Annotated in this window: 51 protein-coding genes and 2 tRNA genes (2 of these 53 cut by a window edge); 32 read left to right on the forward strand and 21 right to left on the reverse strand. The window is 64.3% G+C overall.

Annotation, left to right across the window (positions count from 1 at the left end; translation table 11 throughout):
* From dbpA to AB3X96_RS01335, 4 genes are all read left to right on the forward strand, one after another.
* Positions 1 to 262, forward strand: partial view of an ATP-dependent RNA helicase DbpA gene (gene dbpA, locus AB3X96_RS01320; RefSeq protein WP_368588305.1) — the end only. It extends 1,142 nt beyond the left edge of the window; the window shows 262 of its 1,404 coding nt (coding positions 1,143–1,404); its start codon lies beyond the left edge, outside the window; the stop codon is at positions 260 to 262.
* Positions 263 to 594: 332 nt separating this feature from the next.
* Positions 595 to 1,749, forward strand: coding sequence for a pyridoxal phosphate-dependent aminotransferase (locus AB3X96_RS01325; protein ID WP_368588306.1), 1,155 nt, complete (start codon positions 595 to 597; stop codon positions 1,747 to 1,749).
* Positions 1,750 to 1,813: 64 nt separating this feature from the next.
* Positions 1,814 to 2,608: an ABC transporter substrate-binding protein gene (locus AB3X96_RS01330; RefSeq protein WP_368588307.1), complete on the forward strand. Its 795-nt coding sequence runs from the start codon at positions 1,814 to 1,816 to the stop codon at positions 2,606 to 2,608.
* 141 nt (positions 2,609 to 2,749) lie between these two features.
* Positions 2,750 to 3,616 carry an AraC family transcriptional regulator gene (locus AB3X96_RS01335; RefSeq protein ID WP_368588308.1) on the forward strand — a complete coding sequence of 289 codons (867 nt, stop codon included), beginning with the start codon at positions 2,750 to 2,752 and terminating at the stop codon, positions 3,614 to 3,616.
* A 49-nt stretch (positions 3,617 to 3,665) separates the two neighbouring features.
* Here AB3X96_RS01335 and AB3X96_RS01340 read toward each other — a convergent pair whose 3' ends face one another.
* Entirely contained in the window at positions 3,666 to 4,253 is a 588-nt protein-coding gene (locus tag AB3X96_RS01340) for a LysE family translocator (RefSeq protein ID WP_368588309.1), read from the reverse strand.
* A 422-nt stretch (positions 4,254 to 4,675) separates the two neighbouring features.
* Between AB3X96_RS01340 and AB3X96_RS01345 the strand changes: the two genes are divergently transcribed.
* Both AB3X96_RS01345 and AB3X96_RS01350 read left to right on the forward strand, forming a co-directional pair.
* Positions 4,676 to 4,969, forward strand: coding sequence for a hypothetical protein (locus AB3X96_RS01345; RefSeq protein ID WP_368588310.1), 294 nt, complete (start codon positions 4,676 to 4,678; stop codon positions 4,967 to 4,969).
* Between the two features lie 26 nt (positions 4,970 to 4,995).
* A complete protein-coding gene (locus tag AB3X96_RS01350; protein ID WP_368588311.1) occupies positions 4,996 to 6,513 on the forward strand; it encodes a diguanylate cyclase in 1,518 nt (505 codons plus the stop codon).
* Positions 6,514 to 6,622: 109 nt separating this feature from the next.
* Here the strand turns inward: AB3X96_RS01350 and AB3X96_RS01355 are convergent, their stop codons facing one another.
* Both AB3X96_RS01355 and AB3X96_RS01360 read right to left on the reverse strand, forming a co-directional pair.
* Entirely contained in the window at positions 6,623 to 7,264 is a 642-nt protein-coding gene (locus AB3X96_RS01355; protein WP_368588656.1) for a complement resistance protein TraT, read from the reverse strand.
* A tRNA-Lys gene (locus AB3X96_RS01360) sits at positions 7,226 to 7,301 on the reverse strand. The genes AB3X96_RS01355 and AB3X96_RS01360 overlap by 39 nt, the downstream gene beginning before the upstream one ends.
* Positions 7,302 to 7,500: 199 nt before the next feature.
* Between AB3X96_RS01360 and AB3X96_RS01365 the strand changes: the two genes are divergently transcribed.
* Together AB3X96_RS01365 and AB3X96_RS01370 are read left to right on the forward strand one after the other, a co-directional pair.
* Complete coding sequence (locus tag AB3X96_RS01365) at positions 7,501 to 7,905, forward strand: PaaI family thioesterase (protein WP_368588312.1); 405 nt, start codon at positions 7,501 to 7,503, stop codon at positions 7,903 to 7,905.
* A 70-nt stretch (positions 7,906 to 7,975) separates the two neighbouring features.
* Positions 7,976 to 8,854 (forward strand): patatin-like phospholipase family protein, encoded by an 879-nt coding sequence (locus AB3X96_RS01370; protein ID WP_368587352.1) that lies wholly within the window; start codon positions 7,976 to 7,978, stop codon positions 8,852 to 8,854.
* A 58-nt stretch (positions 8,855 to 8,912) separates the two neighbouring features.
* On the opposite strand, the gene AB3X96_RS01375 is transcribed toward AB3X96_RS01370, so the two are convergent.
* Positions 8,913 to 9,926, reverse strand: a complete 1,014-nt coding sequence (locus AB3X96_RS01375; protein WP_368588313.1) for a D-2-hydroxyacid dehydrogenase family protein — start codon at positions 9,924 to 9,926, stop codon at positions 8,913 to 8,915.
* 387 nt (positions 9,927 to 10,313) lie between these two features.
* Here AB3X96_RS01375 and AB3X96_RS01380 point away from each other — a divergent pair, with 387 nt between their 5' ends.
* Complete coding sequence (locus AB3X96_RS01380) at positions 10,314 to 12,170, forward strand: phosphoenolpyruvate carboxykinase (GTP) (protein WP_368588314.1); 1,857 nt, start codon at positions 10,314 to 10,316, stop codon at positions 12,168 to 12,170.
* 339 nt (positions 12,171 to 12,509) lie between these two features.
* The gene (locus AB3X96_RS01385) at positions 12,510 to 13,616 is read left to right on the forward strand and encodes a LysR family transcriptional regulator (protein ID WP_368588315.1); all 1,107 of its coding nucleotides are present in this window, start codon (positions 12,510 to 12,512) and stop codon (positions 13,614 to 13,616) included.
* Positions 13,617 to 13,811: 195 nt separating this feature from the next.
* Here the strand turns inward: AB3X96_RS01385 and AB3X96_RS01390 are convergent, their stop codons facing one another.
* From AB3X96_RS01390 to dprA, 3 genes are all read right to left on the reverse strand, one after another.
* The gene (locus AB3X96_RS01390; RefSeq protein ID WP_368588316.1) at positions 13,812 to 16,478 is read right to left on the reverse strand and encodes a DNA topoisomerase III; all 2,667 of its coding nucleotides are present in this window, start codon (positions 16,476 to 16,478) and stop codon (positions 13,812 to 13,814) included.
* A gap of 310 nt (positions 16,479 to 16,788) precedes the next feature.
* The gene (locus tag AB3X96_RS01395; RefSeq protein WP_176380643.1) at positions 16,789 to 17,166 is read right to left on the reverse strand and encodes a thioredoxin family protein; all 378 of its coding nucleotides are present in this window, start codon (positions 17,164 to 17,166) and stop codon (positions 16,789 to 16,791) included.
* Between the two features lie 101 nt (positions 17,167 to 17,267).
* Positions 17,268 to 18,497, reverse strand: coding sequence for a DNA-processing protein DprA (gene dprA, locus AB3X96_RS01400; protein WP_368588317.1), 1,230 nt, complete (start codon positions 18,495 to 18,497; stop codon positions 17,268 to 17,270).
* Between the two features lie 280 nt (positions 18,498 to 18,777).
* On the opposite strand from dprA, the gene def reads away from it, so the two are divergent.
* The 14 genes from def (at position 18,778) to AB3X96_RS01470 (ending at position 31,510) form a co-directional block, all read left to right on the forward strand.
* Entirely contained in the window at positions 18,778 to 19,281 is a 504-nt protein-coding gene (def, locus tag AB3X96_RS01405; RefSeq protein WP_176109839.1) for a peptide deformylase, read from the forward strand.
* Between the two features lie 29 nt (positions 19,282 to 19,310).
* Positions 19,311 to 20,306, forward strand: coding sequence for a methionyl-tRNA formyltransferase (gene fmt / locus AB3X96_RS01410; protein ID WP_368588318.1), 996 nt, complete (start codon positions 19,311 to 19,313; stop codon positions 20,304 to 20,306).
* Positions 20,307 to 20,421: 115 nt separating this feature from the next.
* Positions 20,422 to 21,063: a LysE family translocator gene (locus AB3X96_RS01415; RefSeq protein ID WP_368588319.1), complete on the forward strand. Its 642-nt coding sequence runs from the start codon at positions 20,422 to 20,424 to the stop codon at positions 21,061 to 21,063.
* A gap of 105 nt (positions 21,064 to 21,168) precedes the next feature.
* Positions 21,169 to 22,026, forward strand: a complete 858-nt coding sequence (gene htpX / locus AB3X96_RS01420; protein WP_013088049.1) for a zinc metalloprotease HtpX — start codon at positions 21,169 to 21,171, stop codon at positions 22,024 to 22,026.
* 187 nt (positions 22,027 to 22,213) lie between these two features.
* Positions 22,214 to 23,653, forward strand: coding sequence for a 16S rRNA (cytosine(967)-C(5))-methyltransferase RsmB (rsmB, locus tag AB3X96_RS01425; protein ID WP_368588320.1), 1,440 nt, complete (start codon positions 22,214 to 22,216; stop codon positions 23,651 to 23,653).
* The gene (locus AB3X96_RS01430) at positions 23,650 to 24,249 is read left to right on the forward strand and encodes a DUF4390 domain-containing protein (protein ID WP_368588321.1); all 600 of its coding nucleotides are present in this window, start codon (positions 23,650 to 23,652) and stop codon (positions 24,247 to 24,249) included. Before rsmB ends, AB3X96_RS01430 begins: the two co-directional genes overlap by 4 nt.
* Positions 24,239 to 26,665: an ATP-binding protein gene (locus AB3X96_RS01435; protein ID WP_368588322.1), complete on the forward strand. Its 2,427-nt coding sequence runs from the start codon at positions 24,239 to 24,241 to the stop codon at positions 26,663 to 26,665. The genes AB3X96_RS01430 and AB3X96_RS01435 overlap by 11 nt, the downstream gene beginning before the upstream one ends.
* On the forward strand, positions 26,666 to 27,355 hold the full coding sequence (gene esaR / locus AB3X96_RS01440) for a response regulator transcription factor EsaR (protein WP_176109833.1): 690 nt from the start codon (positions 26,666 to 26,668) through the stop codon (positions 27,353 to 27,355).
* A gap of 94 nt (positions 27,356 to 27,449) precedes the next feature.
* Positions 27,450 to 27,525: transfer RNA gene (locus AB3X96_RS01445), tRNA-Phe, on the forward strand.
* 395 nt (positions 27,526 to 27,920) lie between these two features.
* A complete protein-coding gene (queC, locus tag AB3X96_RS01450) occupies positions 27,921 to 28,652 on the forward strand; it encodes a 7-cyano-7-deazaguanine synthase QueC (RefSeq protein WP_176109832.1) in 732 nt (243 codons plus the stop codon).
* Between the two features lie 54 nt (positions 28,653 to 28,706).
* Positions 28,707 to 29,339: a 7-carboxy-7-deazaguanine synthase gene (queE, locus tag AB3X96_RS01455; RefSeq protein ID WP_013088055.1), complete on the forward strand. Its 633-nt coding sequence runs from the start codon at positions 28,707 to 28,709 to the stop codon at positions 29,337 to 29,339.
* 9 nt (positions 29,340 to 29,348) lie between these two features.
* Positions 29,349 to 29,792, forward strand: a complete 444-nt coding sequence (queD, locus tag AB3X96_RS01460) for a 6-carboxytetrahydropterin synthase QueD (protein WP_026228977.1) — start codon at positions 29,349 to 29,351, stop codon at positions 29,790 to 29,792.
* A 201-nt stretch (positions 29,793 to 29,993) separates the two neighbouring features.
* The gene (locus AB3X96_RS01465) at positions 29,994 to 30,776 is read left to right on the forward strand and encodes an HpcH/HpaI aldolase/citrate lyase family protein (RefSeq protein ID WP_176380653.1); all 783 of its coding nucleotides are present in this window, start codon (positions 29,994 to 29,996) and stop codon (positions 30,774 to 30,776) included.
* The gene (locus AB3X96_RS01470; protein WP_176109830.1) at positions 30,773 to 31,510 is read left to right on the forward strand and encodes a tetratricopeptide repeat protein; all 738 of its coding nucleotides are present in this window, start codon (positions 30,773 to 30,775) and stop codon (positions 31,508 to 31,510) included. Before AB3X96_RS01465 ends, AB3X96_RS01470 begins: the two co-directional genes overlap by 4 nt.
* An 80-nt stretch (positions 31,511 to 31,590) precedes the next feature.
* Here the strand turns inward: AB3X96_RS01470 and rodA are convergent, their stop codons facing one another.
* The 5 genes from rodA to AB3X96_RS01495 all read right to left on the reverse strand — a co-directional run bounded on the left by rodA (position 31,591) and on the right by AB3X96_RS01495 (position 38,048).
* The gene (gene rodA / locus AB3X96_RS01475; RefSeq protein ID WP_368588323.1) at positions 31,591 to 32,739 is read right to left on the reverse strand and encodes a rod shape-determining protein RodA; all 1,149 of its coding nucleotides are present in this window, start codon (positions 32,737 to 32,739) and stop codon (positions 31,591 to 31,593) included.
* Positions 32,740 to 32,749: 10 nt separating this feature from the next.
* Positions 32,750 to 35,125 (reverse strand): penicillin-binding protein 2, encoded by a 2,376-nt coding sequence (gene mrdA, locus AB3X96_RS01480; RefSeq protein WP_368588324.1) that lies wholly within the window; start codon positions 35,123 to 35,125, stop codon positions 32,750 to 32,752.
* Positions 35,126 to 35,204: 79 nt separating this feature from the next.
* Positions 35,205 to 35,717, reverse strand: a complete 513-nt coding sequence (gene mreD, locus AB3X96_RS01485; protein WP_176109827.1) for a rod shape-determining protein MreD — start codon at positions 35,715 to 35,717, stop codon at positions 35,205 to 35,207.
* Positions 35,714 to 36,850: a rod shape-determining protein MreC gene (gene mreC / locus AB3X96_RS01490; protein ID WP_368588325.1), complete on the reverse strand. Its 1,137-nt coding sequence runs from the start codon at positions 36,848 to 36,850 to the stop codon at positions 35,714 to 35,716. Before mreC ends, mreD begins: the two co-directional genes overlap by 4 nt.
* A gap of 154 nt (positions 36,851 to 37,004) precedes the next feature.
* Positions 37,005 to 38,048 (reverse strand): rod shape-determining protein, encoded by a 1,044-nt coding sequence (locus AB3X96_RS01495; protein WP_004189550.1) that lies wholly within the window; start codon positions 38,046 to 38,048, stop codon positions 37,005 to 37,007.
* A 373-nt stretch (positions 38,049 to 38,421) separates the two neighbouring features.
* Here AB3X96_RS01495 and gatC point away from each other — a divergent pair, with 373 nt between their 5' ends.
* The 5 genes from gatC (at position 38,422) to AB3X96_RS01520 (ending at position 43,651) form a co-directional block, all read left to right on the forward strand.
* Positions 38,422 to 38,721: an Asp-tRNA(Asn)/Glu-tRNA(Gln) amidotransferase subunit GatC gene (gatC, locus tag AB3X96_RS01500; RefSeq protein WP_176109825.1), complete on the forward strand. Its 300-nt coding sequence runs from the start codon at positions 38,422 to 38,424 to the stop codon at positions 38,719 to 38,721.
* A 157-nt stretch (positions 38,722 to 38,878) separates the two neighbouring features.
* Entirely contained in the window at positions 38,879 to 40,366 is a 1,488-nt protein-coding gene (gene gatA / locus AB3X96_RS01505) for an Asp-tRNA(Asn)/Glu-tRNA(Gln) amidotransferase subunit GatA (protein ID WP_176380657.1), read from the forward strand.
* A 5-nt stretch (positions 40,367 to 40,371) separates the two neighbouring features.
* Positions 40,372 to 41,847: an Asp-tRNA(Asn)/Glu-tRNA(Gln) amidotransferase subunit GatB gene (gatB, locus tag AB3X96_RS01510; RefSeq protein WP_368588326.1), complete on the forward strand. Its 1,476-nt coding sequence runs from the start codon at positions 40,372 to 40,374 to the stop codon at positions 41,845 to 41,847.
* Positions 41,848 to 41,979: 132 nt separating this feature from the next.
* On the forward strand, positions 41,980 to 42,819 hold the full coding sequence (locus AB3X96_RS01515; RefSeq protein WP_368588327.1) for a PPK2 family polyphosphate kinase: 840 nt from the start codon (positions 41,980 to 41,982) through the stop codon (positions 42,817 to 42,819).
* A gap of 52 nt (positions 42,820 to 42,871) precedes the next feature.
* Entirely contained in the window at positions 42,872 to 43,651 is a 780-nt protein-coding gene (locus AB3X96_RS01520) for an exodeoxyribonuclease III (RefSeq protein WP_368588328.1), read from the forward strand.
* Between the two features lie 60 nt (positions 43,652 to 43,711).
* On the opposite strand, the gene AB3X96_RS01525 is transcribed toward AB3X96_RS01520, so the two are convergent.
* From AB3X96_RS01525 to argB, 7 genes are all read right to left on the reverse strand, one after another.
* Positions 43,712 to 44,950 carry a M48 family metallopeptidase gene (locus tag AB3X96_RS01525; protein ID WP_368588329.1) on the reverse strand — a complete coding sequence of 413 codons (1,239 nt, stop codon included), beginning with the start codon at positions 44,948 to 44,950 and terminating at the stop codon, positions 43,712 to 43,714.
* The gene (locus AB3X96_RS01530; protein ID WP_368588330.1) at positions 44,947 to 46,341 is read right to left on the reverse strand and encodes an AmpG family muropeptide MFS transporter; all 1,395 of its coding nucleotides are present in this window, start codon (positions 46,339 to 46,341) and stop codon (positions 44,947 to 44,949) included. Before AB3X96_RS01530 ends, AB3X96_RS01525 begins: the two co-directional genes overlap by 4 nt.
* A gap of 14 nt (positions 46,342 to 46,355) precedes the next feature.
* Positions 46,356 to 46,964, reverse strand: a complete 609-nt coding sequence (gene metW, locus AB3X96_RS01535; protein WP_368588331.1) for a methionine biosynthesis protein MetW — start codon at positions 46,962 to 46,964, stop codon at positions 46,356 to 46,358.
* Positions 46,961 to 48,106 (reverse strand): homoserine O-acetyltransferase, encoded by a 1,146-nt coding sequence (locus AB3X96_RS01540; protein WP_368588332.1) that lies wholly within the window; start codon positions 48,104 to 48,106, stop codon positions 46,961 to 46,963. The genes metW and AB3X96_RS01540 overlap by 4 nt, the downstream gene beginning before the upstream one ends.
* 318 nt (positions 48,107 to 48,424) lie before the next feature.
* The gene (gene slmA, locus AB3X96_RS01545) at positions 48,425 to 49,123 is read right to left on the reverse strand and encodes a nucleoid occlusion factor SlmA (protein WP_368588333.1); all 699 of its coding nucleotides are present in this window, start codon (positions 49,121 to 49,123) and stop codon (positions 48,425 to 48,427) included.
* Between the two features lie 41 nt (positions 49,124 to 49,164).
* The gene (locus AB3X96_RS01550; protein WP_368588334.1) at positions 49,165 to 49,932 is read right to left on the reverse strand and encodes a pyrimidine 5'-nucleotidase; all 768 of its coding nucleotides are present in this window, start codon (positions 49,930 to 49,932) and stop codon (positions 49,165 to 49,167) included.
* Between the two features lie 169 nt (positions 49,933 to 50,101).
* Entirely contained in the window at positions 50,102 to 51,001 is a 900-nt protein-coding gene (gene argB, locus AB3X96_RS01555) for an acetylglutamate kinase (protein ID WP_013088074.1), read from the reverse strand.
* Positions 51,002 to 51,267: 266 nt separating this feature from the next.
* On the opposite strand from argB, the gene AB3X96_RS01560 reads away from it, so the two are divergent.
* Complete coding sequence (locus AB3X96_RS01560) at positions 51,268 to 51,495, forward strand: cysteine-rich CWC family protein (protein WP_176109814.1); 228 nt, start codon at positions 51,268 to 51,270, stop codon at positions 51,493 to 51,495.
* Positions 51,496 to 51,529: 34 nt separating this feature from the next.
* Here AB3X96_RS01560 and AB3X96_RS01565 read toward each other — a convergent pair whose 3' ends face one another.
* Complete coding sequence (locus AB3X96_RS01565; protein ID WP_368588657.1) at positions 51,530 to 53,164, reverse strand: tetratricopeptide repeat protein; 1,635 nt, start codon at positions 53,162 to 53,164, stop codon at positions 51,530 to 51,532.
* 126 nt (positions 53,165 to 53,290) lie between these two features.
* On the opposite strand from AB3X96_RS01565, the gene AB3X96_RS01570 reads away from it, so the two are divergent.
* Complete coding sequence (locus tag AB3X96_RS01570; protein ID WP_368588335.1) at positions 53,291 to 54,601, forward strand: ATP-binding protein; 1,311 nt, start codon at positions 53,291 to 53,293, stop codon at positions 54,599 to 54,601.
* Entirely contained in the window at positions 54,598 to 55,140 is a 543-nt protein-coding gene (locus tag AB3X96_RS01575; protein ID WP_013088076.1) for a response regulator transcription factor, read from the forward strand. The genes AB3X96_RS01570 and AB3X96_RS01575 overlap by 4 nt, the downstream gene beginning before the upstream one ends.
* A 104-nt stretch (positions 55,141 to 55,244) precedes the next feature.
* Here the strand turns inward: AB3X96_RS01575 and hslU are convergent, their stop codons facing one another.
* Positions 55,245 to 56,518: the 3' portion of an ATP-dependent protease ATPase subunit HslU gene (gene hslU / locus AB3X96_RS01580; protein WP_368588336.1), read on the reverse strand. It continues 73 nt past the right edge of the window; 1,274 of the gene's 1,347 nt are visible here — the last part of the coding sequence; its start codon lies beyond the right edge, outside the window — the gene reads right to left on this strand; the stop codon is at positions 55,245 to 55,247.

The following is a 56,518-nucleotide window of genomic DNA, read 5'->3' on the forward strand; positions in this document are numbered from 1 at the left end:
CAGCAACGACCCGCTGCTGCCGCCGATGGAAACGCTGCAGATTCTCGGCGGCCGCAAGGACAAGATTCGTCCCGGCGACGTCCTCGGTGCGCTGACCGGCGACGCCGGTTTCGCGGGCTCGCAGATCGGCAAGATCAACGTGACCGACATGTCGACTTACGTCGCGGTGGAGCGCAGCATCGCGCGCGAGGCGGTGCGCCGGCTCAGCGCGGGCAAGCTGAAGGGGCGCAAGGTCAAGGTCCGTTTGATGGACGAAGCGTGATTCACGCGAAGCGCCGGCTTTCCTTGAAAGTCCGATAACTCGAAAACGGCCGCGTCTGCGGCCGTTTTCGTAGGCAAACCGCTCAGCATCACATTCCTTCATACCTACGCGGTTTCCCGCATTCGCCACCGCCTCCCCACAAACCATGATCCCGCTGGCTTCCCCCGGCGCGCAGCGGCCTACCGCGAGCCATGACGAAAACGCATGCCGCGCATGACAAAGTTTCGATTGTGAGCGTCCTTTGGCTGATGCCTAATCTCCCCACTGGAAGGAACGCGCCGCCGCCGCCGTTTCGTGCGGCCGCCAGCGGCTGAAGAAAGGGAGAAAGTCTTATGCAGAGCGCCATGCAAGCCCGCTCGAAACTGCCGGACGTCGGCACCACTATTTTTACCGTGATCGGCCAGCTGGCCGCGCAACACGATGCATTGAACCTGTCGCAGGGCGCACCGAATTTCGCGCCGGACCCGAAGCTCGTCGACGGCGTCGCGCAGGCGATGCGCGCCGGTCACAACCAGTACGCGCCGATGGCCGGCATCGTCGCGCTGCGCGAAGCGCTCGCGGACAAGGTGGAAACGCTGTACGGCGTGCGCTACGACCCGGCCAGCGAAGTGACGGTGCTCGCGAGCGCGAGCGAAGGGCTCTACTCGACGATCAGCGCGCTCGTGCATCCGGGCGACGAAGTGATCTACTTCGAGCCGTCGTTCGACAGCTATGGCCCGATCGTGCGCCTGCAGGGCGCGAAGCCGGTTGCGATCAAGCTGTCGCTCGATCACTTCCGCGTGAACTGGGACGAAGTCGCCGCGGCGATCACGCCGAAGACGCGCATGATCATCGTCAACACGCCGCACAATCCGACCGCGACGATCTTTAGCGACGCCGATATCGAGCGGCTGAAGGCGCTCACGCGCAACACCGACATCGTGATTCTGTCCGACGAGGTCTATGAGCACGTCGTGTTCGACGGCGCGAAGCATCAGAGCATGGCGCGCCATCGTGAACTCGCGGAGCGCAGCGTGATCGTGTCGTCGTTCGGCAAGTCGTATCACGTGACCGGCTGGCGCGTCGGCTATTGCCTCGCACCCGCCGCGCTGATGGACGAAATCCGCAAGGTCCACCAGTTCATGGTGTTCTCCGCCGATACGCCGATGCAACATGCGTTCGTCGACGCGCTCGCCAATCGCGACAGCTATCTCGGCCTGTCCGACTTCTATCAGAAGAAGCGCGATCTGCTCGCGTATGCGCTGCGCGAATCGCGCTTCGAGTTGTTGCCGAGCGAAGGCAGTTTCTTTATGCTCGCCCGGTTCCGCGGCTTCTCCGATGAAAGCGACAGCGATTTCGTGCTGCGCCTGATCCGCGATGCGCGCGTAGCGACGATTCCGTTGTCGGCGTTCTACACCGACGGCACCGATTCGGGGCTGATTCGCCTGAGTTTCTCGAAGGACGACGCGACGCTGCTCGAAGGCGGACGGCGTTTGTGTGAAATCTGAGCGCGCGAGAGCACACTCCACGTATCGAAGTGATCAAGGTATTCGAAGAAAGAAGGGAGACGTTATGAAGATTCTTAAGTGCTTGTTGGCGCTGGCCTGTGCCGGCGCGTCGCTCGCCACATGGTCGGCCGCCAGCGCAGCCGATACCGCGACGCTGCGTTTCGGCCTCGAAGCGCAGTACCCGCCGTTCGAATCGAAAGGACCGGGCGGCGAACTGCAAGGGCTCGATATCGACGTGGGCAACGCGGTCTGCGCGGCCGCGCATATGACGTGCAAGTGGGTCGAAACCTCGTTCGACGGCCTGATTCCGGCACTGCAGGGCCGCAAGTTCGACGCGATCAATTCGGCGATGAACGCGACCGAACAGCGCCGTCAGGCGATCGATTTCACGACCGTCGTCTATCGCGTGCCGTCGCAGCTGATCGCGCGCAGCGACAGCGGTCTGCAGCCGACGCCTGAGTCGCTGAAGGGCAAGCGCATCGGCGTACTGCAAGGCTCGATTCAGGAGACCTTCGCGAAGGTGCATTGGGAACCGGCCGGCGTGACCGTGCTGCCGTATCAGGACCAGAACCAGGTCTATACCGATCTGACCGCGGGCCGTCTCGACGGCACGCTCGTGCTCGCGCCGGCCGGACAAACGGGCTTTCTGTCGAAGCCCGAAGGCAAGGGCTATGCGTTCGTCGGTCAACCGGTGCGTGACGACAAGATTCTCGGCAGCGGCATCGCATACGGCATTCGCAAGGGCGATACCGCGCTGCGCGATCAGTTGAACGCTGCGATTGCGAAAGTGCAAGCCGATGGCACGGTAAAGACGCTCGCCGCGAAATATCTCGGCAATATCGACGTCAGCGCCAAGTAATCGCGTCGCGTTCGGCCGGCGGCGCCGTTTGCGGGCGGCGGCGCGCGTTCGCTTGTTGGTCGGGCGTTTGACGGCTACGATACGGAGGCTTCGCGAAGTCGCAGACAACGGCGAAGTCGGCGGATCAACCGGAGAGCGCGCATGAGCGAGACGATCGAAGAGGCGAGCGCTGCAAACACCGCACGCGCAAAAGACGCGGACGCGCCGCGCTTCTGGCGTAGCGACGCGCTGCCGTTCATCGAAGCGCGCTCGATCGACGATGGCCGCAAGGTCTGCTACGCCAAGCATTCGCACGAAACTTTTTCGATCGGCGCGGTGACGGGCGGCCGCAGCGTGTATCTGAACCGCCACGCGCGAGAATGGATCGGCGCGGGCGCCGTCGTGATGATGAATCCCGACGATGTGCACGCGTGCAACCCGGTTGCCGGCGAGCGCTGGTCGTACCGGATGCTGCACGTCGACGTTGCCTGGTTCACGAAACTTCAGCACGAGCTGGGCTTCAACGAGAACCATGCGTTCCGCGCGTTCTCGCAGATCATGACGCTCGACGCCGCGTTGTTCGATGGCTTGAACCGGCTGTGCGCGATTCTCGCCAGCAACGATGGCGACATCGACACGCTGCGCAAGGAAAGCGCGGCCATCACTTTCTTCTCGAACGTGCAGCAAACGCTCAATCCGGCGAGCTTGCCCGAGCGTGCCGCGAGCGGCCAGCTCGCGCGTGCCGCGGAGTACATCGCCGAAAACTGCACGCGCGCGCTGAAACTCGACGACGTATGTGCAGCCGCCGGGCTGTCCGCTTCACATCTGATACGCGCATTCAAGCTGCGCTACGGCATGACGCCGCACGCGTATCTGATCAACCGACGCATCCAGTACAGTCGCGCGCAATTGCGGCGCGGCGCGCTGATCGCCGATGTCGCGCTCGATGCAGGCTTCGCCGATCAGGCGCACTTGCAGCGCACCTTCAAGCGGCTGGTGGCGGCAACGCCGGGGCAATATCGCAGCTGAGCATGACGCGGCGTGGTGAAGCCGCATCGGCAAGCAGGCGCGACTCAGGTCACTCCACGAGCAGATACATCGCACTGAGAGCGAGCAGCGCCGCCATCACGCGATTGAACACCCGGACTCGCTTCGCCTCACGCAGATGCCTGCGCAAAAACGTGCCGGCATAGGCCCAGCTCGCGATCGACAGATAGCAGAGCACGAAGTACAGCGCCGCGAATTGCCAGACGAGCCCGCCGTCGCCGCCTGCCGCATATGCGCCCATGCCGGCCAGCGATGCGACCCACGCCTTCGGATTGAGCCATTGCATCGCCGCGCCGTGCGCGAACGACGGCCTGCGCGCCGGCTTGCCCGCGCCGAGCTGACCGTTATCGATGGTGAGCTTGTAGGCCATATAGAGCAGAAAGGCAACGCCCGCCCATTTGACGATCTCGATCAGATTGGGAAAGCGCGCGAGCAATTCGTGCAAACCAAGGCCGATCAACAGAAGCAGCAACGTGAAACCGACCGTCGCGCCAGTGACGTGCCGCAGACTCGCGGCGAGCCCGTGCTGCGCGCCGGCGCTCAGCGCGACGACGTTGACCGGGCCGGGAGAAATGGAACTGGCGAGCGCGAACGCGGCCATCGAAAGTAATGCGGTCATCGGATGCCTCGAAACGTGAGTGTGCGAATGAATTGCGACGCTCAACGGTAACGAGACGGCGAGGGCATGTATTGAAGGAAATTACCCAATCGAAACCAAAACATAATCCGACGATGCGGTGATTCGATAACAAACATGCGTTTGAATTTAGAGCTAATTACGCGCAAACGTTACCCAAAAAATTAATTTCTGAATTATCAGGCAAATTGTACCGATCGATAGCTATGATATGTCCCTATGCAGCGCGCAAGTATTCGGCTCGATAAACAGGCCGAGACCTCGAAAAACCAGCGATACAGGGCTTAACGACTTACGCGCACGAAGTTAAATGCATCGAGCGCGCGGTGAATGCCTTGCATCAGTATCAATAGGCTGTTCCGTTTCTGCTGGAAGCGGCCAGTCGATTGGATGAAGGAGTGCATGTGGGTCCCCATGCGAGCAGGCAGAAAATTGCGGACGAATTGAACGAGCTGTGTCTCGCGTTATTCGACGGTTGGTGCGAGCGCAGGTGCGTGATTCCGCTCGCGTATCTGCTGCACGTTTGGCCGATCGTCGATGCGACGCAGCGCTTGTTCAAGCGACTACGCGACAACCTGCGGGATCTCGAATGCTGGCACCTGAACGACCTGTCCGACGAAGATAGCGGGAGGATTCGCTATCTGCTGAGTGTTCTGTCCCAACAAACCGGAAGCGTAGTGAGCACTTCAACAAACTGACTCCCGCCGTTGGAAACGCAGAGCACATGATCTATCGAAGAAAGGGCCGGTTTCGCCTGCTGGTCGCATGGGGGCGCGGATGGCGGGTGCCGCGCGATGGCGTTATCTACGCCGGATGCGGCGTGGTGCTGGCAATGCTCGCGCTGTGCGGCTACACGCTGTATCAGAGCCGCGAAGATGCGATCGCGCGTGCACTAGATTCAACGCGCGATGTCGCGACGATCACCCAGCGCGACATCGCGCGCAATTTCGAGTTGTACTCCCTGTCGCTGCAGGCCGTCGCCGAGGGCCTCGGCCGTCCGGGCGTGCTCGATTCGCCGCGGTTGTGGCGCGAGATCCTGTTCGATCGCGCGGCGACCGGGCAATACGTCGGCGCGATGGTGGTGCTCGACGCAGCGGGCAACGTCGTGATCGATTCGGAAAACGACGTGCCGCGCAGGGGAAACCTCTCTGACCGCCAGTACTTCAGGATTCATCGCGAAGATCCGAATTTCGGGCTCTATGTCAGCGCGCCGTATAACTCGAGACTCAGACCCGGTTCGCGCAGCATCGCGCTGAGCCGGCGACTGTCGCGGCCGGATGGAACGTTTGCGGGAATCGTCGCGCTCGGTATCGACCAGGAGTATTTCGCTAGCCTGTTCGCGGATCTGAGGATAGGGCAGCACGGCTCGGTGTCGATCGTCAGAACGGACGGCACGATCATCGTGCGACGGCCCGGCGATCGAAACGTAACCGGCACCGATCTCAGCAAGACGGAGTTCTTCGAGCGGCTGCTCGCGAAAGACGAGCGCAGCTTTATCGCGACTTCGCCGCTCGATGGCGTCGAGCGCCTCTACTCGTTCAGACGGATTCCACAATTGCCGCTGATCGTGCTGGTCGCCGATTCGACTGCCGATATCTACGCGGGCTGGTGGAAGCGCGCGCTGACGATCGGTTCGCTGATGCTAATCCTGGGGATCGGCGTGATCGTGCTGGCGGCGTGGCTCGGCGCCGAGTTGCGGCGACGACAGCAGGTGGAGCACGAACTCGAACGGCTTGCCGGCACGGACGGCCTCACCGGCTTGCCCAATCGCCGCGCACTGTGCGAAACGCTCGACCGCGAATGGCTGCGCGCGCGCCGCACCGAAAGCGTGTTGTCGCTGTTATTCGTCGATATCGATCATTTCAAAGCCTACAACGATACGTATGGTCACCAGGCCGGCGACGTCGCGCTGACCGCGGTCGCGCGCTGCATCCGCGGGGTGATCCAGCGGCCGGGCGATTGCGTCGGCAGATACGGCGGCGAGGAGTTCGTCGTGGTGCTGCCGGATACCGACGTGACCGGCGCCGGGGTGGTCGGCGAGAAAATCCGCGCGGCGATCGGCGAGCTGGGCATCGCGCACGAGGGCTGCGGGTTCGGTCGGGTCACGGTCAGCATCGGCGCGACCACGTCTCGGCCGGATCGGGCGACGGATGTCGGAGCCGTCGTTCGGGCTGCCGATGAGGCGTTGTATAGGGCAAAGGCCGGTGGCCGGAATATGGTCGCGCAGACGGGAGTTGGGTGACCGGTCGCTCGTGATGGCTCTCCGTCGGAAATGAAAGGGTTGCGTCGCTTTCGCGTGCAACCCTTTTTAAAATTTCGTGTCGTGCTAACTGACGCTAGCGGTCGACGGCTTAGAACGGGCCAGCGATCACGCGCACCAGCCCACTACGCAGCGGCGGCGCGGCTTCGGCAAAATCGAGATTCACTTTGTTGGAGACGCTCAAGATGCGAGTCTGATCGACCAGTTCAATCAGACCGCCAGCGAGGGCCGCGCCAGCGATCGGCGCCGCACGCGTGCTACCCAGCGATGCTGCCGTGGCCGCGCCAAGAAAGGCACCGCCAAGAGGGGCGCCATATCCGCCAAATGCTTCCTGGGCTGCCGACGGAGCCACCTTGCCGACCTGCAGGATGTTCGCCTGAAGAATGTATTGCGCGTGGTCGGGGTCGCCAACGATGCGATATCCCTTGCCCGAGACGGCCGCCTTCACGTCAGCCGCAATATCGAAATCAGGCTTGTCGGAGGTATTGCGGATCTGCACGAAAACCGTCTTCTTCGAATCGGCGACCGGATCGAGGAAGATCGTGTCCGACATCTTGGTCTGGACATCGAGGTCGTGCTTGCTGATCGCAACCTGGGTCGCCGCACAGCGAAATGAGTAGAGAATGGTCGATATAACCGCGCCCAGAACGCAAAAAGCCCGGTCGCAGTGACCGGGCTTTTTGCTTGAATCTGGTGGTGGGGCGTGAGTGACTCGAACACTCGACCTACGGATTAAGAGTCCGCTGCTCTACCAACTGAGCTAACGCCCCAACAGAAGCGAAATTATGCAGGATATTTTCGAGATTGCCAAGCCCTATGAGCCGTTTTATTGAAAAAATCGCGTCGCCCGAACTTGAGCGTTCGCTCGACAAGCCGCCGTCCAGAAAACATCGTCGCGTCCCACGCGGTCGGTATCATGTCGCGGACATTACGCCGCCTGCAGCATCGCGGCTTTCGATCGGGATTCCCATGGATGACAAAGAGATTACCCAGTTGCTCGACCGAGTCCTCGCACCATGGGTCCGGGCGCTCACGCTGACGCCGATCAAGGTCGACGAGGAAAGCGCCACACTGCGTCTGCCGTTCTCTGGCGAGTGGCGTCACTCGGGCGGCATGATCAGTGGCCAGGTGTTCATGGCGGCCGCGGATACGGCGATGGTCGTCGCCATCACCGCCGCGCTCGGCGCCTTCAGGCCGATGAGCACAGTGTCGCTGAACATCAACTTCATGCGCGCGGTCCGCAAGGGCGATGTGCTGATCAAGGCGCGCGTGCTGCGCATGGGCCGCAATCTCGTGTTCGGCGAAGTCGAACTGTTCGACGAAGGCGGCAACATGGCCGTTCATGCCACCACGACCTACGCGTTGCTCGAATGAACGCCCGACGGACCCAAACCGGCCACACAATCCACCGTAGCAAGAGCAAAGCAAAGCAAGGAAAAGCAGCATGTTCGATCAGGTCGTTTTCGCCGGTGGCGGCAACCGCTGCTGGTGGCAGGCGGGTTTCTGGGACGTCGTGCAGCCGCGGCTCGACATCCGTCCGCGCGTGATCACCGGCATTTCGGCCGGCGCCGCAACCGCCTGCATGATTTACACGCGCGGTGATTCCGACTGGGTCATGCGTTATTACGAGGACGCGCTCCGCCACAACACGCGCAACGCTTACTGGGGCAACCTGCTGCGCGGCGAGTCGGTGTTCCCGCATTACCGGATCTACCGGCAGGCGCTGCTCGATATCTATGGCGACAAGTTTTCGAGGCTCGCACAGGCGCCGGAAATCCGCATCGGCGTGTCGCATCTGCCGCGCTGGCTCGGCGCGCGAAGCGCGGTCGCGGCGGGGCTGGTCGCGTACAACATCGAAAAATACCTGCGCAAGACGCTGCATCCGACGCTTGGTCGGACGCTCGGCTTTCATCCTGAATTCGTGCGCGCGCAGGATTGCGCGAGCGTCGACGAGTTGGCAGACCTGATCCTGCAATCGTCGAGTACACCGCCGTTCACGCCGGTTCTGCGGCGCAACGGCCGGCCGGTGCTGGACGGCGGCATGGTCGATAACGTGCCGGTCGGCGCACTAGATGCCGACACGCCCGGCAACGTGCTCGTGATGGTCACGCGTCTTTATCCGCGGCCGCAGATGTTCGTCGTGCCGCACGGCGTGCAGCAACGGCTCTACGTGCAGCCGTCGCGCAAGGTGCCGATTTCGAGTTGGGATTACACGAGTCCATCGCAGATGGTGCACGCCTATAACCTTGGCCGTGCCGACGGCGAGGTCTTTCTTGAACGCATTCCTGCATTGATGGAGGCGGGAGCGCACGAAGCGCGGTGAGCAAATGCGGCAGGGCGGGGCGGGACACACCTGACCCGCCGGCCACCTCGCCCACCCATCACCGCCGACGCCCGCCCTGCAGTGCCTCCGGATTCGCGACACTGGCGGTATCGCCGGCATCGAAAGCGAGGATGTTCTTGAACGCCGCCGAAAAATACAGCTCGTAGCTCTCGCGCTCCACGTAGCCGATGTGCGGCGTGCAGATCACGTTTTCCATGCGCAGCAGGCTGTAGCCCTGCAGGATCGGCTCGCTTTCGTAGACGTCGATCGCGACCATCCCCGGACGGTTGTGCGATAGCGCGTTGACCAGCGCGTTCTCTTCGAGCAACTCGGCGCGGCTCGTGTTCACGAGCAGCGCGGTCGGCTTCATGCGCATCAGATCGTCCTGCTTGACGATGCCACGCGTGTCGTCGTGCAGACGCAGATGCAGCGACAACACATCGCTGGTCTCGAACAGTTCCTCGCGACTCGCCGCGACGCCGTAGCCATCGGCGCGAGCGGCTTCGCGCGAATGCTCGCGGCCCCAGATCAGCACGTTCATGCCGAACGCCTTGCCGTAGCCGGCGAGCAGCCGGCCGATCTTGCCGTAGCCCCAAATCCCCAGCGTCTGGCCGCGCAGCACTTGCCCCAAACCGAAGTTCGGCGGCAGCGCCGACGTCTTCAGCCCCGACTGCTGCCAGGCGCCCTGCTTAAGGTTTGCCACGTATTGCGGAATACGACGTTGGGCGGCCATGATGAGTGCCCACGTCAGTTCGGCGGGCGCGACTGGCGAACCGCTGCCTTCGAGCACGGCAATGCCGCGCTCGGTACAGGCCGCCAGATCGATGTGGCTCGCCACCTTGCCGGTCTGACTGATCATCCGCAAACGAGGCAGCTTGTCGAGCAGTTGCGACGTGATGCGGGTACGTTCGCGGATCAGGACGAGGGCGTCGACTTCCGCAAGACGGCTCGCAAGTTGTCCGAGACCGCGCACGGTATTGTTGAATACTTTGACTTCCTGGTCGGCCAGCAATTGAAAGCAGTCGAGCTTGCGAACGGCGTCCTGATAATCGTCGAGGATGGCAATCTTCATGGTATGTAATTTGCGGCGCACCCGGGTGGTGCGAACCGAATGTTATGCTGACTGTCCCAGCATGTGACTTAGGTCACACGCTGGTCTGGCTAGATGCCCTACCGTAGAAGTTGCCGCACCAAAAAAGAACGGCAGCGCTACGTGAAGGCGAATTGAGAACGTTTTTAGCAGTTTGTTGCGTGTTGAGGCAAGCCGCTTTACACAAGGTTGCAGAAGCCTTGTAGAACGCGGGCCTCCGCCTGGCAAGCTGTGTGGCCCAGGACGATCTGCGCAATCATGCGCCGGCAGTCGGACATTGGCACGTCGGCGTGATGAATTCAATGCCTCTCGCATGCAGCGTCCCAGGGCTTGTACCGTTTTTTTTTTGCTTCAAACGGAGACAAGTCGATGAATCTTCCCTCGTTCGAAGGGCAGCCCACTATCGAGGCGCCCACATGGGTCAAACACCGAAAGCTGATCGACTGGGTCCAGCGCGTCGCAGCGCTGACCAAGCCCGCACAAGTGGTCTGGTGCGACGGCTCGCAGGAAGAATATGACCGCCTGTGCGCGCAGATGGTCGAAGCAGGAACCCTGAAGAAACTCAACCCCGCCAAGCGTCCCAATTCCTATCTCGCCTGGTCCGATCCGTCCGACGTCGCGCGCGTCGAGGATCGTACCTTCATCTGCTCGCAGCGCGCCGAGGACGCCGGCCCGACCAACAACTGGATCGCTCCGGCCGAAATGCGCGCGACGCTCGACGGCCTGTTCGACGGCGCGATGCGCGGCCGCACGATGTACGTGGTGCCGTTCTCGATGGGCCCGCTCGGCTCGCCGATCGCGCACATCGGCGTCGAGTTGAGCGACAGCCCGTACGTCGTGACCAATATGCGCATCATGACGCGCATGGGCCGCAAGGTGTACGACGTGCTCGGCGAGGACGGTCCGTTCGTGCCGTGCGTGCATTCGGTCGGCGCACCGCTCGCGGCGGGCAAGCAGGACGTGTCATGGCCTTGCAACAAGACCAAGTACATCGTGCATTTCCCCGAATCGCGCGAAATCTGGAGCTTTGGCTCGGGCTATGGCGGCAACGCGCTGCTCGGCAAGAAGTGCTTCGCGCTGCGCATCGCATCGACGATGGGCCGGGACGAGGGCTGGCTCGCCGAACACATGCTGATTCTCGGCGTCACTTCGCCGGAAGGGCGCAAGCATCACGTGGCGGCGGCGTTCCCGTCGGCGTGCGGCAAGACCAACTTTGCGATGCTGATTCCGCCGGCCGGCCTGAACGGCTGGAAAATCTCGACGATCGGCGACGATATCGCGTGGATCAAGCCGGGCAAGGACGGCCGCCTGTACGCGATCAATCCGGAAGCCGGCTACTTCGGCGTTGCGCCGGGCACGAGCGAAAAGACCAACTACAACGCACTCGCCACCTTGAAGGAAAACGTGATCTTCACGAACGTCGCGCTGACCGACGACGGCGACGTGTGGTGGGAAGGCATGACCGACGAGCCGCCGGCGCACCTGATCGACTGGCAGGGTAAGGACTGGACGCCGGCCGACGCAAAGGAAACCGGCCGCAAGGCGGCGCATCCGAACGCGCGCTTCACGGCGCCGGCTTCGCAGTGCCCGTCGATCGATGCGGACTGGGAGAATCCGGCGGGCGTCGCCATCGACGCGTTCATCTTCGGCGGCCGTCGCTCGACCACCGTGCCGCTCGTGACCGAAGCGCGCAACTGGGTCGAGGGCGTCTACATGGCTGCGACGATGGGCTCCGAAACCACCGCCGCGGCCGCTGGACAGCAGGGCGTGGTGCGCCGGGATCCGTTCGCGATGCTGCCGTTCTGCGGCTACAACATGAGCGACTATTTCAGCCATTGGCTGAAGACCGGCGAGCGTTTGCAGCAGCTGAGCGCGAAGCTGCCGAAAATCTTCTGCGTCAACTGGTTCCGCAAGGGTCCGGACGGCAAGTTCGTGTGGCCCGGCTTTGGCGAGAACATGCGCGTGCTGAGCTGGATGGTCGGTCGCATCGAAGGCACCGCGCAGGGCGAAGAGCATGCGTTCGGCATTTCGCCGCACTACGGGGACATCGACTGGAGCGGTCTGAACTTCACGCGCGAGCAGTTCGAGCAGGTGATTTCCGTCGACGCCGCTGCATGGCGCGACGAGCTCGTGTTGCACACGAAGCTGTTTGACACACTGCAACACGGTCTGCCGCCGGCGCTATCCGAAGCTAAGCGGGCGCTAGAGGAAAAGCTCACAGCTTGACTATGTGAGTGCCCACTCAGCCTGAAAAGCCGCCCGTGGGCGGCTTTTTCTTTGGGGCCGGGTTTGTGCCCATCCTTTCGCTTCGGCAACACCGGGGCGACCGTTGCATCTGTTCGAACAAAAAAGACAGTGCAAGCTGCAGTGCAGCAGATTGTTTTCGATTTGGGAACAATCGCTGGTCGGACCCGGTTTTATCGACACAGTCGTACCAAAATCGACAATATTTCCTGCTTTGCCGGCAACTTCTGCACGATATTGCGAGTCGTAGGAGAATTCCAAGTTCGCTTCACTGGTTTTCACCTATTGTCAGGAAGCAGTAACAAGGCAGGGAGTTGTCCTATGGATCATTTGCAGTCGATGCGAGTTTTCGTCAAGGTGGCGGATCTCGGCAGTTTTGCCCGCGCCGCGAGCGCGATGGATATTTCCAATGCGGTTGCCACCCGTCATGTTGCCGACCTCGAAGGCCGTCTTGGTACGCGGCTGCTCAATCGCACGACACGCAGCTTGTCGCTGACCGAATCCGGTCAGGTCTATCTCGAGCGCGCCCGTCAAATTCTCGACGAACTGGAAGACGTCGAACAGATGGTGGTCGCTCGCAATCACGAACCCGTCGGCACCCTGCGCATCGTCGCGCCCGTCGTGTTCGGGCTGCATAACCTCGCGCCCGTGCTGCAAACGTATGCGGAGCGCTATCCGAAAGTCATTCCCGACGTCACGCTGGTCGATCGTCAGGTCGATCTGGTCGAGGAAGGTTTCGACGTCGGCGTCGTGATCGCGCGGCAAATGCGCAGCGCGAGCATCGTCACGCGGCGTTTGACCACCGGCTGTATGACCGTCTGCGCGACGCCGGCTTATCTGGAAAAGCATGGCACGCCGACGCGTCCCGAGCATCTGCTCGAACACCCGTGCCTGAGCTTGCCGTCCGAATACTGGGGCGATGAACGCGTGTTCACGGGGCCGGAAGGCGAAGTGCGCGTGCGGCCGTCGAACGTGATCGTCGCGAACAACACTGAGATGCTGCGGCAGTTTGCGCTGCTGGGCATGGGCATCGCGATTCTGCCGAGCTATCTGATCGGTCGCGACATGACGCGTGGCCGGCTCGTGCGTTTGCTCGGCGATTACCGTTTGCCGCAGGTCGAGATCAACATTGCATACCCGAGCCGCCGTCACCTGCCGGCCAAGGTGCGCACGTTCATCGATCATCTGGTCGAGCACTTCAGCCAGACGCCGAACAGCGTGCTTGGCGAACAGTGGATCAAGGACGGTTTGGAGCGCCCGGCGACGTCGGCCGCGTTCGAGACTGCCGAGTCCCGCGCCCCGGAAGCGTTCGATGGCGCGGAGCCGCTGTCGCGGCTGCTCGATAGCGAGCTGTCGCCTGCCGTGCCGAAGCCGATGACGAAGTCGTCCAACCGCAGCAGCCGCCCGACGGCGTTGTCACCGCTCTAAATCGCTGAATGTCTAAGCCCGCAGCGATGCGGGCGGACAATAAAAAGGCGCAGTCACCTGAAGTGACTGCGCCTTTTTCTATGGGCAGATGCGGATGCGGAGCAAACCGCGGGCTATGCACGGATCGCCGATCGCGGCGGTGGAATGTAGCCGTTCCTTCTACCCCCGCGAGCCGCCGATCCGAATCCCGTCCAATTAGCCGATTTTTCGCGCCGCGGTCTTTTTCGCCGTTGCCTTCTTGGCCGCCGCAGTCTTGGCGGCGGGCGCCTTCTTCGCCGCCACCTTCTTTTCCGCCGGCTCGGCCTTCACTGCCACCGCGGTATCGCCTTCGTCCGCTTCCGGCATCGTCTTCTCCGCCGAACGAGCACCTGAAGTCTTCGCTGCCGCGGTCTTCGCCGCCCCCGGCTCCTTCTTCTCGAATTCAAAGCCGATCTTGCCGTCGTTCTGCTTGACGAGGAACGCCTTGAAGTTTCGGCCGGTACGCGACGACTTGAAGTTCGTCAGCAGATCGGTGCGCCCTTCCTCGAGCAGCTTGGCCATCTGCTCGCGGGCGATTTCCTGCTGCAGGATCACCTTGCCGGAGCGGAAGTCGCACGACTTCGGACTCGCCACCGAGTTTTCGCAGACGTAGCTCATGCCGTGCTCGAACACGCGGCCCTGACACTTCGGACACGCGCCGACCGGCTGCTGATCAGAGAAGTCAGGCGGTTCGCCGTCTTCGCCGGCAGCGTCCTGGCCGAAGTCGAACTCGAGCTTGTAATTCTTGATCTCGTCGTCGAGCGACAGTTTCAGGATCGCCGAGAACGGCCGACCCATCTTGCTGCGGAAGCCAGACAGCGGTCCGATCGTCTTGTTCTGCAGCAGTTCTTCGACTTCGGCAATCTCGAACTGACGGCCACCCGGAATCTTCGAGATCGAGAATTCGCACTTCGAGCACGCAAAGCGCCGGTAATTTTCCTTCACCTGACCACCGCAATTCGGGCAAGGTGTCTGCAACGTCGCGTAATCGCCAGGGATCGTATCCGAATCGTATTCCTTCGCGCGTTTGACGATGGTTTGCGTCATGCGCGCGATTTCCTGCATGAACGCGTCGCGCGGCAGGTTGCCACGCTCCATCTGCGACAGCTTGTATTCCCATTCGCCGGTCAGTTCGGGCGCGGTCAGTTCCTTCACGCCGAGGCCGCGCAGCAGCGTCATCAGCTGGAAGGCCTTGGCGGCCGGAATCAGATCGCGGCCTTCGCGGATCAGGTACTTTTCGGTCAGCAGACCTTCAATGATTGCCGCGCGCGTCGCCGGCGTGCCGAGCCCCTTGGCCGCCATCGCTTCGCGCAATTCGTCGTCTTCGACCAGCTTGCCCGCGCCTTCCATCGCCGACAGCAGCGTCGCTTCGTTGTAGCGTGCGGGCGGTTTCGTGACCAGTTGCTGTGCGGCGATCTTGTCGGTCTTGACCTTTTCGTCCTTCTGCACCGGCACGAGGTTCGCATCTTCGCCGCTGGTTTCGCGGCCGTAGACCTGCAGCCAGCCCGGCTCGACGAGCACCTTGCCTTCGGTCTTGAAGTAATGGCCGACCACCTCGGTGATGCGCGTCGTCACACGGTATTCGGCGGCCGGGAAGAACACCGCGAGGAAGCGTTTGACGACGAGGTCGTAGAGCTTCTGTTCCGGCTCGGACAGATTCTTCGGCGCCTGCAGCGTCGGGATGATGGCGAAGTGGTCGCTGATCTTCGAATTGTCGAAGATGCGCTTGTTCGGCTTCACCCAGCCCTTGTCGAGCACCTGTTTCGCGAACGGCAGGTAGTTGTTGCTCTCCTTGAGCATGCCGAGCGTCTGCTTGACCGTGTCCAGATAGTCTTCCGGCAGCGCGCGCGCGTCGGTTCGCGGATAGGTCAGCACCTTGTGCTTTTCGTACAGCGCCTGAGCGAGGCCCAGCGTATTCTTCGCCGAAAAGCCGAAGCGGCCGTTGGCTTCACGCTGCAGGCTGGTCAGGTCGAAGAGGGCAGGCGACAGCTGGGTCGATGGTTTCGACTCCTCGGTCACCACGCCCATCTGGCCACGGCAGGCCGCGACGATCGTCTCGGCCGCGGGCAGCGACCAGAGGCGCGAATCGCGCTTTTCCGGATCGAACTCGTCGCGCTTGAATTTCGGGTCGAACCAGCGGCCTTCATAAAAGCCGGCCGCGCAGACGAACTCCGCCTTCACTTCCCAGTAGTCGCGCGGCACGAAGCGACGAATCTTCTCTTCGCGTTCGACGACGATCGACAGCGTCGGCGTCTGCACGCGGCCGACCGTGGTCAGAAAGAAGCCGCCGCCCTTGCTGTTGAACGCGGTCATCGCGCGCGTGCCGTTGATGCCGACGAGCCAGTCCGCTTCCGAGCGGCAGCGCGCCGCGTCGGCGAGCGGCTGCATCTCTTCGTCGCTGCGCAGGCGTGCGAAACCCTCGCGGATCGAGCCGGCCGTCATCGACTGCAGCCACAGCCGTTGCACCGGCTGTTTGGCTTTCGCGTGCTGCGCGATCAGGCGGAAAATCAGCTCGCCCTCGCGCCCCGCGTCGCATGCGTTGATCAGACGGTCGATATCCTTGCGCTTCATCAGCTTGGTCAGCACCTTCAGGCGCGACTCGCTCTTCGCGATCGGATTCAGATCGAAATGCGGAGGAATGACGGGTAGGTTGGCAAAGCTCCACTTGCCGCGCTTGACTTCGTATTCGTCGGGTGCGGCGATTTCCAGCAGATGGCCCACTGCCGACGAAAGAACGTAGTCGTCGCTTTCGTAGTACTCGTCATGCTTGGTAAAGCCGCCCAAAGCGCGCGCGATGTCGTTCGCGACAGAAGGCTTTTCGGCGATGATCAGTGCTTTGGACATGACTCGATGTGAGGTTGGTAGATCCGGGTTGGTGGCCTTGAGCGCCAACATGGCGCGCGACGCTCGCTTGAGACCTCTTTCGACCCAATAACGACCGCTTTATAGCACAAGGCGCGAACCCAACGGGTCAAGTACGATAAAAGCGCGCCATCATAATTGCGCGTCCGGCGGTTGATCAACTGCGGCAAACGCCGCGTGCGGACAGCGATGCCAGCGGCGATGCTGTCCCAGAAATGGTCGGCGACGGCCCGTGCCGCAAGCCGCGCTTCGCGAGGCTTTCCGTTTGGCCGTGCGGCGCGCGAGGCCGCCTTCAGGCGACCGCCAGCGCAGGCCGCAGCTTCGGCGCACCGGTCACGCCGGGCAGTGCGGTCAGATCCGACAGCATCCGCTCGACGATCGACACCTGTGGCAAAACCGTACCGAAAAACCGTGTCGTCACCGAGTCTTCGATCAGGACGGTCGGGAAATTCTCGACGTCCAGATCGTCGAACCGATCCGCATGAGTTTCGATGTCGATCCATGCGAAGCAGACTTCCGGGTGCCGCTCGGCCAGCTGGTTGAAGGCGTCCCGGTACTCGCGACACGTTCCGCACCACTCCGCGCACAGGCATGCAACGAACAGAGTGTCGGGGTCGTTGACGCGCTCGGCGATCCGGTCCTGGTCGGTGTCGAGGTTCAGCGCGGGCATGAAGTGATTTCCTTGTGTGCTTTGTCGGGTGCTTTGGCGCGAATGTAGCATGGCCGGTCGCGAAGAGTTGCCAATCTGCGTTGATGCCGGTCAGTCTCGGCTCAGTCATGATGGGCTCGCATGAAGCGGCCGCCGGGCAGCAGCGTGACCTCGCCGGCGAGTTCGAGCCGGAGCAGGGCGGCGTGCAGGGCCGCGTCCTCCATCTCGGTGCGGGCGGCCAGAATTTCAAGCGTGGTCGGTGAGTGGCCGAGCGCGGCGAGCAGACGTTGGGAGTCGGGGGCGAACGCCGGCTGTGGGGCTGGCCCGATCGACCGTGTGTCGGCGAAGGCGGCGCTCGCAGCTCGCGAAGCGGTCCGGGCCGACGAAACGCGCGAACGCGCCTGATCCAGCGGAGCGGCCTGTTTCGCTGCGCGTCCCGCGTGGTTCGCCGTCCGTCGGACAAAACCCAGCTCTTCCAGCACCTCGTCCGGTGTTTCCACGAGCCGCGCGCCCTGCTTGATCATCCGATGACAGCCGCGCGACAACGGCGCGTAAATCGATCCTGGCAGCGCGAACACGTCGCGACCCATCTCGTTGGCGAGCCGCGCGGTAATCAGCGAACCGGAGCGCATAGCCGCCTCGACGATCACGACTCCGCTGACCAGCCCGGCGATCAGCCGGTTGCGTTGAGGGAAGTTGGCGGCGCGCGCCGGCGTGCCGAGCGGCCACTCCGACAGAATCGCGCCCTGCGCCGCGATCTGCCGCGCGAGCGCCTGATGCGCGGCCGGATAGACGAGGTCCGCGCCGGTGCCGACCACCGCGACCGTTCCGCCGACACCTTCGAGCCCGCCCCGATGCGCGGCGCCGTCGATGCCGAGCGCGAGCCCCGAGACGACCGTCACGCCCGCCGCCGACAGCGCTCGCGCGAACCGCCGCGCATCCTCGATGCCCTGCGGCGTCGCGCTGCGGCTGCCCACCAGCGCGACCGCGCGCGTATGCAGCAGATCGAGCCGGCCCTTTATATATAGAAGCGGCGGCGGATCGGGCATCGTCAGCAGCGCGGGCGGGTAGGCGGGGTCGTCGAGCGTGACGATCTGGTTGCCCGGCTGCTCGCGCCATGCGAGCACCGCCTCGAGCTGGCCGTCGAACGCCGGACCCGGCGGCGCCAGCACCGCGCGCGCAGCGGTCTCACCGGCGACCTCGGCGAGCGCATCCGGCGACTGCGCAAACAGCGCTTCGGGCAGTCCGAATGCGGCTAGCAACAGGCGCAACGCCGCGGGTCTGAGGCCCGGTGCAAGCGACAACCGTAGCCAGGCGGCCAGTTCGATACGGGTTGCGGGCAAGGTGTGCATGTGGGTCGCTCCTCTGGCGGGGCCTGCGGGCAGGCGGGCGCCATGCTAAAATTTTCATGATCCGAAATAAAACCGTGCTGCAATAGAAACGGCAATGAGCCGCGAATAACCGCGGCGCCGCGCGTGAGCGCGCGGGTTCGTCGTCGGGCGCGCGAGGCGCGTTGAATCGAACTGGTTCGACACCATCTATCCTCTGCGTATTACGACGGGCTCACAACCTGGCCGAATGGCCAACGCGAGCCTCCAATGGTTAGCGGCGTCTGAAATCACACTCGAAATCATGGCTTTACTGAATATCCTCAATTACCCCGACAAACGGCTGCACAAGGTGGCGAAGCCGGTCGAGGAGGTCAACGACCGTATCCGCCGCCTCGTCGCCGACATGGCCGAAACAATGTACGCGGCGCCCGGCGTCGGGCTTGCCGCCACCCAGGTGGACGTGCACGAACGCGTGATCGTGATCGACGTGTCGGAAACGCACGACGAATTGCTCGCGTTCATCAACCCGGAAATCGTCTGGTCGAGCGATGAGAGGAAGTTGTCGGAAGAGGGCTGTCTGTCGGTGCCCGGGATCTACGACAACGTCGAGCGTGCCGAGAAAGTGCGCGTGCGCGCGCTCAACGAGAAGGGCGAAACGTTCGAGCTCGATTGCGAGGGCCTCCTCGCCGTGTGCATCCAGCACGAGATGGATCACCTGATGGGCCGCGTGTTCGTCGAATATTTGTCGCCGCTGAAGCAAACGCGCATCAAGAGCAAGATGAAGAAGCTCGCCCACGCGATGTAACGCGCTTTCAACTTGCCCGCCGCTCATTCATGACTCATTCGTTGCGCGTCATCTTTGCCGGTACGCCGGAATTCGCCGCGGCCGCGCTGGCCGCGATTGATCGCGCCGGGTTTGCCGTGCCGCTCGTCTTGACGCAGCCGGACCGGCCCGCGGGACGCGGCATGAAGCTGCAGGCGAGCCCCGTCAAGCGCTACGCACAGGAGCATGGCCTCGCGGTTGCGCAGCCCACGTCGCTGCGCCGCGCTGGCAAGTACCCCGAGGAAGCCGCCGCCGGCATCGAGCAACTGCGCGCGACGCCGCACGACGTGATGGTGGTCGCCGCCTACGGGCTGATCCTGCCGCAGGAAGTGCTCGACATTCCGCGCTTCGGCTGCATCAACATTCACGCGTCGCTGCTGCCGCGCTGGCGCGGCGCGGCGCCGATTCATCGCGCGATCGAGGCGGGCGACGCGCAAACCGGCATCACGCTGATGCAGATGGATGCCGGCCTCGACACCGGCGCCATGATCTCCGAAGTCCGCACCCCGATCTCCGCCGACGACACCACCGCCACGCTGCACGACCGCCTCGCCGAGCACGGCGCGCAACTGATCGTCGATGCCCTGATCGAGCTCGAGCGCAGCGGCAAGCTGGCCTCGACCCCGCAACCGGCCGACGGTGTGACCTACGCCGAGAAAATCGCCAAGCACGAAGCGGCGCTCGATTGGCGCCGCCCGGCCGAGGCGCTTGCGCGCCAGGTGCGCGCGTTCGATCCGTTCCCCGGCGGCGCCGGCACGCTCGCCGACGGCAGCACCGTCAAGATCTGGGCCGCCACCGCCGTGGCCTCGCCGACTTCCGGCAACGACAAGACGCCAGGCACCATCACCGAGGTTTCTCCCGACGGCGTGCTGGTCGCTTGCGGCGAAGGCGCACTGCGTCTGACGCAATTGCAGAAGCCCGGTGGCAAGCGCCTGCCGGTGCGCGAATTCCTTGCCGGTTCGCCGCTCGCCGCAGGCCAGCGCTTCGAGCTTCCCGAGGCGCAATAAGCGCGGCGCGCACGCCAGAGCATCGTCGATTCCGCCGGCGTTCCAGGCGCCCGCCGCGGGCCCGCCGCGCGTTAGAATCCTCATGCAGCAGACCGGGTTTTCGAGGGTTCATCACATGTTCGGCATCGTCCATTTCGAGTTTTTCATCGTCGCGGTTTTTCTCCTGAACATCACGCCGGGGCCGGATACCGCTTATATCGTCGGGCGCAGCGTCGCCCAGGGCCGCGGCGCGGGGCTGATGTCGGCGCTCGGCATTTCGGCGGGCTGCTGCATTCACTCGCTGGCCTGCGCGTTTGGGCTGACCGCGCTGCTGGCCGCGTCGGCCACCGCGTTCACCATCGTCAAATTCGTCGGCGCGATTTATCTGATCTATCTGGGTGTGCGCCTGATCTTCACGAAGCCGGCCGCGGGTGCACCTGTCGGCGACGCGCGTGCGTCGTCCACGCCGAGGTCGCTGCGGCAGTTGTTCCTGCAAGGCTTCTGGACCAATGTGCTGAACCCGAAGGTCGTGCTGTTCTTCGTGTCGTTCTTCCCGCAGTTCGTGGCGACGGGCAGCGAACACAAGACCTTCGCGTTTCTGGCGCTCGGCGCGGTCTTCGTGCTGATGAGCATGGTCTGGAACAGCTTCGTCGCGTGGATCGCGGGCAGCGTCACGCAGCGTTTCTCGGGCAAGCCGACGGTCAAGCGTTGGCTCGATCGCAGCGTCGGCAGCGCGTTCGTGGGCCTCGGCATCAAACTCGCGACCGCCTCGCGGTGATTGAATTTTCCCGCGTCGCCCATATCTAACGTTTCGCTTACAATCTGGCGCCGCAATTGCGCGGCACGGAGATGAAGGCCACGCTCGGGGCAAGGAGTTGCAGACATGTTCAATTGGGTGAAAACCGCGATGTTGATGGCCGCGATTACGGCCCTTTTCATCGTGATCGGCGGGATGATCGGCGGGTCGCGCGGCATGATGCTCGCGCTCGTGATCGCCCTTGGGATGAATTTCTTTTCGTACTGGTTCTCCGACAAGATGGTCCTGCGCATGTACAACGCGCAGGAAGTCGACGAAAACAGTGCGCCGCAGTTCTATCGGATGGTGCGCGATCTCGCCACGCGCGCGAACCTGCCGATGCCGCGCGTCTACCTGATCAACGAAGACGCGCCGAACGCATTCGCCACCGGCCGCAATCCGGAGCACGCGGCGGTCGCGGCGACCACTGGCATTCTGCGCGTGCTGTCCGAGCGCGAAATGCGCGGCGTCATGGCGCACGAACTTTCGCACGTGAAGCACCGCGACATTCTGATCTCGACGATTTCTGCGACCATGGCCGGGGCGATTTCCGCGTTGGCGAACTTCGCGATGTTCTTCGGCGGCCGCGACGAAAACGGGCGTCCCGCGAACCCGATCGCGAGCATCGCGGTTGCGCTGCTCGCGCCGATTGCGGGCGCGCTGATCCAGATGGCGATTTCGCGTGCGCGCGAATTCGAAGCCGACCGTGGCGGCGCGCAAATTTCGGGCGACCCGCAGGCTTTGGCGTCGGCGCTCGACAAGATCCATCGCTATGCGAGCGGCATTCCGTTCCCGACGGCCGAGGCGCATCCGGCCACCGCGCAGATGATGATCATGAATCCGCTCTCGGGCGGCGGTATCGCGAACCTGTTCTCGACACACCCTGCGACCGAAGAACGCATCGCGCGTCTGATGGAAATGGCGCGCACCGGGCGCTTCGACTGAGCCGACGCGTCGATCCTGAAGTACTGAAGAGCGGGCCCGCGAGGCCCGCTTTTTTTTTTCGCACCGTTCGTCGCCACCGCGCGACAGCGTCTGCCGCCGCCCCCGCACGGCGGCGCCCCACCGGCGCCACGCTACAATGTGCGCTGATTGCGCCGCGCGCACCGTGCGGCTGGCCCTTGCTCCCTTCATGACTTCAAAGCCTTTTTCGCGTTCTGCTTCCTCGTCGGCGCGCTCGCGCGAATCCCGTTTGTCGGCGCTGCATCTGTCGCCCGAATCGCTCGGGTTCGCGCTCGACTGCGCGGCTCAGGCCGTCGGCGCCGTGCGTCTCGGCGCGGCCTTGCCCGCGGCGCTGCAAAGCGTGTTCGTGTCGATGCCCGACGGCAACGCCGCAGCGGCGCGCGGCGCGGTGCAGGACATCGCCTATCGCACGATGCGCCGTCTCGCGACCGCCGAGTGGCTGATTGCGAAGCTCGTGAAGAAAGCGCCACCGCCGCACGTCGCGCATGTGCTTGCGTGCGCGCTCGCACTGCTCGTCGACGACGAAGCGAGCGCCGCTTACACGCCGTTTACGGTCGTCGACCAGGCGGTCAGGGCGATCGGCGCGCGCCGCGAGTTCGGGTTCGCGAAGGGGCTCGTCAACGCGGTGCTGCGTAACTTCTTGCGCGAGCGCGACACGTTGCTCACCGCCGTGCAAGCCGACGAAGCCGCGCGCTGGAACTATCCGGCCTGGTGGATCGACGCGGTGAAGCGCGCATGGCCCGAGGCGTGGCAATCGGTGCTGGCCGTCGGCAACACGCAAGGTCCGCTGACGTTGCGCGTGAACGCGCGCCATTCGACGGTCGACGCCTATCTGCAAGAGCTGCAACGCCAGCAGATCGCCGCAAGCAAGGCCGGCGAGCACGCGGTCACGCTCGCCACGCCGATGCCGGTCGAGCGCATTCCGGGCTTCAGCGAAGGGGTCGTGTCTGTACAGGACGCAGGCGCGCAACTCGCCGCGCAATTGCTCGGCGTGCGTGACGGCATGCGCGTGCTCGACGCATGCGCGGCCCCTGGCGGGAAGACCGGCCATCTGCTCGAACTCGCCAACATTCAACTCGTTGCGCTCGAAAGCGATGCGTCGCGCGCGCGCCGCATCGGCGAAAACCTGCGGCGTCTGAAGCTCGAAGCGGAAGTGCGCATCGGCGACGCGGGCAACCCCGCGCAGTGGCACGACGATCTTGACCAACCGTTCGACCGCATCCTCGCCGACGTGCCATGCTCTGCGTCGGGCATCGTGCGGCGTCATCCGGATATCCGCTGGCTGCGTCGCCAGTCGGATATCGCCGCGCTCGTCGCCGAACAGCGCCGCATTCTCGACGCGCTGTGGCCGCTCGTGAAACCCGGCGGCGAGTTGCTTTACGTTACCTGTTCGGTCTTCCCCGAAGAAGGCGAGTTGCAGGCTCAGTGGTTTGGAAACCAGCATCAGGATGCGGTACGATTGGACGCGCCGGGGCAGCTTTTACCCTCAGTTGCTCGCGCGCCCGCCGACTCATCGGCCGGTTCTCATGCTGGACGACCCGCTGAATTCAGCGCCGGCACGAACTCAGACCACGACGGATTTTTCTACGCGCGCTTTCAGAAACGGTGACCATAAAACGCTTCTTCCCGCTTCGGCTCGCTGCCGTGCTCTGGATCGCGCTGGCCGTCTGGCTTGCAGCGCCGGGCGCGGCGCACGCTGACTCGATCGCGGTGCAGCGGGCGTCGCTGCAGGCCGACAACGGCGGCTGGAGTCTCGATGCGCATTTCGAATTCGAGCTGAACAGCAATCTCGAAGACGCGGTCAACAAAGGCATTCCGCTTTATTTCACGACCGATTTCGAATTGAGCCGGCCGCGCTGGTACTGGTTCGACGAGCAGCCGGTCAGCGTGTCGCAAAGCTTGCGGCTGTCGTTCCAGCCGCTCACGCGCGAATATCGCGTGTCGACCGTGCAGTCGGGCGGCTTGCAACTCGGCTTTTCCACGCTGAAGGATGCGCTCGCCGTGATCAAGCACGTGACGTCGTGGCACGTGATCGACCGCAATGAGGTGCGTGTCGGCGAAACCTATAACGCGTCGGTGCGCATGCAACTTGACATCGGGCTGATGCCCAAGCCGTTCCAGATCGACGCGGTGAACAACCGCGACTGGAATCTCGCCTCCGATTGGAAGCGCTTCACTTTCACGGCGGCCGATCGTGCTAAATAAAGTGCGCTCATCTTCCACCAGTGTCAGCAGCATCGTCGTGCGCGTGCTGGTGTCGACGGTCGCGGTCACGGCCGTGTTGCTGCTCGTATTGCTGGCCGCCGCGAGCGCGAACACCGAATTCTTCGACCGCTATTACCAGTGGCTGTACGCGGCCAACGTCGCGGTCGCGATGATCTTTCTGCTGGTGGTGGCGACGCTCGTCGTCATCATCGTCGTGCGCTTACGCACTGGCAAATTCGGCACACGGCTGCTCGCGAAGCTCGCGTTCTTCATGGCGCTGGTCGGCGTGGTGCCGGGCGGCATCATCTACATCGTGTCGTATCAGTTCGTGTCGCGCAGCATCGAGTCGTGGTTCGACGTGAACGTCGAAACCGCGCTAGCGTCCGGCCTCAATCTCGGGCGCGGCATGCTCGACGCGTCGCTATCCGATTTGCAGACGAAGGCGCGTCTGATGTCCGAGCAGATCGCGAGCGCGGATGCGGCCGGCACCACGCTGACGTTGCTGCGTCTGCGCGACCAGTTCGGCGTGCAGGACGCGACGATCGTCGAGCCGACCCGCAGCATGTCGGGCGCGACGCCGGACATGCACGTGGTCGCGCAGGCGTCCAGCAATTACGCGATGCTGCTGCCGAACGATCTGCCGACACCTTTGATGATCGAGCAGGCGCGAGGCCACGGCTATGCGGCGATCGAAGGCGAGGTGGACGGCGACGCCCACGCGCAGGGCGGCAAGGGCGCGCTGCGTCTGCGCGTGGTGCAGCGTATTCCCGATGCGAACGCATCGCTATTGCAGCCCGCCGAGCGCTTCCTGCAACTGACGCAGCCAGTTTCGACGACACTCGCGCGCAATGCCGACGCGGTGCAGCGCGCGTATCGCGAGTATCAGGAGAAGGCGCTCGGCCGCACCGGCCTGCGCAAGATGTACATCGGCACGCTGACGCTGTCGCTGTTTCTCGCGACCTTCATTGCGATGATGCTCGCGCTCGCGCTCGGCAATCAGCTCGCGCGGCCGCTGTTTCTGCTCGCGCAGGGCACGAAGGAAATCACCGAGGGGGACTACACGCCGAAGCGCGAAATCAAATCGCGCGACGAACTGGGCTTCCTGACTCAGTCGTTCAACGCGATGACGCGGCAGTTGGCGGAAGCGCGGGGGGCAGTCGAGAAAAATCGTATCGCGCTCGAACATTCGAAGGCGTATCTCGAGAGCATCCTCGCGAACCTGACCGCGGGCGTCTTCGTATTCGATCGGCAGTTCCGGCTGACCACCGCGAATCGCGGCGCCGAGCGGATTTTCCGTCAGCCGTTCCAGGCGGTGCTCGGTTCGTCGCTCGATCAGATCGGCGTGCTCGGCGATTTCGGCGCGATGGTGCGCAAGGCATTCGCCGATCGCGAAGCGGCGAGCGAAGACGGCCACGGCGACAACGGCCACTGGCAGCAGCAGTTCTCGGTGCCGGTGCCCGGGGAAACCGAGCCGCTCACGTTACTCGTGCGCGGCGCGCGTCTCGTCGCGGCGAACGAGCGCGACGCGGAAGACTTGCAGACCTCGGGCTACGTGATCGTGTTCGACGACATCTCCGACGTGATCTCCGCGCAGCGTTCGATCGCATGGGGCGAAGTTGCGCGGCGCCTCGCGCACGAGATCAAGAACCCGCTCACGCCGATTCAACTGTCGGCCGAGCGTTTGCAGATGAAGCTCGCCGACAAGCTCGCGCCGTCGGATGCGGACGTGCTGAAGCGCGGTGCGACGACGATCGTCAATCAGGTTGCGGCGATGAAGCAGATGGTCGACGATTTCCGCGACTACGCGCGCACACCGCCCGCGGTCCTCGCGCATCTGCAATTGAACGATCTGGTCAGCGAGGTGCTCACGCTGTACGGTATCGAGGAAGGCAAGGGCGTGATCCAGGTCGAGCTTGCGGCCTTGCCGGCAATACGCGGCGACGCGACGCAATTGCGTCAGGTGATCCACAACCTGCTGCAGAATGCGCAGGACGCGGTCGCGGAAGTCGCGCATCCGCGTGTTTTGCTCGAGACGAGGACAGTAGAATACGGAGACCCCGACGTGCAAGGCAAGGCGCGCGTCGCGGTACGTCTGACCGTGTCGGATAACGGACCGGGCTTCCCCGCGCGTATCCTCACGCGCGCGTTCGAGCCGTACGTGACGACCAAGGCCAAAGGTACGGGTCTGGGACTTGCGATGGTCAAGAAGATCGTCGACGAACATGGCGCGCGCATCGACATTCGCAATCGCATGAAGGCTGGCGACGTGATCGAAGGCGCGCAGATTTCGATTCTCTTCCTTCAACTGGCGGACGAGCCCGCGCAGCCGGGTGCACCTGGTTCGGGTGCGCATCCGGCGCATGGTGGCGCGTCGCAGGGAACGACAAAAGCAACAGTGCAGACAAGGGCAGCGTAAATGGCAACCATCCTGGTGGTAGATGATGAAATGGGCATCCGGGAACTGCTCTCGGAGATCCTCAGCGACGAGGGACACGTCGTGGAGGCCGCTGAAAACGCGCAGGAGGCGCGCGAGTTCCGGCTACGTCAGGCGCCGGACCTCGTGCTGCTCGACATCTGGATGCCGGACACCGACGGCGTGACGCTGCTCAAGGAATGGGCCGCGCAAGGTCAATTGACGATGCCCGTCATCATGATGTCCGGTCACGCGACGATCGACACCGCGGTCGAAGCCACCAAGATCGGCGCGCTCAACTTCCTCGAAAAGCCGATCGCGTTGCAGAAGCTGCTGAAGGCGGTCGAGCAGGGACTCGCGCGCGGCAACTCGGCGGCCGTGCCTGGCGGTGTGGCCGCGAAGCCGGCGTTGCCGGTCAGCGCATCGTCGGTCGCGTCGGCGGCCGCGTTGCCGATGCTTTCGGCCGATGGCGTCGGCGGCGGTGCGCTCGCCGCGCAAACCGCGTCCATCTCGTTCGATATTCCGCTGCGCGATGCGCGCGACGCGTTCGAGCGCGCGTACTTCGAATATCACCTCGCGCGCGAGAACGGCAGCATGACGCGCGTCGCGGAGAAAACCGGTTTGGAGCGCACGCATCTTTATCGCAAGCTGAAGCAACTCGGCGTCGATCTCGGCAAGAACAAGGGCGAGTGAGCGCGACGTGTTGCATGCAAACGCGGCCCGGCAATATTTTTTATGAAAGGGCTTGCTGAACTCCAGATCGCTTGATATAGTTTCGTTCTTCGTTGGCCCGGTAGCTCAGTTGGTAGAGCAGCGGATTGAAAATCCGCGTGTCGGTGGTTCGATTCCGCCCCAGGCCACCAGGATTCAGCCCCAGGAAATCGCCAGATTCCTGGGGCTTTTCCGTTTGGCGGACAAGTCGTCACTTTGGCTCGCCATGCAGTTGGAGCCGCGACGCGTTGGACAACAGGCGTCGGTGACATTCGGTGTCGCGTGATAAAATTGCGCCAGTTCAAGGACTTGCATGCAGGCGTCGCACGCGGTCGTATACCGCGCGAATGCGGTGCCGAGCGTATCGCACCGAAGCACCCAATCCTTCACCCGACGATCGGCGGTATAAGCGCCCAGCCACGTTCACGCGCAACGCGCGACCTATACTGCTTTGGGCCGGCACAATGCCGGCACACGTCGCGCCGCGTTGCTCGCATAGCGCACCTCGCGCAGCGCGACGTGGCGCTCTCATTCACGGAGTATCACGGTGATCCGCAAAGACGCTAAGCGTAGCGCGCTCGTGCTGTTTTCGGGCGGCCAGGATTCCGCCACGTGTCTCGCGTGGGCGCTCGATCGTTACGACACGGTCGAAACGATCGGCTTCGACTATGGTCAGCGTCATCGGGTCGAGCTCGAATGCCGCGAGGGGTTCCGTCAGGCCGTCGTGCGTGCGTTTCCGGCGTGGGCCGATCGTCTCGGCGACGATCACACGATCGACCTGTCGCTGCTCGGCGCGATCAGCGACACCGCGATGACGCGCGAGATCGAGATCGAAGCCACGGCCAACGGATTGCCGAACACGTTCGTGCCGGGCCGCAATCTGATGTTCATGACGATCGCCGCGGCCATCGCGTATCGGCGCGGTTTGCAGGTGCTGGTCGGGGGGATGTGCGAGACGGACTTCTCGGGCTACCCCGATTGCCGCGACGACACGATGAAGGCGTTGCAGGTCGCGCTGAATCTCGGCATGGACAAGCGTTTTGCGCTGGAGACACCGCTAATGTGGCTCGACAAGGCCGACACATGGCGTCTCGCGCACGAGCTCGGCGGCGACGCACTGGTGGAACTGGTGCGCGTCGAGACCCACACTTGCTACCTCGGCGAACGCGCCGAACTGCATTCATGGGGCTTCGGCTGCGGCGAATGCCCGGCATGCCGGTTGCGCAAACGTGGCTATGAGGCTTACCTCGCCGGTGAAAAAGTCACCGAGCCCGTGTGACGGTTCGCGCAAGAGCGCGCATCATTGATTCAGGAACACAGGACAGAAAGCAGCATGACGTACGCGGTCAAGGAAATCTTCTACACGTTGCAGGGCGAGGGCGCGAATGCCGGGCGGCCGGCCGTGTTCTGCCGTTTTGCAGGCTGCAACCTGTGGTCGGGCCGCGAAGAGGATCGCGCGGAAGCCGTCTGCCGTTTCTGCGACACCGACTTCGTCGGCACCGACGGAGAGAACGGCGGCAAGTACCGCACACCTGACGAACTCGTCGCGATGATCGCATCGCAATGGCCGCAAGGCGAGGGCGAACGCTTCGTCGTGTGCACCGGCGGCGAGCCGATGCTGCAGATCGATCAGCCGCTCGTCGACGCGCTGCACGCGGCCGGCTTCGAGATCGCGATCGAGACCAACGGCTCGCTGCCGGTGCTCGACACGATCGACTGGATCTGCGTGAGCCCGAAGGCCGACGCGCCGCTCGTCGTGACGAAGGGCAACGAACTGAAGGTCGTGATCCCGCAGGACAACCAGCGCCTCGCCGACTACGCGAAGCTCGACTTCGAGTATTTCCTCGTCCAGCCGATGGACGGTCCGTCGCGCGACATCAACACGAAGCTCGCGATCGACTGGTGCAAGCGTCATCCGCAGTGGCGCCTGTCGATGCAGACTCACAAGTATCTGAACATTCCCTGATTTGCCGTGCTGACGATTACCCGAAAACTCGAATTCGACGCGGGCCACCGCATTCCCGATCACCGCAGCCAGTGCCGCAATCTGCACGGCCATCGCTATGTGCTCGAAATCACGCTGCAAGGCGATCTGGTCGACACGGAAGGCGCGCCCGACCGCGGCATGGTGATGGATTTCGCCGACGTGAAGTCGCTCGCAAACGAGCACCTGGTCGACAAGTGGGACCACGCGTTTCTCGTCTACGAAGGCGACACGCAGGTGCGTGGCTTTCTCGACAGCATGGCGGGTCACAAGACGGTCGTGATCGATCGCATTCCCACGGTCGAAAACCTCGCCGCGATTGCATTCGATATTCTCGCGAACGTCTACGACGCGCACTACGGCGTGAACCTGCGCCTGCATAAAGTGCGTCTGTACGAGACGCCGAACTGCTGGGCCGACGTGGTCCGCGACTAGCTTCCCGCCTGAATCCACCCCGCCGCGCGGGCGGACTCTCGCGTTATTGTCACGGTATGATCGTTCCGACCAACACACGGAGCGAGACATGCCGGTCACCGCATCGCGTCGCAGCAGGCATCGAGGCCGTCAGCGCCCCGGTGCCTGCCTGATTCGCTATCTGGCCCCGCTTCGCATTGCAAACCTGCGCGAGGCCAGCCGATGAGCACCTTCACCAACTCCCTCAAACAACGTCTGAAGGACAACGCGCCGCTGTTCGGGCTGTGGTTGTCGCTCGGCAGCGAGGCCGCCGCCGAAGCGCTCGCGCACGCCGGCTTCGACTGGCTGCTGATCGACATGGAGCACGCGCCGAACGATAGCGGCGGCGTCGAGTCGCAATTGCGCGCGATCGCCGCCGCCCATCTGCCGAGCGAGCCGGTGGTGCGCGTGCCCGCGAGCGAGCCGTGGCTCGTCAAGCGCGTGCTCGACGCCGGCGCGCGCACGCTGATGTTCCCGAACATAGAATCCGCTGAAGACGCGGCACGCGCCGTGCGGCTCACCCAATATCCGACCGCGGAGGCGCTCGACGGCCTGCGCGGTGTCGCGGGCGTCGTGCGTGCGGCCGGCTACGGCATGCGACGCGACTACGTGCAGACGGCGAACGCACAAATCGCGACGATTGTGCAGATCGAATCGGCGCGCGGCTTGCGCGAGGTCGAGCAGATCGCGGCGACGCCGGGCGTCGACTGCGTATTCGTCGGGCCGGCCGATCTGGCCGCGAGCCTCGGCCATCTCGGTGACGCGAAGCACGCGGACGTGCAGGCGGCGATGGCGCGCATTGTCAGCGCGGCCGACCAAGCCGGCATTGCCGCCGGCATCTTCGCGATGGACGTGGCCGGCGCGCGGCAGCATCGCGACGCGGGCTTTCGCTTCGTGGCGCTGGCCGCCGACGTGATCTGGATGTTGCGCGCGACGCGCCAGGCATTACAGGAGGTGAGGTCATGAACGGCAGAGTGCAGGGGGGCGCCGGGCCGAGGATTGCGCGGGTGATCGCTCAAGTGATCATTACGGCGGCGGCGCTGCTCGCGAGTACCGCGTGGAGCGCCGCGTACGCACAGGATCACGTCGCCAGGTCGAACGATCCGCAGACGCAATCCGCGGTGGCCGATTACAACGCCGGCAACCTCGCCGCTGCGCTGACCGAATTCCGCGAGGCCGCCGAGCGCGGCAGCCGGCTCGCCCAGTTCAACTACGCGATGATGCTGCTCAACGGCGAAGGCACGCCGGTCAACGTCGACGAAGGCAAGAAGTGGCTGCGCAAGGCCGCCGACGCGAACATGTCGCACGCGCAATACGTGTACGGCAAGATGTACGACGATGGCGAGTTCGTCGAGCGCGACCCGGTGGAGGCGCATCGCTGGTTCATGAAGGCCGCCGCGCAGGGTCATGTGCAGGCGGAACTCGCGCTCGCGAATCAGTTCCTCGACGGACGTGGTACCGAGCGCGACAACAAGCAGGCGTTCGTCTGGTACAAGAAGGCGGCGCAGGGCGGCGACATGACCGCGCAGTATGTGACCGGCTCGTTCTACGAGCGCGGCGGCGATGGTGTCGACCGGAATCTGAATGTGGCGCGCGCGTATTACGCGGCCGCCGCGGCACAGGGCGATCCGGCCGCGCGCCTGAAGTATCAGCAGTTGAGCGCGCAGTTGCGCGATCAGAAGGAAGTGAAACCCCAGTAGTGAAGCAGCAATCAAGCAAAAGGGCGCTCGCAACGAGCGCCCTTTTGTCATTTTCGATTGCTGCGTGCCGTTGGCTACGCTTAGCTCTGCATCAACCGCTTCTGTCGCGCGACACTCATGATCAGCCCGGTCGCGACACCCAGTGTAGTCAGCGCGGTGCCGCCGTAACTCATGAACGGCAACGGCACGCCGACCACCGGCAGAACGCCGCTCACCATGCCGATATTGACGAACGCGTACGTGAAGAACGCCATCGTCAACGAGCCGGCCAATAATCGCCCGAACAAGGTCGCGCCATTGGCCGCGATGTAGAGCCCGCGCGCGATCAATAGCATGTACAGCGTGAGCAGCACGATCCCTCCCGCCAATCCGAACTCTTCCGAAAACACCGCGAAGATGAAGTCGGTGTGCTTTTCGGGGATGAACTCCAGATGCGCTTGCGTTCCCTTCAGCCAGCCCTTGCCGAGCGGGCCGCCCGAACCGATCGCTATCACCGCCTGAATCGTGTGGAAGCCTTTGCCGAGCGGGTCCGAGGTCGGATCGAGCAGCGTGCAGATACGGTGCTTCTGATAGTCGTGCATCAGCGGCCACTGCACTTCGGGCTGACAGATCTTGTCCTGGAACGCCGCGATCGACACAACCGCGATCACGCCTGCGATCAGGACCGGCACGATCAGCTTGAAACTCAGCCCCGCGAAGTAAATCACGAACAGGCCGGCGGCGAACACGAGCACGGCCGTGCCGAGGTCGGGCTGCTTCGCGATCAGGCCGACCGGCACGATGAGGATCGCGAAGCCGACCAGGTAGTCGTACCAGCGCATCACGCCTTCGCGGCGCTGGTAATACCAGGCGAGCATCAGCGGTGTCGCGATCTTCAGTATTTCCGATGGCTGGATCACCACGCCGACGTTGATCCAGCGCTTCGCGCCCTTGCGCGTGAGACCGAACATCGCGACCGCGACCAGTAACGCGATCCCGAACGTGTAAAGCGGGACCGCGAAGCGCATCAGCGTGTTGGGCGGCACATTGGCGAGCCCCCACATCAGCACGAAGGTGAGCAGGATGTTGCGCAACTGGTCTTCGACGCGGCCCGGCATATCGAGACTCGCGCTGTACAGCGTGACGATGCCGACGCACAGCAGCAGAAACACGATCAGGGCGAGCGGACGGTCGAAGCCCGCGAACATCCGCTTGATGCGGTCGAGCCAGGCGCGCTTGTCGAATTGCATGCCTTTCTCCTTATTCGTCGATACCGCCGGTGGCGGGCTGGCGCGGTGACGCGCCATGGACGCTGTCCTCGCGCGATGGGGCCGCGACGCTCGGCGCCGGCTCGCTGGCCGGACGGGGTTTGTGCGGGGCGTCGGACGTACGCGACGCGGATTTCTTTGCCGCGGCCGAAGCCGATGCCGGCCTGGCCGCCGACGCCGCCCGCGCCGCACTGGCCGAAGCCGCTGCCGGTGCGCTGGCCGGCACCGTTGCCGCCGCGCCAGCCGATGCCGCCACCGGCACGGACGCGCCGTTCGCGCCCGAAGCCGCAACAGCCGCCGACGCACCCGAGGCCGCCGCGGCAGCCGCCGCTCCCGGCACCGGCAGTGCCTTGAAGCCCGCCGCAATCCTGAGCGGCTGGGCGCCCTCTTGCTGCGCCGGCGTCTCACCGACCTGTGGCGCGGACGCCTCGGCGGTGTTCGATGCCGCTGCCGCGACGGCTGCTTCGACCACGCCGGGCTTGTTCTTGCCGACCAGGTAATAGTCGAGCACCCTGCGCGCGATCGGACCGGCCGCCTCCGCGCCCCAGCCGCCGTTTTCGACGATCAGCGCGAGCGCGATCTTCGGTTGCTCGACGGGCGCGAACGCGATGAACAGCGCGTGATCGCGCAAATTCTCAGCGATCGCGTGACCCTTGTAGTTCGCGCCTTGCAGCGAGTACACCTGCGCGGTACCGGTCTTGCCTGCCGCCTGGTACGCCGCGCCGGTGAACACTTTGGCCGCCGTGCCGTTCGTGATCACGCCTTCCATCGCATGCTTGATGAAGTCGATGTCCTGCTGCTTGACCGCGATCCTGTCACTCGGGTCGCGCACCACCGGCCGCGTGTCCTTCGTGATCGGATTCTCGATGTCGCGCACGAGGTGCGGCTTCATCACGACGCCGTTGTTTGCGAGCGTTGCGGTGGCATGCGCGAGCTGCAGGATCGTGAACGAGTTGTAGCCCTGGCCGATGCCGAGGCTGACCGTCTCGCCTTCGTACCACTTCTGCTGCTCGGGTTTGCGGTACGCGTGGCGCTTCCAGTCGGTCGACGGCAGGATGCCCTTCGCTTCGCCGGCGATGTCGATGCCGGTGATCTGCCCGAAGCCCCACGGTTTCATGAAGTTCGCGATGTTGTTGACGCCGAGATCGTGCGCGAGCATATAGAAGTACGTGTCGTTCGACACGACGATCGCACGGTTCATGTCCACCCAACCCTGGCCCGAGCGCACGTCGTTGCGGAACGTGTGGCCGCCGAACGTGTAGTAGCCGGGGTCCTGGAAGCCCCAGCTCGGCGTGCGCTTGTGCAGCGACAGCGCGGCGAGCGCCATGAACGGCTTGTAGGTCGAGCCCGGTGGGTAGGTGCCGTGTAGCGGCCGGTTCAGCAGAGGATGGTCGGGCGAGTTGTTCAGCTCGTCCCAGGTCTGCTGGTCGATGCCGTCGACGAATGAATTCGGGTCGAAGCTCGGCGCCGACACGAACGCGAGCACGTCGCCGGTGGACGGCTCGATCGCCACGAGCGCGCCGCGACGTCCGGCGAACGCCTGCTCGGCGACCTGCTGAAGGCCGATGTCGAGCGATAGCACGAGGTTGTTGCCCGGCGTCGCCTGGGTGCGCGACAGCGTGCGCACCGGGCGGCCGCCCGCCGTCACCTCGACTTCCTCGAAGCCGGTCTGGCCGTGCAGCTCGGTTTCGTAGCTCTGCTCGACGCCGATCTTGCCGATGTAATCGGTGCCCTTGTAGTTGTTCGCGTCCAGACGCGGATCGTAGTGGTCCGGATCGCTGTCGTTCTGATCGCTGGCGTCGTCGATGCGGTCCTGGTCGCGCTGCGAAATCCGTCCGATGTAGCCGATCACGTGCGCGGCGGTCGGCCCGAGCGGGTACTGACGGAACAGCCGCGCGCGCACTTCGACGCCGGGGAAACGGAAGCGCTGCGCGGTGAAGCGCGCGACTTCGTCGTCGGTCAGGCGCGTGCGGATCGGCAGACTTTCGAAGTTCTTCGAGTCTTCCTGCAGCTTCTTGAAGCGGCGGCGGTCGCGCGCGTCGATCGAGACTACCGTGGCGAGGTTGTCGACCACGTTATCGAGCGTGTCGTTCAGTTTCGAGGGTGTGATTTCGAGCGTGTAGGCCGAGTAGTTCTTCGCGAGCACGACGCCGTTGCGGTCGGTGATGATGCCGCGGTTCGGCACGATCGGCGCGACGGAGATGCGGTTTTCATCGGCCTGCAGCGAGTACTTGCTGTAGTGCCAGACCTGCAGGAACAGGAAGCGAAAGCCAATCAGCCCGAAGCAGACGAACACGAACAGGCCCGCCGCCGCGACGCGCAGGCGGAATTTCGTGAGCTGCTGTTGAGTGTCCTTGAATTCGGTCATGCGATTCTGCAAAGGGCCGGCATGCGGCCATCAAGAGTGTGCGCCCAAACTGGCCGCGGGCGGTGGGCCCGATGCGGGTTCAAATGGGGCGCGTATCGTCCGGGTCGGCGGGGCGGCGCTGCGGCATCAGTAGCAAGATGCTCGCGAGCGGCCACAGCGCGGCTTCGACGAAACCGTCGATCAGATAACTCCAGCCCGGAAACGCCGCACCGGTCAACAACCGGATCACGAACGGCACCAGTTGCGCGACGACGAGTAGCGGCATCACCGCGAAGGTTTGCACGCCGAGCGACATCCACAGCACGCGGCGGTGAATCGTGATCGCGCCGTACGACAGCAGCGTGTAGGCGAGCGCGTGCTCGCCGAGCAGGCTCGCGTTGTGCACGTCCATCAGCAGGCCGAGAAAAAACGCGATGCCCATGCCGACCTTGCGCGGCTGATGCACATTCCAGAACAGCAACACGAGCGCGACGAAATCGGGCACGCCGGCGAGACGCCCCCACGGCATCAGGTTCAGCAGGAACGCGGAAGCGAGGCTGAACGCGATGAAGTACGGGTTGACCGGCTGCAGGATGTATTGCGGGCGATTCATGGCTGAGCCCCCGGCTCGGCTTGCGGCTTCGCGTTCTTCGCGGCGGCCGGTTTGTCGGCTTTTCGGTCGGCTGCGGGCTTTTCGGACTTCTTGTCGGCGGCGGCTTTGGCCGGCGCCTTTTCCGTGGATTTTGTTGCGGGTTTTTCGGCGGGGGCTTTGTCGGCGGCGTTCTTGTCCGCCGACCTGGCGGCGGATTTGTCCGCCGCGCCCTTGCCTTCCGCGGCTTTGGCGCCCTTCTTCGCTTTCGCTTCTTTCGCGACGGTCGCCGCGTCGGGCTCGTCGGCCGGGCGCGGTGGCGCGGTGTTCTGGACGTGCAGCACCAGCACCTGACGCGCGCCGCGCACCGCCGCGACCGGCAGACTGACCACGCGGGCAAACGCGGTGTCGGCCTGCCTGTCGACGCGCACGACCTTCGCGACCGGCAGCCCCGGCGGATACACGCCGTCGAGACCGCTGGTGACGAGCTCGTCGCCGGTCTGCACGTCGGCGCTGATCGGCACGAAGCGCAGATCGAGCGTGTCGCCCTTCGGCGTGCCGTAGATCACGCTGCGCAAGCCGGTGCGCAGGATTTCGACCGGCACCGCCTGGTCCTTGTCCGTCAGCAGCGTGACTTCGGCCTGCAGCGGGAACACCCGTGTGACCTGGCCGATCACGCCGTCCTCGTCGACGACCGGCGAGCCGTTCTGGATGCCTTGCTGCGCGCCGCGTCCGATCACGACCTTCTGCGTGAACGGATCGCGCGTGTCGTACTGGATTTCGGCGGGAAGCGATTGCGTGGTCAGCTGCTGCGACAGTTGCATCAGGGCGCGCAGATGACTATTTTCGGCAGCGAGCGACGCGGCCGTGTTGGCCTGCTGCGACAGCTGCAGGTCCTTCTCGCGCAGCTTCGCGTTTTCGTTGCGCAGCGTGGCGCTCGTCACGGCGAGGTCGGCGGCGCCCATGAAGATGTCGCGCGGCACGAGCGCCGCGCGCTGCAACGGATAAAGACCCGCGCCGAGCACGCCGCGGACGATTTCGAGCGTCTGGAAGCGGGCGTCGGAGATCAGCAGGGCGAGCGCCAGCACGACGAAGAACACCAGTCGCGCGAGAGCGGAGGGGCCTTGCTTGAACAGGGGCGGCGGACTGTATTCCATGGTCGGCGCCGGGGGCGTGAGCGGTTGGGTGAGACGGCGGCGCGCTAGGCAAGCGCGTTCAGCGCGCGGAGGCTGGTCGGCCCAGCCAACGACAAAGCGGCCCGCAAGGGGCCGTGTGCCAGATCCGCGCTACTGACATGGGAGGAAGGCTCGCTTACTCGTACGAGAAAATGCTGCCGAGCTTGTCCATGCGCTCGAGCGCCATGCCCGAGCCGCGCACGACGCAAGTCAGCGGATCTTCGGCGACGAGCACCGGCAGGCCGGTTTCTTCGGCGAGCAGTCGGTCGAGATCGCGCAGCAGCGCGCCACCGCCGGTCAGCATCATGCCGCGCTCGGCGATGTCCGCGCCGAGTTCCGGCGGCGTTTGTTCCAGTGCGATCTTCACCGACGACACGATCTGGTTCAGCGGATCGGTCAGCGCTTCGAGGATTTCGTTGCTGGAGATCGTGAAGCTGCGCGGAATGCCTTCCGACAGATTGCGGCCCTTCACTTCCATTTCCTTGACTTCGGAGCCCGGGAACGCGGAGCCGATTTCCTTCTTGATGGCTTCGGCGGTCTGCTCGCCGATCAACATGCCGTAGTTGCGGCGGATGTAGTTGACGATCGCTTCGTCGAATTTGTCACCGCCGACGCGCACCGAGCCCTTGTACACGATGCCGCCGAGCGAGATCACGCCGACTTCGGTCGTGCCGCCGCCGATGTCGACGACCATCGAACCCGTTGCTTCCGACACCGGCAGGCCCGCGCCGATCGCGGCGGCCATCGGCTCTTCGATCAGGTACACCTGCGAGGCGCCCGCGCCATGCGCGGCTTCCTTGATTGCACGGCGCTCGACCTGGGTCGAACCGCACGGCACGCAGATGATGATGCGCGGCGACGGCGAGAACATGCGCGATTCGTGAGCAGTCTTGATGAACTGCTTGATCATCTGCTCGGTGACGGTGAAGTCGGCGATCACGCCGTCTTTCATCGGGCGGATCGCCTCGATGTTGCCCGGCACCTTGCCGAGCATCTGCTTGGCTTCCTTGCCGACTGCCTGAATGGTCTTCTTACCGTTCGGGCCGCCTTCCTGGCGGATCGACACGACCGACGGTTCGTCGAGAACGATGCCCTTGCCGCGCATGTAGATAAGCGTGTTGGCGGTGCCGAGGTCAATGGCCAGATCGTTGGAGAAGTAGCTGCGCAAAAAACCGAACATTCAAAATCCTGTCTCGCTGGGGGCCGGGCCTCGCACCGTATGCGTAGGACGGCAGCGGAATAAATAACAGCTTCAACCGGGCGGTAGCGACGCCACATGAACTTGAAGCCGCGGGGGAGTCTACCGGAGGCCGTTGCAAAGCCAGGGCGGAAAACGCCGGACGTTCTTTGAATTGTCCGTAAGGCCTTGGTAAGTCGGTCCGGGTTTGGGTCGAACGCGTAATCATACCTTATAATTTTGGATGTTTTGAAGGAAACGGAGCGTACATTTTGCCGTTGCCGCTCCTTTTTCCAGATTGTCCTATCTTGTCGTAACCCGCTGTTAAAGCGCGACTTTTTAACTGTAGTGACATTCCACCCTTTCCGGTGATTGCATGGCTCTGACCCTGACCGATGTAAAACGCATCGCGCATCTCGCGCGGCTCGAACTGGCCGATTCCGACGCCGAGCACACGCGTGCCCAGCTCAATGATTTTTTCGGCCTCGTCGAGCAGATGCAGGCGGTCGATACCACCGGCATCGCCCCGCTTGCCCACCCGATCGAGCAGATCGAAGACGTCGCGCTGCGTCTGCGCGACGACGCCGTCAGCGAGACGGTCGAGCGCGAGGCTTTCCAGCGCCCCGCGCCGGCCGTTCAGGACGGCCTGTACCTCGTGCCGAAGGTGATCGAATAAGACCCGTCGGGCAGACCCCGGGTCCGGCGCCGGCACGAGCCTTTCGTGCGCAGGCGCGCGGCTTCGCCGCGAGCCGTGCCGGGCCGTCTGCCGACGGGCAACCGACCGCCTCCACGGCAGCGTGACCACGCTGCCGCGCTTTCCAGGATAAAACGCAATGCATGAAAAAAGTTTGACCGAACTGCGCGCCGCGCTCGCGGCCAAGGAATGCTCCGCAGTCGAACTGGCGCAGCTGTACCTGAAGCGGATCGACGCGGCCAACAGCCTGAACGCGTTCATCCAGGTCGATCCCGAACTGACGCTCGCGCAGGCGAAAGCCGCCGACGCGCTGCTGCACACCGGCCACGCCGGCCCGCTCGTCGGCCTGCCGATCGCGCACAAGGACGTGTTCGTCACGAAGGGCTGGCGCTCCACGGCCGGCTCGAAGATGCTCGCGAACTACGAAAGTCCGTTCGACGCGACCGTGGTCGCGCGTCTGCAGAACGCCGGCATGGTGTGTGTGGGCAAAACCAACATGGACGAGTTCGCGATGGGCTCGTCCAACGAGAATTCGTACTTTGGGGCCGTGCAGAATCCGTGGGACCGCAAGGCCGTGCCGGGCGGATCGTCGGGCGGCTCGGCGGCCGCCGTGGCTGCGCGTCTCGCGCCCGCCGCGACCGGCACCGACACCGGCGGCTCGATCCGCCAGCCGGCGTCGTTCTCGGGCATCACCGGCATCAAACCGACGTATGGCCGCGTGTCGCGTTACGGCATGATCGCGTTCGCGTCATCGCTCGATCAGGGCGGCCCGATGGCGCAAAGCGCCGCGGACTGCGCGACGCTGCTCAACGCGATGGCCGGCTTCGACGAGCGCGACTCGACGAGCCTGTCGCACGAACACGAGGACTACACGCGCTACCTCGGCAAGTCGTGGCGGGACGGCGGCGCGGACAAGCCGCTCGCCGGCCTGCGCATCGGCCTGCCGAAGGAGTACTTCGGCGCCGGTCTCGCCGACGACGTGCGCGCATCGATCGACGCCGCTCTGAAGCAATACGAAGCGCTCGGCGCGACGCTCGTCGAGGTGTCTTTGCCGAAAACCGAACTGTCGATCCCGGTCTACTACGTGATCGCGCCGGCCGAGGCCTCGTCGAACCTGTCGCGTTTCGACGGCGTGCGCTTCGGCCACCGCGCGGCCGAGTACCGCGATCTGCTCGATATGTACAAGAAGTCGCGCGCCGAAGGCTTCGGCCCCGAAGTGAAGCGCCGCATTCTGGTCGGCACCTACGTGCTGTCGCACGGCTACTACGACGCGTACTACCTGCAGGCGCAGAAGATCCGCCGCATCATCGCGCAGGACTTCCAGGAAGCGTTCAAGCAGTGCGACGTGATCATGGGACCGGTCGCGCCGTCGGTGGCATGGGACATCGGCGCGAAGGGCGACGACCCGGTGCAGATGTATCTGGCCGACATCTACACGTTGTCGGTGAGCCTCGCCGGCCTGCCGGGCATGAGCGTGCCGTGCGGTTTCGGCGCGGGCGCGAATGCGCAGCGCCCGGTCGGTCTGCAGATCATCGGCAACTATTTCAATGAAGCCCGGATGCTTCAGGTGGCCGACGCGTTCCAGCGCGCGACCGACTGGCACCGTCAGGCACCGGCAGGAGTGTGAGCACCATGACCAAACAATGGGAAGTCGTGATCGGTCTGGAGACCCACACGCAGTTGTCGACGCATTCGAAAATCTTCTCGGGCACCGCGACGCAATTCGGCGCCGCGCCGAACACCCAGGCCAGTCCCGTCGATCTGGCGTTGCCGGGCACGCTGCCCGTGATGAACCGCGGCGCGGTCGAACGCGCGATTCAGTTCGGCCTCGCGATCGGCGCAACGGTGGCGCCGCGCAGCATTTTCGCGCGCAAAAATTACTTCTACCCCGATCTGCCGAAGGGCTATCAGATCAGCCAGTACGAAATCCCCGTCGTGCAGGGCGGCCAGGTGACGATCCAGGTGCCGGCCAATGAAAAGACGGGCACGGAAGCGTACGAGAAAACCATCAACCTGACCCGCGCCCACCTCGAGGAAGACGCGGGCAAGTCGCTGCACGAAGACTTCGCGGGCATGACCGGCATCGACCTGAATCGTGCCGGCACGCCGCTGCTCGAAATCGTCACCGAGCCGGAAATGCGCAGCGCGGCCGAGGCCGTTGCCTACGCGAAGGCGCTGCACACGCTCGTCGTGTGGCTCGGCATCTGCGACGGCAACATGCAGGAAGGCTCTTTCCGCTGCGACGCGAACGTGTCGGTGCGTCCGGTCGGCCAGAAGGAATTCGGCACCCGCACCGAGACCAAGAACCTGAACTCGTTCCGCTTCCTCGAAGAAGCGATCCAGTACGAAGTGCGTCGCCAGATCGAGCTGATCGAAGACGGCGGCACGGTGGTGCAGGAAACGCGTCTGTACGATCCGGACAAGCGCGAAACGCGCTCGATGCGCAGCAAGGAAGACGCGCACGACTACCGCTATTTCCCCGACCCCGACCTGATGCCGCTCGTGATCGACGCCGCATGGGTCGAGCGCGTGAAGAGCGAGATGCCTGAGCTGCCGGAAGCGATTCAGCGGCGCTTCGTGTCGCAGTACGGCCTCACACCCTACGACGCGAACGTGCTGACCTCGAGCAAGGCGACGGCCGCCTACTACGAAGCGGTGGTCGCGAAAGTCGGTCCGGCCAACGCGAAGGTCGCGGCGAACTGGGTGATGGGTGAAGTGTCGTCGCAGCTCAATCGCGAAGGCCTCGACATTGCCGCGTGCCCGGTCTCGGCCGCGCAGCTCGCGGTGATTCTGCAACGCATTGCCGACGGTACGATCTCGAACAAGATCGCGAAGGAAATTTTCCTCGCGATCTGGGAAGAGAAGGCCACCGACGAAGCCGCCGCCGATCGCATCATCGAGGCGAAGGGCCTGAAGCAGATCTCGGACACCGGCGCGCTCGAAGCGATCATCGACGAAGTGCTCGCCGCGAACCAGAAGTCGGTCGACGAATATCGCGCCGGCAAGGAAAAGGCGTTCAACGCGCTGATCGGCCAGGCGATGAAAGCAACCAAGGGAAAGGCCAACCCTGCTCAGGTCAATGAATTGCTCAAGAAAAAGTTGTCCTGAGTTGAAGTGCCGCGGCCGGGCGTGATCACGGCCGTGTCACCACGGGCCGTTGCCGGATCGAAGCAGGGCAACGGCCCGTTTTATTTTGCGGACCCGCTTCAGCCGGTTAAGCGTAGACCACGGAGTGTGTGCATGACAAATCATCCCGATCTCGACGATTTCCGTGTGCCGTACTTCGACGACGGCAAGAAGAAGAACCACTTCTCGCTCGACCATTACGATCCGAAGGCGAAGCCGTTTTCGAGCGGCTCGAAAGACGCGGACCGCGCGCGTCTGTCGGAAGTGGGCCTGCTGCTCGACAACCTGCAGGAGCGGCTGCACGCGCAGCGCAAGCGTCGCGTTCTGCTGGTGCTGCAAGGCATGGACACGAGCGGCAAGGACGGCACGATCCGCGCGGTTTTTCACGAAGTCGACCCGCTCGGCTTGCGCATCGTGCCGTTCAAGGCGCCGACGCCCGTCGAACTCGCGCACGACTTCCTGTGGCGCGTGCATTCGCAGGCACCCGCGGCCGGCGAGCTGACGATCTTCAATCGCAGTCACTACGAAGACCTGCTCGTGCCGACCGTGCAGGGCGAACTCGACGCGGACGAGTTCCAGCAGCGCTGCTGCCACATCCGTCAGTTCGAGCAGTTGCTCGCCCACAGCGGCGCGACGATCGTCAAGTGCATGCTGCATATTTCGAAGGACGAGCAGCGAGTGCGTTTGCAGGAGCGCATCGACGATCCGCTGAAGCACTGGAAATTCGACGTGTCGGATCTCGATGCGCGCAAGCAGTGGGACGCATATCAGTCCGCGTATCGCGACGCGCTGGCCGCGACGTCGACCGAATACGCGCCGTGGTACGTGATTCCGGCCGACTCGAAGACGCATCGCAACGTGATGGTCGCCCAACTGCTGCTGCGCACGCTCAATGCGCTGAAGCTCGAATATCCGCCAGCCAAGGAAGCGCTGAAGGGCGTCAAGGTCGAGTGAACGCGGCCTCGCCCTTTGGCTTCAGAAACGAATCGAACAAAAGAGGAACGACATGTTGCGTGTGATTACCGCCAACCTCAATGGCATCCGCTCGGCGGCGAAGAAGGGCTTTTTCGAATGGTTCGGCGGACAGGGCGCCGACGTGCTGTGCGTGCAGGAAATCAAATGCTCGCAGGACGACATGACGCCGGAGTTCATGGCGCCGCACGATTTCACCGGCTATTTTCAGCACGCGGTGAAGAAGGGGTACAGCGGCGCGGGCGTCTATACGCGTCATGAGCCGGACGAAGTGGTGATCGGCTTCGGCAGCGAGGAGTTCGACCCGGAAGGGCGCTATGTCGAGCTGCGTTTCGGCAAGCTGTCGGTGGTCTCGGTGTATGTGCCGTCGGGGTCGAGCGGAGACGAGCGCCAGCAGGCCAAATTCCGTTTCATGGACGAGTTCATGCCGCATCTCGCCGAGCTGGCGAAGGAACGCGAGGTGATCGTATGCGGCGACGTGAACATCGTGCACAAGGAAATCGACATCAAGAACTGGAAGAGCAACCAGAAGAATTCGGGCTGTCTGCCCGAAGAGCGCGCGTGGCTCGACAAACTGTTCGACGAAGTCGGCTATGTGGACGTGTTCCGCACGCTCGACCAGCGGCCCGAGCAGTACACGTGGTGGAGCAATCGCGGTCAGGCGTATGCGAAGAACGTCGGGTGGCGGATCGATTACCAGATCGCGACGCCGGGCATCGCAAGCAAGGCGAAGCGCACCGACGTGTTTCGCGACATCAAGTTCAGCGACCATGCGCCGCTGACCGTCGACTACGACCACAAGGTCAACAAGTAAGCCCACCAGCCGCGGCGCGTGCAGCGCCGTGGCCCGCCAGCAGTCGGTAGAAGCGGGGTGTCAGTCGCGCGCCGTCTTGCGGGTCGGCCGGCCGATGCCCGCGTAATCGGGCAACTCATCGACGCTCTTGCCGATTGCCTTCGCATACAGCGACAGCATGTCCGGCAGCCGCTTGATGATGTCGTCGCGGCGCGCCGGTGTGTACGGGTGCACGTAGATGAAGCCCTGCTCGCGATTGCCGCGCGTCGCTTGCGCGAGCTTGTCCCACAGCGTGACCGCCGCGCGCGGATCGAAGCCGGCGCGCGACGCGATATCGCTGCCGATCACGTCGGCTTCGGTTTCGTCGGTGCTCTCGTACTTCATTTCCAGCAGACGCGAACCGATGCCTAGCGGCGCCATGCCCAGGTCGGCGAGTCCGAACAGTTGCGGGATCGTGCCGGACGAATCGAGCTGGCTCGCCTGCAACTGACCGAGCCGCATGCGCGCGTGCTCGCGCAACGCGTGCGCGATCTCGTGGCCGATCAGCATGCCGACCTCGTTGTCGTTCAGGCGCACGCGATCGAGTATCCCGCTGTAGACGACGATCTTGCCGCCCGGCAGGCAGTACATGCGGATGTCGTTCGAGCGCACCACCGCGACTTCCCACTTCCAGCCCTTGGCTCGCTCGTTCCATTTCAGCGAGTACGGAATCATCCGGTCGATGATCGAGCGCACGCGCGTCACGCGCGCGTCCGTGTCGCCGTACAGGCGGTTCGCGTGGCTGGCGCCGTAGACGATCTGGCTGAACTCTTCGGCGGCCTGCGCCTCGAGCATCGACGACGGGATCAGGTTGCGGAACACCATGTAGCCGCCATAGCGCAGTTGGGGGCTCACGTAGTAGGGCGGCGGGACAGCCGCGGGGGCCGACGCGCCGGCGCTCGAAGCGTTGCCGCTAGCGCCGGACGCGCCCGCGGCACCGGCGTTGGCGCCGGTGCTGTTATTCGCGCCAGGGTTGGCGCCGCCGGCGCCGCTGTTGTTGCCGGCCGCAGCCGAGGTCGCGTTTTCGGCGCTGGCGCCGCTTGGCGCGGACTTGGCCGCAGGCGTCGGGGCCGGGGCCGGGTTGGCTGTCGCACCGCTCGTGGTCGCGGCGGCGGCAGCGGGCGCGGGCGCTTGCGCGCCGCTCACCGGGCTGGCGCCAGTCGCTGGTGTGCCGGCCGCATAGGCGCCCATCGGCATCGCCAGCGCGACGCTCGCGCAGCCGAGCACGCCTGCGGCGCTGAGTGCGGTGCGGCGCGCGCGGGTCGGAAACGGTACCTTCACGACCGGTCCCTCCACGGCGCGATGCGCACCAGCAGCAGCATGCCCGGCACCGCGAGCGCGGTACAGAGGATGAAATAGTCGGACCAGCCGATCCGCGCGACCACAAAGCCGCTCGCCGCCGACGCGAGCGTGCGCGGCACCGACGCGAGGCTCGTGAACAATGCGAACTGCGTCGCGGTGTAGCGCGGATCGGTGGTGCTCGCGATGTATGCGGTGAACGCGGCCATCGTCAGACCGGTGGCGAAGGTCTCGAAGCCGTACACCAGCGCGAGCGCGACCGAGCGCGGATCGAGCTGCACGCTCCAGTCGATGCCGACCAACGACAACAGCTTCGTCGTGCCCTGGCTCAGCGCGACGGCGATGTTGTAAATCGCGGCAAGTCCGGGTGAATCCGGGCCGAGATGCGCGAGCCACGCGAAGCCGAGCGTCGACACCATCTGCAGCAAACCGAAGATCCACAAGCCACGGCCGATGCCGATCCTCATCAGCCAGATGCCACCGATGATGCCGCCCGCGAGACTCGCGCCGAATGCCGTGGTCTTCGCGATCACGCCGATCTGCGTGCGCGAAAAGCCGATGTCGAGGAAGAACGATGTGGACAGCGTGGTCGCCATCGTATCGCCGAGCTTGTAGAGAAAGATGAAGCCGAGCACGAAGAGGGCACCGCGCCAGCCGTCGCGCTGAATGAATTCCCTGAACGGCTCGACGATCGCCTCGCGCAGATTCTTCGGCGGCTGGCCATGCACCTCGGGCTCGCGCACGACCAGCGTCATCAGAACGCCAGGCAGCATGAACGCAGCCGTCACGATGAACACGGTGCTCCACGGCAGATGATCGGACAAAATCAACGCCAGCGAACCGGGCACGAGCGCCGCGATCTTGTACGCGTTCACGTGCACCGCGTTGCCGAGGCCCTGCTGCGTGTCGCTGAGCAATTCACGCCGGTACGCGTCGATCACGATGTCGGAGCTCGCGCCGAAGAACGCGACCAGCGCGGTCAGCGCGGCGACGCTCCAGATCGCTTCGCGCGGCGACACGAAACCGAGCGTCGCCATCGCGCCGGCCACGAGCAATTGTGTGACGAGCATCCAGCCGCGCCGTCGGCCGGGCCGCCAGCCGGGCACGCGCGGCACGTAGCGGTCCATCAGCGGCGCCCACACGAATTTCCAGGTGTACGGAAACTGGATCAGCGCGAACAGGCCGATTTCCTTCAGATTGACGCCTTCCGAGCGCAGCCACGCCTGCACGAGGTAGACGAGCGTAAACAGCGGCAATCCCGAGGTGAAGCCGAGAAAGACGCAAATCAGCATGCGCGTATTCAAAAACGCGCGCCAGCCGGGATGTTCTTCGTGAGCGGTAAGTGCGGGCGCCTCGTGCGGCGGGTTCGACATGTGGATAACTGAGGTTAGCTTTTCTTGACGCGATAGACCGCAAGACTACCACGCCAGTTCACGCCCCACCGCACCACCTGTCCGTCGTGCAGCACGACACGATCGAGAATTTCGATGCCGACTTCGGGCGCGAGCGCTTCGAAGTCCTTGATCGTCAGCACGCGCACGTTCGGCGTGTTGTGCCATTGATAAGGCAGCGACTTCGACACCGGCATGCGCCCTTGCAGCACCGACAGCCGATGCGCCCAATAGCCGAAATTCGGAAACGACACGATGCATTGCCTGCCGACCCGCACCGTCTCGCGCAGGATCGCAGCGGTCTGATGAATGGTCTGCAGCGTCTGCGACAGCACCGCGAAATCGAAGCTGCCGTCTTCGAACAGGCGCAGGCCGTCTTCGAGATTCTGCTGGATCACGTTGACGCCGTTCTGCGTCGCGGCGAGCACGCCGGCGTCGTTGATCTCGATGCCGTAGCCCTGCACCTCCAGTTCCTCGTTCAGCAGCGACAGCAGCGAGCCGTCGCCGCAGCCGAGATCGAGCACGGTCGCGCGCGGTTCGACCCAGCGGGCGATCGCGCGGAAGTCCGGGCGCGATGCCAGGTAATCAAGTGCTCGCTGGTTCATGCGTTGACCTCGTTTGCAATGCGTTCGTAGTAGGCGCGCAGCAGGTTGTGATAACGCGCGTCGTCGAGCAGGAAGGCGTCGTGGCCGTGCGGCGCGTCGATCTCCGCGTAGGTGACCGTGCGCTTGTGATCGAGCAGCGCCTTCACCAGTTCGCGCGAGCGAGCCGGCGCGAAACGCCAGTCGGTCGAGAAGCTCGCGATCAGATACTTCGCGGTGGTGTGCGCGAGCGCGGCGGTCAGATCGCCGTCGAAGGCCTTGGCCGGATCGAAGTAGTCGAGCGCGCGCGTGATCAGCAGGTAGGTGTTGGCGTCGAAGTAGTCGGCGAACTTGTCGCCCTGATAGCGCAGATAGGATTCCACTTCGAACTCGACATCGAAGCTGAAGTTGTAGTCGTCGAGCGCGCCTTCCGCGCGACGCAGTGAGCGGCCGAATTTCTCGGCCATGTCGTCGTCCGACAGATACGTGATGTGGCCGATCATGCGCGCGACGCGCAGGCCGCGCTTCGGCTTCACGCCGTGCGCGTAGTAGTTGCCGCCGTGGAAGTCGGGGTCCGACAGAATCGCGGAGCGCGCGACCTCGTTGAACGCGATGTTCTGCGCGGACAGCTTCGGCGTCGATGCGATCACGATGCAATGCGCGATTCGCTCCGGATACATCATGCTCCACGCGAGCGCCTGCATGCCGCCGAGGCTGCCGCCCATCACGGCGGCGAAGCGCGTGATGCCGAACGCGTCGGCGACGCGCGCCTGGGCGTTGACCCAGTCTTCGACGGTGACGACCGGAAACGTCGCGCCATACGGCTTACCGGTGGCCGGGTCGATGCTCATCGGCCCGGTCGAGCCGAAGCACGAGCCGAGGTTGTTCACGCCGATCACGAAAAATTTGTCGGTATCGAGCGGCTTGCCCGGGCCGACCACGTTGTCCCACCAGCCGATGTCCTTCGGATTGTCGGCGTACACGCCCGCCACGTGATGCGATGCGTTCAGCGCGTGACACACGAGCACCGCATTGCTGCGCGCGTCATTGAGCGTGCCATAGGTCTCGACCATCAGGTCGTAGCCCGCGAGCGAGCTGCCGTTGCGCAATCGCAGCGGCTCGGTGAAATGCATTTTTTGGGGAGCGACGATGCCGATGGAGTCCATTCATTCCGCCATTGAGTCAACAGGGCGGCTAAACGGCGTCGGCGAAGCACGAGGAGAAGGGCGGTGTGCGCAGCTGACGACCTCTTTAGCCGCATTTATAGTGAACCGCGGGCCTGAGGCCCAAGGTTCGCGCGCCCGCAATCGAGTCAGCAAATCGGCGCGTGAAAGGGGGAAACCGGGTGCAACGTGTTCAGGATGCCTTGGCGCGGTCTGTTATGCATCGTGGGACCGCGGCGGAGTCAGGCGCAAAGTATAGCGGAAAATTCCACGCGGCAGCGGCGCGGACGGTGCCACGCGAAGGGAGCGAGTCCTCGCGGACTACTGAAGAATCAGCAGCAGTTGCTCGTCCGCGTGTTCGGCGGGCGGCCGCGCGAAGCCGCTGCGCACATAGCGATGCCAGCGGCCGATCACGTAGCTCACCAGCAGGCTCGCGCGAATCGCGGGATCGTAGCCGGCGGGCAGTGCGGTGGATTGCGGCGCGGTCTGCGGGTCGGTGGTGTCCGTGGCGTGGTTATCAGCACGGGCAAGCGCTTCGGTCTGCGCGAGCCGCAAGCACTGCTTCAGCGATGCCTCGACCCGTTCGAGCATCTGGTTCACGCGCTCGGTCAGCCGTTCGTGCTCGCCGACCAGCGCCTCGCAGGTCAGCACCCGCGTCATGCCGGGATTTTTCGCGGGGAAGTTGAGCAGCATCAGCGCGATCGAGCGCGCCTGCAGCACGCCGTTGCTTTCGTGACCGGTGATCTGGTTGATGAGGCCGAACAGCGTCTGCTCGATGAACTCAATCAGCCCTTCGAACATCTGCGCCTTGCTGGCGAAATGACGATACAGCGCGGCTTCCGACACACCGAGCCGGGCAGCGAGCGCGGCCGTGGTGACCTTTTCGCTCTTCGGCGCCTCTAGCATGCTGGCGAGCGTCTGCAGGATGTGCACGCGACGCTCGCCCGGCTTCGGACGCGTTGCGCGTGTCGCGGCGGAGGATGCCGCTGAGGCTTCGTCAGGCTTGTCGATCGGCTGCATGGCTGTCGTCCCCCGGCTGATGTCGTTGGCGGCTTTCGTCCCTACTGTCCCGGCTTGCGTTCCTTCCATCGAACCGCGCGCGTGCCCAGTCGTAGCGATTTTAGCGAACGAATGCTGCGGTCGACATAATGCGGCCGGCCGGTGCCCGGCAGTCGCATCGGTACGCCGTCCGCGTGCGGCTTGCGCGGCAGGTGCCCGGTGATCCACACGGTGCGGATGCCGAGCCGCCGATAGTTCTTCAGGTGCGAGCGCGTGTCCTCGACGAGGATCGCGTCTTTCAGCGACACGTGCGCGTCGCGCATCGCGCGGCGCAGCATCGCGTGATCGGGCTTCGCGCGCCATTGGCGGCGATCACGCATGTGCTCGATCGCGATCACGCGCTCGAACAGCCGCTCGATGCGCAACTCGGCGAGCACCGCGCGCGCGTAGGTTTCGGGCGCATTGGTCAGCACGATCTTGCGGCCCGGCAGTGCCGCGACCAGCCGCGCGACGCCGCGCTCGTGGCGGATCATCGAGCCGAGGTCGGGGAACGTGTGCACGACCTTCAGGAAGTCGTGCGCGTCGAGCGGATGGTGGCGCGTGAGCCCGAGCAGTGCCGCGCCGTAGCGCAGCGTGTAGCCGGTGCGCAGACGGTTGGCTTCGTCGATGTCGACTTGCAGCGCGTCGATGATGTACTGGGTCATGCCGCGATTGATCGCGGGAAAAATGGCATGCGACGCGCGATGCAGCGTGTTATCGAGATCGAACAGCCAGACTGGCTTGCCGCTCGCGATGTCAGGACGGCGGCGCCGCGAAGTGGGGGTGCGCATGGTGGAGGTCTTCAGCCGCTGACGGGCGTTTCATGCTGCGGATGCGGATGCGGATGCGGAGAGTTTGCCGCATCGACGCCCGGGGGCGCGCATAGGCTGCCGGCCGCGCGGTGCGGCACAGGCGTCGCGCCGCTCGGACGCAACCCCTGTGCCGGGGATGCCGCAACGCTCAATGCGAGCGGATCATCGTGCCGAATGGCTGTTCGGTCAGGATTTCGAGCAGCACCGAGTGTTCGATGCGGCCGTCGATGATGTGCACCGAGCGCACGCCGCTCTTCGCCGCATCGAGCGCGGACGAGATTTTCGGCAGCATGCCGCCGGAGATCGTGCCGTCTTCGAACAGGCCGTCGATTTCGCGCGCCGACAGGTCGGTCAGCAGATTGCCTTCCTTGTCCATCACGCCTGGGATGTTGGTCATCATCACGAGCTTTTCGGCGTTCAGCACGACCGCCAGTTTGCCCGCGACGAGGTCCGCGTTGATGTTGTACGACAGACCGTCTTCGCCGAAGCCGATCGGCGAGATCACCGGAATGAACGCGTCGTCCTGCAGTGCCTTCACGACCGCCGGGTTGATCGCTTCCACTTCGCCGACCTGGCCGATGTCGACATACTGGCCCGGCTTTTCTCGATCCGGCATCAGCATCTTGCGCGCGTGGATCAGGCCGCCGTCCTTGCCGGTCAGGCCGACTGCGTGGCCGCCGAAGTGGTTGATCAGCATCACGATGTCCTGCTGCACCTCGCCGCCGAGCACCCATTCGACGACTTCCATCGTCTCTTCGTCGGTGACGCGCATGCCCTGGATGAACGTGCCCTGTTTACCGATTTTCTTAAGCGCCTGGTCGATTTGTGGACCACCGCCGTGCACGATGACCGGGTTGATGCCAACCAGCTTCAGCAGAATCACGTCGCGCGCGAAACCCTGCTTCAGACGCTCTTCGGTCATGGCGTTGCCGCCGTATTTGATGACCACGGTCTTGCCGTGATACTGGCGGATGTAAGGCAGCGCCTCGGCCAGAATTTCGGCTTTCAGGGTGGGCGCAATCTGCGAGAGGTCGGGAAGCTCGGACATGGCGGCAGGCTCGGGCACGGAACAGTTAAAACAGCGCGAATTGTACAGGACTGGCGCGCTGCAACAGGGTTTTCGGCAGCGGCGCGAGCGACGGTCGGTGCAGGCTTGGCGGATCGCACCATGACGGGCCACGGGGGCGGGCAAACAGCAAGCGTAACGCACTTGCGTGACGGCCGTGGATTGGCCGAACGGACGGCTGCACCTAGGCGTATCAGTCATGGCATCATGATCTGACCGATGCCCCCGGCCTTTCGCGCCCATCCGCAATGAAACCGTCTTCTACCCGTTCCGGGAGCAGCGCGCGCTGTCCGCGCTGCGGCAATGCCTTCGACTGCGGCATGCAGGGCGAGACATCATCTCCGTGCTGGTGCCGTGCTTTGCCGCCGCTGCCGGCAGAGCGGCTGAAGCCGGGGGGCCGCTGCTTGTGCCCGGAATGTCTCGCCGCGGAGATTGCCCAGGCGACACGCGAGGCAAGTGGCGTTGAACGGCCGTAAACGCTGCGTTTGCCAACGGCCGACCTGAACCCGCCTATGCACCGCGATGCTGCGACACCAGCGCTCGCAGATCGCGCGCCACTGCTTCCAGCGCCGGCTCCCACTCGCCGAACCGCGGCTGCCGATACAACGTGGCGCTCGGATACCACGGGCTGTCGCCGCGCTCCAGCAACCAGACCCAATGCGGATTGACGTCGAGCAGCACCCACGTGCGCTGGCCGAGCGCGCCGCTCAGATGCGCGACCGATGTGCATACGGTGATCACGAGGTCGAGCGCGCCGACGAAGGCGGCGGTGTCGTCGAAGGTGGCGAGGCACGCGGTGTGATCGATGATGCGCAGGCCGGCCGCGCGGGCGGCGGCGACCTCGGCGGCCGCGCCCGGCTGCAGCGAGTAGAAGGTGACGTCGGCGATGCCGGCGAAATGCGCGGCATAGCGCTGCCAGCCGACGCTGCGAAACGGGTTGCGCTGATGCCCGCGGCTACCCGTCCAGGCGAGGCCGACCTTCAGGCGGCGCCCGTCGGCAACGCGTTCGCGCCACGCCGCAAGCGCGGCCAGATCGGCGAACAGGTAGGGCGCGGCCGGAATGGTCCCTTCGCGGGTATCGAAGATTAGCGGCAAGCTCAGCAGCGGAATTTCATAGTCCATCGGCGGCAGCGATTCGACGCCGCCGCCGCACGAGAAACCGTCGACATGAGCGCCGAGGCTGCGCGCGAGCAGCGCGCCCATCTGCGGAAACGAATTCCACGCCACGCGGCCGCCGTCGCGATGCACACGCTCGGCCAGCATCGGGATATAGCGGCTGAACTGCAGCACGTCGCCCATCCCCTGTTCGCCCCATACGAGCAGCGTCTTGCCGGCGAGCGGCTCGCCGCGCCAGATCGGCGCCGGCATCACCGGACGGCTGCCGCCGAGCTCCCTTGAGCCGTCCCAGCGCGCCTCGTGCGATGCCCACCCTTCGGCGTATCGGCCGCGCAGGAGTTGCAGCATGCCGAGGTTCGAGCGCATCGTCGGGTTCTGCGGGGCGAGCTCGCAGGCCGTCGTGGCGGCCTGTTCGGCGTCGTCCCAGCGTTGCGCTTCACGTAACGTCAGCGCATAGTTGTTGTAAGCCAGCGGACTGCCAGGCGCGCGCTGCACGGCCTTGGCACCGGCTTCGAGCGCGTGGGGCAAGTCCAGACTCTGGCGATACGCGTTGGCGAGGTTGATCCATGCGTTGCCATCGTCGGGGGCATCGCGAATCGCGGCTTCGAGCAGCGCGAGCCGTTCGCTCAGATCTCCGTCGGTAAGCGTCAGCGCGCTCGCGAGATTGTTGCGCAGCTGCGGCAGGGCGGGGTCGAGCGCCAGCGCACGACGATACGGAGCGATCGCGTCGGCATGCCGGCCGGCCATCTGCAGCGCATAGCCGGCGCGGAAGTGCGCGACGGCGCTCCCCGCATCGAGTTCGGCAATAATGGCGGCGAGTTCGATCGCCTTCGCATGGCGCTTCTGCGCGAGCCACGCGGCGATCAGCGCGTCGAGCGAGGCGCCGTCGAGCGGATTCAGTTTGGCCGCGGCGTCGAGCGAACGGGCTTCGTCCGCCGTGGCGCCGCTGGCTCGGGCCGCGGCGGCATCGCGCAGCAAGGTCAGGAATGCGGACGAAGCGTCGGCTTCGCGAATCGCGGTGGGTACCATGAACGGATGGCGCGGAGCAGTCGTCAATGCAGCCTGGCGACGCGCGATGCTATTTCGAAGACAGTCATGTTACCGGCACTCGGCCGCCTGGTCAGCCATGCGGGTCCGAACGAGTAGACTAGGGTCATGCAACGTATAACCAACACCGGCCGCGTCAATCTCGGTCATCTGTTCTGGCTGCGCAGCCTCGCGATCATTGGTCAGCTGCTGACGATCGCGTTCGTGCAGATCTTCATCGGCGCCAATCTGCCGTTGCCCGCGATGCTGCTCGTGATCGGGCTGGAAGTGCTGTTCAATGCGCTCACATGGTTTCGCGTGTCGCAGCAGCGACCCGAGTCCAACATCGAGCTGTTCGGGCAGATCTGGGTCGATCTCGGCGCGTTGTCGGCGCTGCTGTTCCTGTCCGGCGGCACCACCAACCCGTTTGTATCGCTATACCTGCCATCGCTTGCAATCGCGGCGGCCGTGCTGCCGTGGTATCTGATGGCCTGGCTCGCGGCGTTCGCGGTCGCCTGCTACGCGATGCTCAGTTTCGATTCGGTGCCGCTCAATCTTGAGAATCCCGCCAACCTGTTCGACTACTACCGCTCGGGCATGTGGGTCAATTTCATGGTCAGCGTAGGGTTGATCGCGTGGTTCGTCGCGCGCATGTCGCGGGCACTGCGGCTTCGTGACGCAGCGCTTGGAGAAGCGCAGCAGCGCTTGCTCCAGGACGAACGGGCGGTCGCGCTCGGCGTGCAGGCGGCCACCGTGGCTCACGAAATCGGTACACCTCTGTCTACAATCGCGATGTTGTCAGAAGAATTGCGCGACGCGGCGCGCACTGACGCGGGACTCGCTCCCTACCGCGCCGATCTCGAACTGCTCGAGCAGCAGATGACGCTGTGCACGTCGGCGCTCGCGCGCCTGCGCAGCCGCGCGACGACCACGACGAACCGTCAGCCGGTCGACGAATGGCTCGAATCGTTTGCCGAGCAATGGCGCCTGCGCCATCCGCACGTGAAGTTCGAGCGGCTCGGTACGCCGCCCGCCGATGTCAGTCTCAACGACACGGTGGCCGTCAGCCAGATACTGACGATCCTGCTCGACAACGCCGCGCGCGCGAGCCGCGATCACGTGACGCTGTCTTGCACGCTCGCGCCACGCGGCGACCAGATCGTATTCGAAGTGTGTGACCACGGTCCTGGCATTCCGGTCGCGCTGCGCGGCTCGCTCGGCACGATGCCGGTGGAGAGCACGCAGGGCGGTCACGGCGTCGGCTTGTATCTGGCGTTTTCGGCGGCGGCGCGTCTGAAGGGATCGATCGAGCTGACCGACGCCAACGGCGGCCGGCCGCGCGGCACGCGTGCGGTGCTGCGACTGCCGCTCGGCGCGCGCAAGATTTCCGGAGCGAGCCCGCAAGGCGCCGCGCCATCCAACACGGAGAAACAGGCATGAGCGAAAAGAATTTTCTGGTGATCGACGACGACGAAGTGTTCTCCGGCATCCTGGCGCGCGGCTTGACGCGGCGCGGCTACACGGTGAGCGAAGCGCACAACGCGGACGAGGCGATCCGGCTCGCGAATCAGCAGAAGTTCAGCGAGATCACCGTGGACCTGCATCTGGGCAACGACTCCGGCCTGACGCTCGTCGCGCCGTTACGCGACCTGCAGCCCGATGCGCGCATGCTGGTGCTGACCGGCTACGCGAGCATCGCCACCGCGGTGCAGGCGGTCAAGGACGGCGCCGACAACTATCTCGCGAAGCCCGCCAACGTCGAGACGATCCTGTCGGCGCTGCAAAGCGAGGCGAGCGCGTTGCAGGCCGAGGAGGCGATCGAGCATCCGCAGCCGCTGTCGGTGGCGCGGCTCGAATGGGAACATATCCAGCGGGTGCTCGCCGAACACAACGGCAATATCTCGGCGACCGCGCGCGCGTTGAACATGCATCGGCGCACGTTGCAGCGCAAGCTGGCGAAGCGGCCGGTGAGGCAGTAGGCCGCGATCGGGCGGCACAAAGCAAAACGGGCTGCCAATGCGAAGGCAGCCCGTTTTTTATGCATCAGCGTATGCATCAGCGCTTGGCGCTGTCACCGCGCATATCACAGCACGTAGCGCGACAGATCCTCGTCTTCCGCGACTTCGTTCAACGCGCGATCGACATACGCCGCGTCGATCTGCACTGTCCGGCCGGAATGATTGCCGGCCGAGAACGACACTTCCTCGAGCAGCTTTTCGATGACCGTATAAAGACGCCGCGCGCCGATGTTCTCAGTCTTCTCGTTGACGGAGTACGCGATCTCGGCAAGACGGCGGATGCCGTCGTCGGCGAATTCGAGGTGCACGTCTTCGGTCGCGAGCAGCGCCTGGTATTGCTTGACGAGGCTCGCATCCGTCGACACGAGGATCGATTCGAAGTCCTTGACCGACAGCGAGTCGAGTTCGACGCGAATCGGAAAGCGCCCCTGCAGTTCCGGGATCAGGTCGCTCGGCTTCGCAAGATGAAACGCGCCGCTCGCGATGAACAGGATGTGATCGGTCTTCACCATGCCGTACTTGGTGTTGATCGTCGTGCCTTCGACGAGCGGCAGCAGATCGCGCTGCACGCCCTGACGGGACACTTCACCGCCGCCGGCTTCGTTGCGCGACGCGATCTTGTCGATTTCGTCTAGAAACACGATGCCGTTCTGTTCGACGTTCTGCACCGCCTTGGCTTTCACCTCTTCGTCGTTCAGCATCTTGCCGGCTTCTTCGTCGGTGAGCACCTTCAGCGCTTCCTTCACCTTCATCTTGCGGCGCGTCTTCTTGCCGCCGCCGATGTTGGCGAACATCGAGCGGATCTGCTCGGTCATGTCTTCCATGCCCGGCGGCCCCATGATGTCCATGCCGACCTGCGGCTGCTCGACGTCGAGCTCGATTTCCTTGTCGTCGAGCTGGCCTTCGCGCAGGCGCTTGCGGAACGTCTGACGCGTCGTGCTGCCTTCATCGGCGGTATCGGTCGAACTCGTGCTCGAACCGAAGCCGACCGGCCGTGCGGTCGGCAGCAGGATGTCGAGAATGCGGTCTTCCGCCAGATCGCCGGCCTTGGTCCGCACTTTGCGCATTTCGGTTTCGCGAGTCTGCTTGACGGAAATCTCGATCAGGTCGCGCACGATGCTGTCCACGTCGCGGCCCACGTAGCCGACTTCGGTGAACTTGGTCGCTTCGATCTTGATGAACGGCGCGTCCGCGAGCTTCGCGAGACGCCGCGCGATTTCGGTCTTGCCGACGCCGGTCGGTCCGATCATCAGGATGTTCTTCGGCGTGATTTCCTGGCGCAGCGGTTCGTCGACCTGCTGACGGCGCCAGCGGTTGCGCAACGCGACGGCCACGGCTT

The organism is Paraburkholderia sp. BR13439, from assembly GCF_040948805.1.
Taxonomy (GTDB): Bacteria; Pseudomonadota; Gammaproteobacteria; order Burkholderiales; family Burkholderiaceae; genus Paraburkholderia; species Paraburkholderia youngii.

Excerpts from the sequence above, each read along its gene's own strand:
- AB3X96_RS01465 (WP_176380653.1), top strand. The coding sequence starts at position 29,994 with ATGAGCACCTTCACCAACTCCCTCAAACAACGTCTGAAGGACAACGCG.
- mreD (WP_176109827.1), bottom strand. The coding sequence starts at position 35,717 with ATGAATCGCCCGCAATACATCCTGCAGCCGGTCAACCCGTACTTCATC.
- AB3X96_RS01575 (WP_013088076.1), top strand. The coding sequence starts at position 54,598 with ATGAGCGAAAAGAATTTTCTGGTGATCGACGACGACGAAGTGTTCTCC.
- rsmB (WP_368588320.1), top strand. The coding sequence starts at position 22,214 with ATGACTTCAAAGCCTTTTTCGCGTTCTGCTTCCTCGTCGGCGCGCTCG.
- AB3X96_RS01365 (WP_368588312.1), top strand. The coding sequence starts at position 7,501 with ATGGATGACAAAGAGATTACCCAGTTGCTCGACCGAGTCCTCGCACCA.
- AB3X96_RS01470 (WP_176109830.1), top strand. The coding sequence starts at position 30,773 with ATGAACGGCAGAGTGCAGGGGGGCGCCGGGCCGAGGATTGCGCGGGTG.
- AB3X96_RS01335 (WP_368588308.1), top strand. The coding sequence starts at position 2,750 with ATGAGCGAGACGATCGAAGAGGCGAGCGCTGCAAACACCGCACGCGCA.
- AB3X96_RS01340 (WP_368588309.1), bottom strand. The coding sequence starts at position 4,253 with ATGACCGCATTACTTTCGATGGCCGCGTTCGCGCTCGCCAGTTCCATT.
- esaR (WP_176109833.1), top strand. The coding sequence starts at position 26,666 with ATGGCAACCATCCTGGTGGTAGATGATGAAATGGGCATCCGGGAACTG.
- queE (WP_013088055.1), top strand. The coding sequence starts at position 28,707 with ATGACGTACGCGGTCAAGGAAATCTTCTACACGTTGCAGGGCGAGGGC.
- AB3X96_RS01390 (WP_368588316.1), bottom strand. The coding sequence starts at position 16,478 with ATGTCCAAAGCACTGATCATCGCCGAAAAGCCTTCTGTCGCGAACGAC.
- gatB (WP_368588326.1), top strand. The coding sequence starts at position 40,372 with ATGACCAAACAATGGGAAGTCGTGATCGGTCTGGAGACCCACACGCAG.
- argB (WP_013088074.1), bottom strand. The coding sequence starts at position 51,001 with ATGTCCGAGCTTCCCGACCTCTCGCAGATTGCGCCCACCCTGAAAGCC.
- slmA (WP_368588333.1), bottom strand. The coding sequence starts at position 49,123 with ATGCAGCCGATCGACAAGCCTGACGAAGCCTCAGCGGCATCCTCCGCC.
- AB3X96_RS01385 (WP_368588315.1), top strand. The coding sequence starts at position 12,510 with ATGGATCATTTGCAGTCGATGCGAGTTTTCGTCAAGGTGGCGGATCTC.
- AB3X96_RS01350 (WP_368588311.1), top strand. The coding sequence starts at position 4,996 with ATGATCTATCGAAGAAAGGGCCGGTTTCGCCTGCTGGTCGCATGGGGG.
- AB3X96_RS01395 (WP_176380643.1), bottom strand. The coding sequence starts at position 17,166 with ATGCCCGCGCTGAACCTCGACACCGACCAGGACCGGATCGCCGAGCGC.
- dprA (WP_368588317.1), bottom strand. The coding sequence starts at position 18,497 with ATGCACACCTTGCCCGCAACCCGTATCGAACTGGCCGCCTGGCTACGG.
- AB3X96_RS01515 (WP_368588327.1), top strand. The coding sequence starts at position 41,980 with ATGACAAATCATCCCGATCTCGACGATTTCCGTGTGCCGTACTTCGAC.
- htpX (WP_013088049.1), top strand. The coding sequence starts at position 21,169 with ATGTTCAATTGGGTGAAAACCGCGATGTTGATGGCCGCGATTACGGCC.
- AB3X96_RS01550 (WP_368588334.1), bottom strand. The coding sequence starts at position 49,932 with ATGCGCACCCCCACTTCGCGGCGCCGCCGTCCTGACATCGCGAGCGGC.
- AB3X96_RS01375 (WP_368588313.1), bottom strand. The coding sequence starts at position 9,926 with ATGAAGATTGCCATCCTCGACGATTATCAGGACGCCGTTCGCAAGCTC.
- rodA (WP_368588323.1), bottom strand. The coding sequence starts at position 32,739 with ATGCAATTCGACAAGCGCGCCTGGCTCGACCGCATCAAGCGGATGTTC.
- AB3X96_RS01540 (WP_368588332.1), bottom strand. The coding sequence starts at position 48,106 with ATGGACTCCATCGGCATCGTCGCTCCCCAAAAAATGCATTTCACCGAG.
- AB3X96_RS01325 (WP_368588306.1), top strand. The coding sequence starts at position 595 with ATGCAGAGCGCCATGCAAGCCCGCTCGAAACTGCCGGACGTCGGCACC.
- AB3X96_RS01520 (WP_368588328.1), top strand. The coding sequence starts at position 42,872 with ATGTTGCGTGTGATTACCGCCAACCTCAATGGCATCCGCTCGGCGGCG.
- gatC (WP_176109825.1), top strand. The coding sequence starts at position 38,422 with ATGGCTCTGACCCTGACCGATGTAAAACGCATCGCGCATCTCGCGCGG.
- mreC (WP_368588325.1), bottom strand. The coding sequence starts at position 36,850 with ATGGAATACAGTCCGCCGCCCCTGTTCAAGCAAGGCCCCTCCGCTCTC.
- AB3X96_RS01565 (WP_368588657.1), bottom strand. The coding sequence starts at position 53,164 with ATGGTACCCACCGCGATTCGCGAAGCCGACGCTTCGTCCGCATTCCTG.
- AB3X96_RS01370 (WP_368587352.1), top strand. The coding sequence starts at position 7,976 with ATGTTCGATCAGGTCGTTTTCGCCGGTGGCGGCAACCGCTGCTGGTGG.
- AB3X96_RS01415 (WP_368588319.1), top strand. The coding sequence starts at position 20,422 with ATGTTCGGCATCGTCCATTTCGAGTTTTTCATCGTCGCGGTTTTTCTC.
- AB3X96_RS01380 (WP_368588314.1), top strand. The coding sequence starts at position 10,314 with ATGAATCTTCCCTCGTTCGAAGGGCAGCCCACTATCGAGGCGCCCACA.
- def (WP_176109839.1), top strand. The coding sequence starts at position 18,778 with ATGGCTTTACTGAATATCCTCAATTACCCCGACAAACGGCTGCACAAG.
- fmt (WP_368588318.1), top strand. The coding sequence starts at position 19,311 with ATGACTCATTCGTTGCGCGTCATCTTTGCCGGTACGCCGGAATTCGCC.
- gatA (WP_176380657.1), top strand. The coding sequence starts at position 38,879 with ATGCATGAAAAAAGTTTGACCGAACTGCGCGCCGCGCTCGCGGCCAAG.
- AB3X96_RS01495 (WP_004189550.1), bottom strand. The coding sequence starts at position 38,048 with ATGTTCGGTTTTTTGCGCAGCTACTTCTCCAACGATCTGGCCATTGAC.
- AB3X96_RS01530 (WP_368588330.1), bottom strand. The coding sequence starts at position 46,341 with ATGTCGAACCCGCCGCACGAGGCGCCCGCACTTACCGCTCACGAAGAA.
- AB3X96_RS01330 (WP_368588307.1), top strand. The coding sequence starts at position 1,814 with ATGAAGATTCTTAAGTGCTTGTTGGCGCTGGCCTGTGCCGGCGCGTCG.
- mrdA (WP_368588324.1), bottom strand. The coding sequence starts at position 35,125 with ATGACCGAATTCAAGGACACTCAACAGCAGCTCACGAAATTCCGCCTG.
- AB3X96_RS01560 (WP_176109814.1), top strand. The coding sequence starts at position 51,268 with ATGAAACCGTCTTCTACCCGTTCCGGGAGCAGCGCGCGCTGTCCGCGC.
- metW (WP_368588331.1), bottom strand. The coding sequence starts at position 46,964 with ATGAACCAGCGAGCACTTGATTACCTGGCATCGCGCCCGGACTTCCGC.
- AB3X96_RS01570 (WP_368588335.1), top strand. The coding sequence starts at position 53,291 with ATGCAACGTATAACCAACACCGGCCGCGTCAATCTCGGTCATCTGTTC.